Genomic DNA, 43,499 nt, shown 5'->3' on the forward strand with positions numbered 1-43,499 from the left:
TTACATCCGAATCATTCTGTTAATTCGTTAAATGTTTCTTTTAATGCTTGGTATCCTGGGTTTAATAATTTTCTTGGATCAAAACCTTTTGTTTTGTCATCTAAGTCTTTTCCAGCTTCAATATATTTTCTTGTTGCATCTCTAAATGCTAATTGTAATTCAGTATTAACGTTGATTTTTGAAATCCCCATTGAAATAGCTTTTTCAACTTGGTCTTGAGGAATTCCACTTCCACCATGTAATACCATTGGCATTTTACATGCTGCTTGTAATTCTTCTAAAGTATCAAATGATAATCCTGTTCATCATTCAGGGTATTTTCCGTGAATGTTTCCGATTCCTGCTGCTAACATTGCAATTCCTGTTTTTGAAATTTCTGCTGCTTGAGTTGGGTCACCTAATTCACCGTTTCCAACAACTCCATCTTCTTCTCCACCAATTGAACCAATTTCAGCTTCAACTGAAATTTCGTGTTCATTAGCAAAAATTAATAATTCTTTAGTTTTTGCTAAGTTTTCTTCGTATGGTAAGTGTGATCCATCAAACATAACTGATGAGTAACCAGCTAAAATACATTTTTTAGCCATTTCAATTGATTGTCCGTGGTCTAAGTGTAATGCAACTGGCACAGTAATGTTTAATTCTTCTAATAAACCATTAACCATCCCAACAACAGTAACTGGTCCACCCATATATTTAATAGCACCTTCACTTGTTCCTAAGATAACAGGTGTGTTTGAAGCTTGAGCTGCTTCTAAGATTGCTTTAGTTCATTCTAAGTTATTAATGTTAAAGTGACCGATTGCGTATTTGTTTTCGTGTGCTGCTTTAACCATAGCTGTAGCATTAACTAATTTTTCATGATATAGTCTTGTCATTTATTTATCCTCTTTCTTTTACTTCTTTAAAATTATACAACTTTATAACTTTTAAACAAATAATTTTATATTATCTTTTTGCTGTTCATTTAAATGTAAAAGTTGTTAATGTAAATAATCCACCCAGAATCGCTAATGAACCTACTATTGGTTGTCAGCTTGATGTAAAACTATTCACAGCTCCTTGGAATGTTACTTGAGTTCCTTGGTATGTTTCAGTTCATCCAGTTTTGCTAAATGAATACATATATAAGAATACCGGATATTTATGCGGGATAAAGTAAGTAAATATAACCATACCTTGACTTTTAAATAGTGACTCAGTTGGTAACATTATTCCAGATAAAAATATACTGAAAAAATACACCATCATTACAATTCCTTGTATTGACCCTGATGAATTTGCAATACCCCCAAAAAGAGTTGCTAGTGCAATTGATGTTGCACAAATTAAAATAATTGATAATAATAAATATCCGATTTTAATTGAAGAAAAAGCTTTTAAGAATGAGTTTGAATCACCTGCGCCTAAAACAATTATACTTAGTATTGCATTAAATGATAAAACAACAATATAAAAGAATATTCCTGCTAATAAATACACCAGCCATATAGACCCTATAAACATGCTTTTTTTAACACCTGTTATATCAATTCTTTTTAAAAACACTGAGTTCTTTCACTCTACGATTGCAGGAGTAAGAGATGTTAAAACAGTAAGGCATGGAAGAAGTGCATAATTAAATAATGTTTTTCCTTCTTTTCCAAAAATAAAGAAAAACATAACTGAAAAAAATATTGGAACAACTAACATAAAAATAATACTTCTCGGTTCTTTAATAAATGATTTATAAACTAATAAAGTTAAATTTTTAAATATGCTTGATTGCTTTTTAAAATTAAATGTGTCAATTTTCTTAAACATTATTTCAACTCTCCTTTAAAGAATAAATTCATTAAGTCTCTAACAGAACCATATTTTTTTATTACAGCAGATATTTTTTTGTCAAAAAATATCCCACCATCTTTAATTATTATTATTCGATCACATAATATTTCAACTTCTTCAGGATGATGCGAAACAAGCAATAATGTTTGTTTTGATTTTTTAACGTTTTCTCTAAAAAAGTCTGTAATTTTATATTGAAGTTCCATGTCCAATCCTGTTGTTAACTCATCTAATATAACAATCTTTGGATTATTCATAACAGAAATCATAGCATTGAATCTTTGTTTTTGACCACCTGAAAGTTTTTTTAATGGTGTTTTAATAAATTCTTTAATATCAAAAACATCAGCAATTGTATTTTCTCATTCTTTTGTAAATTTAGGATATATACTTCTATAAAAAGCTAACATATCTAATGGTGTAATTCCAGCAGGTCAATCTCCTGTTTGTAATTGAATTCCAATTTCATTTTTAATGTTGCCTTCCAAGTTAATTTTTATTGTTCCTTTATCCGGATTGTTAAATTGAGCTATCATTTCAACTAAAGTTGTTTTCCCACAACCATTTGCACCCATGATCGCAACTCTTTCGCCTTCTTTAATATCAAGGTTTAAATTATTTAATACAACTTTATTTTTAAATGCTTTTTTTAAATTACTTATTTCAATTATATTTTTCATAATGTCTCCTTTTCATATAAATATAATATTAGCACTATTAAGATAAATAGGAATACACAAAATAAAATATTAGTATAGAATCAATATAAATAAAAGGAGCAATTATGAAACTTAAAGTTGTTAAACCTCAATGAGAACATATAGAAGAAATTTTAAATGCTTTAGAAGATTTTAAAAAATATCCAAATGAAATTAAAGAAAACATTCAAGGTTCTTCAGATATACTTTCATTTGAAAGAATTGAAGATTGATTAGAGTTTGTTCATGAGGGTGTTGGAAATGCTGGATGAATGCCATTTAATCAATATCTTGCATTAGATGAAGAAAATAAAGTTATAGGTTTTATTAATTTAAGATTAAAACTTAACGAATACCTTTTAAATTTTGGTGGACATATAGGTTATGGCGTAGTTCCTTCTCGTAGAAAACAAGGGTATGCTACAGAAATGTTAAAACAAACTTTAAAGATTGCCAAAAAAGAAGGAATCAATGAAATTTTAATAACTTGTTTAGATTCTAACATTGCTTCTGAAAAAGTCATTTTAAACAACGGTGGAATTTATGAGGACTCTAGAATTAATGGAGACAAAACCATTAAAAGATTTTGAATAAAATAAAAAATCTCGCGAGAGATTTTTTTTATTATTTATTATTAACTATAGCTTCAACAAAACCTTTGAACAATGGATTTGGTTTATTAGGTCTTGAAGTAAACTCTGGATGATATTGACTTCCAACAAAAAAAGGATGATTTGGTAATTCAATAATTTCTACTAATTTTTTTTCTTCATAAATACCTGAAAACACTAAACCTTTTTCTTCTAATGCTTTTTTGTATTCGTTATTGAATTCATATCTATGTCTATGTCTTTCAAAAACTTCTCTACTTCCATAAAGTTTTTCTGCTTTTGTTCCTTCTTTAATTGTTGTTTTATAGAATGCTCCTAATCTTAATGTACCACCTAAATTTTGAACATCTATTCCTCTAATGAAGTCAAAGATAGGAACAGCTCCTGAGTGATCAAATTCAGTTGAATTAGCTTCTGGTAAATTCAATCAATCTCTAGCGATTGAAATAGTTGCAATTTGCATCCCTAAACAAATACCTAAATACGGAATGCTATTTTCTCTAGCAAATTTAGAAGCTAAAATCATTCCTTCGATACCTCTGTCTCCAAAACCTCCAGGAACCAAAATACCTTTTGCATTTTGTAAAACTTCTTTATAGTTTGATTCATTTAATTTATCGGCTTGAATTCAATTGATTTTTAGTTTTCTTTTAAATTCATATCCTGCAATTTTTAAAGATTCGATAACTGATAAATATGCATCTTGTAATTCAATATATTTTCCTACAAAAGTAACTTCGAATTCTTCTTTTGATGCTTTTATTTTTTCACAGAATTTTATTCAAGATTCCATATCTGTTTTTTTAGTTCTAATTTGTAATTGATCTAAAACTAAACCATGTAAATTTTGCTCATACATTTCTAAAGGAACTTCATATATTGATTCTTTATCAATTGCATCAATAACATTAGATGTTGGGATGTTACAAAATAATGAAATTTTTTCTTTAATTTCTTTTGAAGAATGTTTATCAGTTCTTTGAACAATAATATCAGGTTGGATTCCTAAACTTAATAATTCTTTAACTGACATTTGAATAGGTTTTGTTTTGTATTCTTTTGATGCATTTAGATATAAAAGTAACGCAACATGAATAAACACAACATTTTCTTTTCCTTGTTCCATTCTAATTTGTCTAATAGCTTCAATGAATGGTTGAGATTCAATATCACCAACAGTACCACCAATTTCTGAAATGATAACGTCAGCTCCTGATGTTTTAGCAGCTTGGTAAACTTTGTTTTTAATTGAATCAGTTATGTGCGGAACTACTTGAATAGTTTGTCCGCCTCAATCCCCACGTCTTTCAGCATTAATTGTTTCTAAGTAAATTTTACCTGCTGAAGTTGAAGACATTTTTGTTAACTTTTCATCTATAAATCTTTCATAGTGACCTAAATCTAAATCAGTTTCTCCACCATCATCAGTTACGAAAACTTCTCCATGTTGATATGGGCTCATTGTTCCTGGGTCAACATTTAAATAAGGGTCAAATTTTTGCATAAACACTTTTAACCCGCTCGCTTTTAATAAATTACCTAATGAACTTGCAGTAATTCCTTTACCTAAGCCAGAAACCACTCCACCTGTTACAAACACAAATTTTGCCATAATACTATCTCCTTCTTTTTAAAAAATAAAAAAAGTTGCTAAAACATAAAAGTCGCAACTTTTCTTTAATTATTACATACTATCTTCTTCATCGTCATTGTAATAAATTGATGTTGAATCTTCTTCTTCCTCTTCGACAAAAAGGTCATCATAAACCTCTGGGTTTTCATCATCTTCATCTTCTGAAACCACTTCATCATTTTCATCATCAGATTCATTTTTTTTCTTTTTAACTGGTTTTGGGTCAAATTTTTTCTTGATGTCCTCAATTTTTGAGTCGTCGCTTAACGCTCATTCACCTTTAGTAGAAAGAGCGAATCTAACATCAAGAACTAAATCACTATATAAATCTGCAATAGCTTCATTTTCATCATTTTTGTGATTTATTGCTTTATCTTTGATTGATTCTCAAATAGCCATTAATTTCATTGGACTTTTACGTTTTCTTAAAAGTTCATAAGCCAAGTCAATATTTGATAAACTTTCCATTCTATTCACCCTTACTCTCTATATTTACATTACTTCTTTTGGAAAAAAGTATTTTTTAATTGTTTTTTCATCTTCGATTAATTTAACTGTATTAGCCAATAAACTAAATTTAGTTAATGATTTTACCACATTGTTTTTATCAACTATATAAATAGTTTGATCTTTGCCATCTGTTACACCATCTTTATAAATGCTAGGTTTTTTAACCTTAGGTTCAATAAAATAGTATTTAGGATCTTTGCCCTCTTCTTTTAATAAGGTTTTAATTTCTCTTATTTTAAATTCATCTGCCTCTTTTAATTTTAAGAAATTTCTATTAATTAATCGATCAGATAAATCATTAAGAATATGGTCATTTTCTTTTTGACAACTTTTCATGATATCAAACATCGTGAAATCATCTAAAATTAAGTATAAATGTATTGGGATATTTTGTCCATTAAAAATATAACTAAAATAATTATTTATTCTATCATCCAAAAATTTATACCCTTTTTCATTTAAATCAATAATTCTTTCAAATCAACTTATAAGTGTTACATCAAAAGCTGTTGATATTTTATGTTCATAAACTTGCTTATACATGTGGTATCTTCCAAGTAAATATGACTCAATTGCATGAATTGTTTTTTTAGGGAATACAATTTTGTCATCCATAATTCTAACATTTCTAATTAAAAATTCTGTATCTAGTGAAGAATAATTAACACCACAGTAATATGAATCTCTCATCAAGTAGTCTATTCTATCTGCATCTAATTGACTGCTAACTAATGAATTTAAAACTTTATTTGGATATTTACCTTCTAGTATAGCAATTATATCTTCAGGATCCACCTTGTGTTTTTTTAAAATTTTTGAAATGTTTCCTTCAGGATTTCTAATTATGTCAGCACTATATTCTTCATGACTTCTATTGCTTATTTTTTCAAATGTATGAGAAAACGGACCATGACCAATATCGTGCATTAAACCTGCAAGTAAAACTATTTTCTTTTCTTTAGCTGATATTTTTTCAAAATCTGGTGCTTTAAGAAATTGTGAAATGATATGGTAAACACCTAAACAATGAGTAAATCTTGTATGTGTTGCTCCAGCATAAGCAAATTGAGCTCCACCTAATTGAAGAATTCTTCTTAATCTTTGCATTTCTGGTGAATTAATTATTTCCATAAAAATCTCATCATGAATAAATATGTCACCGTGAATACTATCTCTAAAAACTTTTTCCATAATAATTACCTATTTAACCTTAGCTATGTTTGCTAAAACCTTATCTTTACCTAATAAATAAATAACATCAGCTAGTGAAGGACCATGTTCAGAGCTTGAAGAAGCAATTCTGATAGGCATAAATAAATCTTTACCTTTTTTACCAGTATTTTCGCTAACTAATTTAATTAAAGATTTAATATTTTCGATTTCTCATTCGTTTAAAGTAGATATTTGAGTTTCAAATTCTTTAATGACACTTTCATGCTCTTCAATTGTTTTCAATATTTCAATTGTTTCACTTGTAACATCAACTTCATTAAAGAATATATTTAAATGATTATTGATTTGATCAGCAAACTCTAATTCTTTTTTAAATAAAAGTAAAACTTGATTTAATCAATCTTCAGATTTCTCTTTAGTATTAAACATTTCAGTATTAATGTATTTTTTAGTAAATTCTAAATATTCTTCTTCAGATAAGGCTTTCATATATTGAGAATTTATTCACTTCATTTTTGTCATATCAAATGTTGAAGGAGATTTACTAAATCTTTTATCATCAAACATTGAAATTAATTCTTGCTTAGTCAACAATTCTTTTTCTCCAATTGGTGATCAACCTAATAAAGAAATGTAATTAAACATTGCCTCTGGTAAATAACCTTGATTTTTATACTGCTCAATGAAAAATAATGCATTACCACTTCTTTTTGACAATTTTTTACCTGTAGAATCAACAATTAATGACATATGTCCAAATTGAGGTGTTTCTCATCCAAAAGCTTGATAAATTAAAATTTGTCTTGGAGTATTTGAAATATGTTCTTCACCTCTTAAAACATGAGAAATTTCCATGTCAAAATCATCAACAACAACAGCAAAGTTATATGTCGCTATTTTATTAGTTTTTAAAATAACAAAATCTCCTAACTCCTTAGAATCAAATGTAATTTCACCTTTTATAAAGTCTTTAATATTCAAAGTAGTTTCAGGAACTAAAAATCTAATTGAAAAATCTTTATTCGATTTTAAATTTGACTCAATTTCACTTTCACTTAATCTTGAGCACTTCCCAGAGTACTTAGTAGCAACTATGCCTTTTGCAACTTGATCTTCATAATCTTTTTCCAATTCTTCAGTTGTACAAAAACAACGATATGCTTTTTTTATTGAAATAAGTTTTTCAGCAAGTTCTTGATATCTACCAAATTTTTGAGATTGCATGTACTTACCATACTTCTCTTCACCAGGTTTTAAAAATGATTCATCTGCATTTATTCCAAGCCAATTTAAGTTTTCAAATTGTGATTCAATTGCTCCTTCAACATTTCTTTCTAAATCAGTATCTTCTATTCTTACAATAAAATCACCATTATAATGTTTAGCAAATAAATAATTCATTAAAGCTGTTCTTGTGTTTCCAATGTGTAAGAAACCAGTTGGCGATGGTGCATATCTTAATCTGAACTTAGTCATGTATTCTCCTTTGTAATTTTCAAACTTTATATATTTTATCAATTTTTTTATTTGTTTGTTTTCTTTTTATCTTTTGACGCTTTTTTTAAGTTTTCTTTTTTTTCTTTATTTTCAATTAATGCTGTTAATTTTTTTTCTGATATTAACTCTGTACCTTCTTCAAATAATAATTCATCTTTTGCAACAAGCGTAGCGGCAAAAATTCCACCAGTAACATTTGTTGCTGTTCTACCCATGTCAAATAAACCATCAATAGCACCAAAAATTGCATAAACAGGAGCAAAGAAAGCTCCAAAACCAATTCCATTTAAAACTGCAGATGTTACAACAGTTGCAGTACCGGGAACACCAGCAATACCAATACTTGCAACAATTGTAGTAAATAGTCCTAATATAAAGAATGCAAATATGTTCATTGATGCAACAGTTTCAGAACCTGTGTATAAAACAGAAGTAATTAATCCTGCTTGAACCCCAGCACAAGCAACAAGCCCAAGTGAAGTAGACAGTGGAGCTACTATGCTTGTTACCTTATCTTTAATTTTCATGCCATTAGACAATGTGTCCATAGTTACTGGCAGTGTTGCATTTGAAGACTGTGTTGAGAAAGCTTGAACAAAAGGTCTTCAAGCATGTTTTCATCAAGCTTTAACATTAATTCCTGATAAGAATAAAATTAAAGTCATAACACCTAACATAATTATTAAACCTAAATATCCAACTCCTAATATTAAACCTATAGAAGCAAGTGCACCTATAGCTCTTGTTGTAATTGAAGTTGTCAACATGGCCATTACTGCTAATGGCATTATTTTCATAAATGTCATTAATATAGACATAACTATATCTCAAGCTCTGTCCATGAAATTCATTAAATTATCCATTGACTCAGGATGTTTTTTTCTTACGAATGTTGTTGCATATCCAACCAATGCAGCAAGCACAATAACGGGTATGATTGCTGTTGCTGATAATGTTGCAACGAAATTAGAAGGTATGTATCCCCAAATTATTTCTGGTAAAGCTTTAGAATCTGTTCTTCCAGAACCACCAGGTATTTGTTGATCAAAATTTAATCCTTTACCAATTTTTAAAACGTATCCTATTCAGAAAGTAATTGTAAATGCAATAGCTACATTTATTAGTAAAATAGCTACAGCTTTTCCAGATATTCTTCCTAAACCTTTACTTCCAGGTTTAGCAACAACTCTAAAGATTGCAATAAATACAACTGGTATTGTAATTAATAAAATACCATTAATAAATATTTGTCTTAACATTGATGCTCACGTATTAAATTCAATTATTCAATTTATTCCAGACTTTACTTCTGGTGAAAAAGAAATTGCTGAATTAAAAGCTACATTTGCTCCTTTAGCATCTTTAAATAAAGAAAGTTTTGTTAATCCGTTTATTATCGCTTCGTATCCGTCTAATCCAATTATTAATTTTATTTGAACATAGTTACCTTTTATTTCAGCCATTCCTTCAAGATTTGGCTTTTCAATATAATATTCTGAAATATTTAATCAATTGCCATCAACAAGCGCCCAAGCTGATTGTCCATCATGTGAAAATCATGAACCTCCAGGGAAACCTATAATTGCTTGAATTGCTATACCAAATATTAAACCTATAGATATACCTATAAATATTCTGTATACAAATTTAATTTTTATTTGTCTTAATCCATATCAAAACCCACCCATTAAACCAAAAAACAATACAATCGCTAAAAGTGATTGTCATGTGCTTATGCTTAAAAAGTTTTGAAGGAATGTTTCTTTAAAACTGCTTAATAACATTTTTATATCCTCTTTTTTCTTTTCTTAAATTTATATTAACTTACTTAAAGCAATATGAATAATATCTGTTGTTCTTGAAAACGGTGGAGAGTATGGCAAATCAATTTGCTCTAAAGTTTCGTCAACTTTACTTCTTGACCAAATTAAACCAACTAATCCATAAATTCTTAAAACAGATTTATTTTTTCCTATCATTTGCACGTTAATAATTTCTTTAGTTTTAACATCTATGATTACTTTCAATCATATATCTTCTTGCCCAGTTACATAATTAGTGTGATCCTTATCTTTAATTAAAACTTCTTTAGTTTCAATACTGTTCATATCAATAAACATTCTATTTTCACCAGTTCTCGCTAACTCTAAATCAAAGAATCTTATTATTGTTGTTCCTAATGCCCCAACAAATTTACTTGATTTATTTTTATTAACATTATTTGCTATTATTTTTGCCTGTTTATTTGCCACTGTTGCTAAATAAAATGTTCTTGTGTTTTTATATAAATAACTTAAACTGCTACAACAATCTCCACCTGCGTAAACATTAGGAATATTCGTTTCACAATATTCGTTAATTTTTATTGCACCATTATTTTCTAACTCTAAATCGGTATCTCTTAGAAATGAAGTATTTGGTATAACACCAATACTTAAAATAACCACATCACATTTTATTATTTCACCATTAATTGTTTTAGCTCCAGTTACTTTGCCATTATTATCTTTAACAAATTCTATAACTTCATTATTTTTAAACAGCTCTATTTCTTGATTTAAAATTTCTTTTTCTACTAATTCAGAAAATTCTTCATCAAATAAATTTTTTAACACTCTATCTGCTTTTTCAATAATTGATATTTTTGCTGCTGTACTATGTTTAATATTTTCAACCATTTCTAAACCAATTAAACCTGATCCTATTATTAAAACGTTACTATCATCATTGATTGTTTTTCTAATTTCAATCGCGTCTTCTTTTGAATTAACAGTAAATATATTTTTGGCATCTATATTTTTAATTTCAGGAGTTATTGGTTTTGCACCAACAGCAATAACTAAATTGTCATAAGATATCTGTGATTCTTCAAAAATAACCTTTTTATTTTCAAAATCGATTTTGTTTACTTTTGAATTACTAATAACAGAAATCTGTGATTCTTCAAATTTTTCAATTTTTCTTGCGATCAAGGTTTCTGGATTTTCAAAATTATGACCTATATAATATGGTATTCCGCAAGCTCCAAGCGAAACATAATCCTTATCCTGAATAACAACTATTTCATTTTGTTCATTTAGTCTTTTAAGTTTAGCTGCAACACCCATACCCGTTGCTGAACCACCAATAATAACAGTTTTCATTTTGCCTCCATTTTTGAAATTATTAATATTATAGTCCTATTTTTTAAAAAGTAAAAAGTTATTATAAAACTATAGTTTTAATTTAATAATATATATAAGCCTAAAATGAAAAAAATAAATTTTAGTTGAAATTATGTTTAGAAAAGGTTTAAATTAATCAATGAAAGAAGTGTGGACATGGCAAAATATTTAGTATTACTTGAATCACCATCAAAGGTTGAAAAGATTAAACATTATTTAGAGAAAAATTTTCAAGAAGATTCTTTTGAGGTTTTAGCTAGTGGTGGTCATATTAACAGAATAGCAGACTCTGGACCTTGAGGGCTTGGAATAGACCTTCAAACAATGACACCAACATTTAAAATAGAAACAACAAAGAAAAAGAATGTTTCTGAAATTGTAAAAGCTGGTAAAAGTGCGGATAAAATTATTCTTGCTTCCGATCCCGACCGTGAAGGAGAAGCTATTGCTTGACATTTAGCAAATCTTTTTGCTAAAGATAATAAAGAAATAAAAAGAATAACATTTAATGAAATTACTGAAAGTGCTGTTGTTAAGGCTTTTGGTGAAATGAGAGAAATAGATATAGATTTAGTTAACGCACAGTTGTCTAGACAAATGTTAGATAAAATAATCGGATATATGGTTTCTAATTCTCTTCAAAAAAGCACAGGATTATTAAGCGCAGGTAGGGTTCAAACACCAGCATTAAAAATACTTGTTGATAGAGATAAAATAATTAAAGCTTTCGTTGAAACTATTTATAAAAAGATTTTTGTTATGGATTCAAAGCAAAATGTTAAATTATTTTTATACAAAGACGATAATAACTTAGTTGTAAATGATCCAAAAAATTATTATATTTCTGAAGAACAATCTAAAGTTATTATAAATAACTTAGGTGAAGATTATAAATGTACTAAATATAAAGCCAAAGAATTTGAAGTAAGAAGCTTTAAACCTTATTCAACAGCTAGTTTGCTACAGGATGGTTTTAGTAAATTGAGAATGAGTGCTGCTCAAATTACAGTTGCTGCTCAAAAACTTTATGAAGCAGGACTTGTGACATATATAAGAACAGATTCTAATAGATATTCTAGTGATTTTGTTCTTGAAGCTAAGAATTTTATTAATAAAAATTTTAAAGGTGATCTTTTTAAAGAAGCTGTTCCTGTAAGAACTCAAGCTAATGCGCAAGAAGCCCATGAGTCAATTAGACCAACAGATTTAAACCAACGACCAGAAAACATATCTTCACAAATAGAAGACAAAAATATGATTAGACTTTATAACTTAATTTGATGAAATACAGTTAAATCATTAATGAAAGGTCCTAGTGGTTTCTATCACAACTGAACTTTCTGAAATAATGGTTATGAATTTAAACAAAGTTGAAAAGAAGTATTGGATTTAGGATACAACAAATTGGATAAATTTGAAACCGATGAGGATGTTGAGCTTGATGAAAATGATGATGAGATTTCTAATGATGATGAAATCAAGCCACCTTTTGAATTTAAGGAAAATTATGTTTTCTCAATTAATAAAAACGCAATAGTCACAGAAGAGGCTAAAACATCTCCACCAAGAATGTTTAACCAAGCAAGTTTGGTTAGAGAGCTAAAAGATTTGGGTATTGGAAGACCTTCAACTTATACTCCAACTCTTTCAAAATTAAAAGAACGAGAATATGCAATACCACATAGAGGTAAACCATTTGAAGTTACTGAAAAAGGGTATCAAGCAGAAGAGTTTTTATATAATAAATATGAAGATTTCTTCAATGTTAATTACACAGCTAAAATGGAAGAAAATTTAGATGAGATAGCAGAAGGTAAGTTTGATTACAAAGATTGAATTAAGACAATTTATGAAGACTTAAATGCTTCTGTGAAAGCTCAAATTCAAGAAGCTAAGACTAGCGATATAAAATGCCCTAGATGTCATGAAGGTAATCTTGTATTTATTAAATCTAAATTTGGTAGAGGTAGAGGTTGTTCTAACTTCACAACAACTAAATGCGGATATCGTGAATATGAACAAAGAGATGGTTCATGATTAGAATACGTTGCTAAGCCAAAAGAAACAAAATAAAAAAACAAGGTTTTAAAAATCCTTGTTTTTTTATTATATTTTTAAAGATTTTAAAATGGCTAAAATTTCTTCTTTTTCAGTATTTGCTTTTAATAAAGTTTCTTCATCAATCAAATATATTTGTTTGTTAATTAGATTACAATTTATAACAAAAAAACTTTGTAACTCAAAACCTGAAAATTTTACTTGTTTAAATCTTTCTTTTAGTAAATCATTATATAAAACAACTTGTAATGCTTCTTTGTTTTTAGCAAGTAATTTAGTTGTTTTTATATCTCCTATTACATACTTTTTAAGCTTTGTATTTATTAATAACAAATCAAGTGTTCCAACGTATTCTTTTCCTATCATTGAAAGTTCGCTTATTATTTCTCATCCTTCAGATTCAGGATAGTCATTAGAAATTTTGTTTAAAACTCATAACAATCACTCTTTCATTTCAAAATGCGATTTGATCTCACAACAATTCTTAGTTACTTTTTCATTTATAAAGTTTTCAGCAATTTTATGTAAATGTTTTCCTCTTGCAATTGCTAAATCTAATATTTGCTGACCTTCAGGTGTTTCGGCAAAAGATGTATCAAATACATGATGAGGAAGTAAATCAATAAGTTTTGACACACTAGGTTTGTTAACTTCAATTCCATCTAAATAATATTTGTGAGTTAACTCTTCAATTAAAATATTTCTTTCTAGAATTTTTTTTACTTTTTTCATTACACACCACCTTTAAACATTATTATACAAAAAAGATTAAAATATATAAAAACAAGGAAGTAAACTAAATGCAAAAATACATAAAAAATTTTAAAGTTTCATTTTTAAATGATGCTAACAGTTATTTAATTGTTAATGAAATATCTAAAAAAGCAATATTAATTGATGGCGGTTACAATGCAAATTTAATATTAAATTATTTAATAAATAACAATTTAGATTTAACAGATATTTTTATTACACACTTTCACCATGATCATATTGTTGGTCTGGACTACATCTCTATACAAACAAACGCTAATATTCATATACATGAATATGATTTCGAATATTTATTTGACGTCAATGTAAATGGAACTCAAAATGGTCAAAAAGTTGATTTTACTAATCAGAAGATTTCATTTAAAGTATTTGATAAAAATTTAAAGTTAACAATTAATGATTTCTTAATAAATGTTATACATAAAGGCGGTCATTCTAAAGGAACTACATTTTACGAGGTAGATAACCAATATTTATTTGTGGGAGATACGCTTTTTATTGATGGATTTGGATATCATAAAAAACTTTTTAGTGACGCAGTCAACCACCCTTTAAAGAATATGTTTGATAAGACTTGTAATGATGAAATATTTTTTGAGTCCATAAAATCTATTGGTAACGAATTTAGTGAACATTTAATTTATCCTGGTCACTGAAAAGAAGGTTTTAAAATAAAAGAGATTATTGCGAACAATAATCATCCTTTTAATAAATTAAAATAAGTGTTATCATACTATAAAAAAAGATGTGTACTCACATCTTTTTTATTATCTTAATTTCTTAGGTATAAATATAACTAAAAGTCCAGCTACACAAATTAAAATTAATATTCCTGAAAATGCTCCCATATCAAAAATTTGAGATGCTGATGTATAAATATCTTGCCCATTTGAATTTGTTATACTATTTGTTATATTAGTAAATTTAAGAACAAAAAATACTATAGAAACTAAAACTAAAATAACTCCCACAAAAGCAAATAATCTTGACACTAAAAATATTTTATTATTTCCTTTTTCTTCCTTAACTTCAATAAAGCTTGTTAATAAAGGAATGAGTGCTGAAAGAAAACTTATTGTTAATCCAGCAACTAAAAGTCCATAAGTGTCATGATATAAAACATTATAAGGAGACACTAAATTAAGTGAATTATTAATTTGCTCATTGATCAAAGCTATTTTTGATAGATTTATTACGTTTAAGTAATATAAATCATTTTCTCCATAATAAACTTTTTGTCTTAAACCTATTCCTTCAACAGCAGCTATTAATAAGCAACTAACTGTAATTATTACAAACATATTTAAAAAAACATTTTTATGTTTATTAAATCATTCATTTTTTATTATCATATGATCCTCTTTTCTATTTGAATTATACAATATATATTATTTTATTTTTTAAATTTAGATTTTATTCATTCTATGCACATAAAACCTTCATTTAATTTTGTCGGTAATATTAAATTTAAAATTATACCTATAAATGCAGCTAGCCCTAATCCAGGTAAATTGAATGAACCTATGTCTATTCCTTCACCTAATACGCTAAGAACAACTCCAATTACTAATACTGTAGCTGATATGAATACATTTCTCATATTCATAAAATCTGTTTTACTTGTTATCATTATTCTTACACCATTAATACTTATAAATCCAAACATAATCATTCCAACACCACCCATTACAGGCTCTGGTAGCATTGATATTGTTTGGTTAACTGGTGCAACAAATGATAAAATTATAGCTATTACTGCGGCTCCACCAGTTACTCACACAGATGCAACCTTTGTCATACCAATAACCGCTGTATTTTCACCATAAGTAGTGTTTGGTGGGCCACCAACTAAACCATCAAATACTATAGAAACACCATCTGCAATAAGTGTTCTATGTATACCAGGGTCTTTTACAAAATCTTTTTTAGTTATGTATCCCATTGCTATATGATCGCCAATATGTTCTGCCATTGCAATTATTGCTAATGGTGATATTGCTAATATCGCTGGCAATATATTTTTGGCTTCTTGTTTTCATAATGGTTTGAATGAAGGATATCATTCTCACTGAGATACATCTGTTATTTTTGTTGTATCTATTAATGTTGAATTTTTCATTGAAAAATGAATAATCAAACTTAAAACGAATCCTGATAATATTCCAATCATAACCGGAATAACTTTTGCTATCCCTTTAGCTTTCAATGTTACTATAATAGTCACCATAAAAGTAAATACTGCTATTAGTGCTGCAATTCATTGTGCATATCCCTTTGCTGAATCACTCCAACTTTTTGCACTTGTTATACCCGCATTAGCTAATGCAGAAGGTGCTGCGCTTAATCCAATTATCATTATTAAAGGTCCTATAACAATTACAGGAAATATTTTTTCAATAAAACCAGTACCTAAATAATATACTAATATCCCAAATAATATATAAATCAGTCCAGCAACCATTATAGCCACAAATACTGAATTTCCATATGCTTGATAATTCATTCCGATCGCTGTCATATACGCAAACGAACTACCTAAATACATTGGCACTTTTGCTTTTGTTAAAGCAATATATATTAATGTTCCAACACCAGAACAAAATAATGCCATTGAAGAAGTCATTACAACCTCTTTAGCAAGTCCATTTATAATAATGGGAACAAGCACTGTTGATCCAAACATAGCAAACACATGTTGAATAGAAAATATAAATCATTGTCCATAACTTTTTGGCTTTTCTCTCGGCTCTAAAGCAAGACCTATTTCTTCTTGTTTTAACTCTTTCATTTTCCCCTCTTTCCGTTTTTACAAAAAAAATAATCGTCTATAAAAGACGATTATTTGGTTGTTAAAAACTTGTTTTCGATTATTGGTGGATTTTTTAAAAAATGTTTAATTAATTTTTTCATAAAAAACACCTCCAACAAATCTTAAAATTTATTATAGTTTATTTAAAATAAAAAATCTATATTCCTGTTGAATTTAATTGAGTTTGCAATTCTTTATAATTTGGGCAATACCTTTCAACAAAATGTCAAAATTCTTTTGAATGATTTGGGTGTAAAATATGTGTTAACTCATGAATGATAACATAACTAATGATTTCATCATTAAAATGCAATAATTTTGTGTTGTACGCTATTTTAGAATCTTTAGGCAAACAATATCCTCATTTAGCCTTCATAAGTTTAACATTGACATTTCTAAATTGAACATTCATTTTCAAGCTTCAATCAATTGTTCTTGAAATGAATCAATTTTTATAATGTTTAGCTAAAATACTATAAAGCTTTTTAACTTGTTCTTCTTGGTTAAAATAATTTTTCATATAAATCTTATTGTTTTCAATTTTAGATCTTGTTAAATTTTCATCTATTATTATTTCCATCTCTTGGTCAAAAACTTTAACTCAAGGTTTTAAAGTATTGAAATCATATACTGATGCAATTATATGCTTATTTTGAACTGAAACTATTTTTGAAATATTTTTATAAATAATTTTTTCAATTTCTCAATCAGGTGTATTAAAAGGTGCACTAATTCTAACTTCGCCTTGTATAACTCTTAAAATGATGTGTTTCTGTTCTTTATATGTAATTGTATAGCTTAAATTATTGCCTTGATAAGACAACGTTTTTTTAATTTTTAAACTAGACATTAAATTTAAAGAAACAAACATCACCGTCTTGCATTATGTAACCTTTACCTTCAAGACGCATTTTTCCAGATTCTTTAACTTTCTTTTCATCCCCTAATTCAATAAGGTCTTGAACATTATAAATATCTGCTTTAATGAATCCTCTTTCAAAGTCAGTGTGTATTACACCAGCACATTGAGGTGCTGTTCATCCTTTTTTATATTGTCAGCTTCTAGCTTCTTGTGGTCCTGCTGTAAAATATGTTTCTAAGTCTAGTGCTTCATATGCCGCTTTTATAACTTGTTCTAAACCAGAATATTTAACACCTAAGTCATTTAAAAACTCAGCCTTTTCTTCAGGTGTTGCTTCACTTAAATCTTCTTCAATTTTGGCACAAATTTTTACAACTGAAGCGTTATTATTTAAAGCAAATTCTTTAACTTGTTTAACATATTCATTGTCTTCAATTAATTCATCATCATTAACATTAGCAACATAAATGAAAGTTTTTGCAGTTAAGAATTGGAAACCTTTAAGAATTTTATCTTCTTCATCATTTAATTCTAATGTATTTAAAAGTTTATTTGAATCTAAACATTCAGCAGCCTTTTTTAGAACTTCCATTTCAGCTACTAAAGTTTTATCTCCACCACGAACCTTTGGAGTTATTCTTTCAATACGTTTTTTAATTGTAGCTTCATCAGATAACATTAATTCTAAGTTTATGATTTCAATATCTCTTATAGGGTCAACGCTTCCTTCAACGTGTGTTATATCTTTATTTTCAAAACATCTAACAACTTCACAAATTGCATCAGTCTCTCTAATGTTAGCTAAAAATGCATTACCCAAACCTTCACCTTTTGATGCTCCTGCAATTAAACCTGCAATGTCAACAAATTCAATTGTCGTAGCTATTTTTTTCTTTGAATTAAATATTTCATTAATTTTATCTAATCTTTCATCTGGAACTTCAACAACACCTACGTTTGGTTCTATTGTTGCAAATGGATAATTTGCTGCTTCTACATTTGAATTTGTTATTGCATTAAATAAAGTTGACTTACCTACATTTGGTAAACCTACTATTCCTACTTTTAAACTCATCTTATTCTCCTTCTTTTTTTATTATTTGTTTTATTTGTTTATCTAAAACACTTCTTCTTAATTCTATAAATAAATCAAACTTGTCAGTACTTTTAAATTTGTATAGCGCACCAATGCGAATTAGTTCTCATTTTACAGTTCCACTTGGGTGCGATTTTTTAAAGACAACTAAATCACCGATTTGTAATTCTGTATGCATTATTTTTTACCGCTCTCTTTAACTATTTTTGCATATTCTCTTGGATAAAGTTCTGGAGTTGATTTTTCTTTTTCATAAAATAAATTTATTCTTTCTCCGAAACCTGTATCAGCAAGAGACTGTTTATTAGTTAATTTTATTTTAAGTTTTTGATCAATATTTTTTGAGTTTTTTATTTCCTCATCAGCTCTTGGTCCTTTTAACAAAATTAATTTTCCTTGAATCTTTAAGAATCTAACGGCTAATTCTAAAATCACATCCAAATATGCAACAGCTCTAGAAATTGCTATATCATATTTTTCGTTTTCAATTCTAGCCAATTCTTCTGCTCTTGCATGTTTTGCTTCAATTTGTTTTAGATTCAGTTTTTTAATTACAATGTTAAGAAAATTTATTTTTTTATTATTTGAATCAATTAGAGTAATATCTGTTTCAGGAAAAAATATTTTTAAAACTATTCCTGGGAAGCCAGGCCCTGTTCCAATATCTATAATTTTTTGATTATCAATTTTTGTTTCCTTTGTAAATAATAAAGAATCTAAAAAATGTTTTTCATAAACATCTTCTTCATTTGTTATTCTTGTTAAATTATATTTTAAGTTTTCTTCAACAAGTATTTTATAATACTCATTTAATTTATCTTTTATTTCTTCTGATGGAACAAAGCCTAAATTGTCTTCAAAAATTTTTCAATTATTAAACATTGTTCACATCTCCTTTTCTTCTTTTAACTTAAATTATTATAGCACATACCTTCTTTTTAAGATTGCTAAATAAAAAGGAACATAAGTTCCTTTGTTTACTAAAATAAATTTTTTCTTGCTTTTAAGAAATAATCCAAACCACTATATAAACTGAAAGCTACAGCTATATACATTGGAATTAAAATCAATTGTTCTTGTCAAACTTCTATATTAAGAGTAAATGAGCTAAAAAAGAATAAGATTGATAATCCAATCATTTGGAAAACTGTTTTTAATTTTCCAAAAATTCCTGCAGATAAAGTTATATTTTTTGAACTCAATATCATTCTAATAAAATCTACAAATATATCTCTTAGGATTAAGACTAAAGTTACTCAAACAGGTATTATAGAAATACTTGAAGCGAATAAAATTAAAGTTGCATTAACAAGAAGTTTGTCTGCTATTGGGTCAAAGAATTTCCCAAATTCTGTAACTTGATTATTCTTTCTAGCTAAGTATCCATCTAAAAAATCTGTGAAACTTGCTACGATGAATACAATACCAGCTAATAGCATTGTTAATGTTATATGGAATGTTGAAGTGTCAGTTCCAATTATAAAACTTTTATCTCAATCACAAATGTTTGATATAACAAGCATAACAACAACAGGAACTAAAAGTAATCTTATTAGAGTTAATCAATTAGGTAGATTTAATTTTTGTTTTTGTTTCATTGTTTATTTCTCTAAGTTCTTGGGCTTCTTTGGCTGCCATTCAGTTATTAACTTTCATGTCTTTATCAATTTCGCCTTCAAATCCATTTTCAAATGGATTTATTTTGAACATTCTTTCTTGTAATAATCATATAACAATTGTCGCTAATAAAGTAACGATGAAAATAATTGTAAACATCATTCCGCCATTTGTTTTTCAATTCATGTCAGATGAATCAATTAATTGAGGTGCTAAGAAAACAATTAATCCACATATTGTAAAGAATAAGAATAATGTTGTTGAAATGATTGCTGAAGGTCAAAAGAATTTAACTTTACTTACTTTTACTTTTTGAGTTTTTCTATTTCACATTGCTGCAATCATTAACATTGATATAACAATAAATATTAGAACTACACAAACTGATGACATTATTCCTACATAGAACATAGGAGATGTTAAATAAGCAATGTAAATTACTTTTTGAGTTTCAGGATCAAAGAAATTTATGTTTACATTTGTTGACATACCCGCTCATTTTCCATGAGATGAAAGACCACCTACTAAAATTAACGCAACATAAAAAGTTACTGATATAGCCATTTGTGTAAAAGCTGATTTTTTAAATCCATTACCACCTTTTCTTAAATATGTTAATTTCATATTATGATCTGATAGTAAATTAGACGTTCCAAAATGTGTAAACATATTTATATTTAGTAAGCATATTAAAAACATTATTAAGTAAACAACTGTACTTGCAGCTTTTATTGATGTGTCTGATGGGTGTTCACTGAAACCTGAAAATACTTGTATCAAAACAGTTTCAACACTTCCATCACCACCTAAAAATAAGGATATAGCCATTAAAACATAAAACATTGTTATGAATATTAATCCTGAAATAATCGCGATTGGTACAACTTCTTTGTTTTTAGCACTCTTTTGAGTGTTAGCTGTAAAAATATAGCCATCAAATGAAAAAAGTATAGCTCCCATTCCCCCTAAAAAGTTCATGAAAAGTAAATCTGTTCCACTATCCATTCCCATTCCATTACCTTTGGGATTTGAACCTAATATTGCAATTAAAAATCCTGCAAAAAAAGCTATTATTAAAGGTATGAATTTAATAAACATTGCAAAAAATTGCATCTTTCTTGAAATATTTGCTGAATACACATTCACAAAAGCAAATAGTACAAATAGTGAAACTCCCACAAGTATGTAAACACTCAATAAAGCTTTCGGATCTGGAGTTATTCCTGTGAAAGCAAAAAAGTAGGCAATAGTTAAGCTTACAAATATTGATTGATAAGCTGGCATATAAATAGTTGTATATAATACAGAAACAAATGACGCAAATTTTCTATTTATGAATAATTTACATCAGTTGCTTACTGTTCCGTTTCCTTCTTTTTCAGTTGATTTTGCTATTTCCATAAAAACTACAATTGAAATAACACATACTAGTCCAATTGTTAGTCATAACACAGTAGCTATTCAAGGACTCTTTGTTTGGCTTATTAGTTCTTGGTTTTTAACATAAATTCCTGAACCAATACAAATTCCTACAATAAGTAAAAATAAGTATCAAAATTCATAAACCTTAGAACTTTTATCTCTTTTTTTAAACATCGATTTTTTCTCTTTCTTTTTTAAGTTAGTTATAAAAAAATATATCAAAAAAATAGAGGCAAAACAAGTCCAAGTAAAAAGACACATATAAATGTGCCTTTAAAAAGTATTATTTTTTAGTTAGATTCAACAGCAGCATCTAAAGCAATTTCAACCATTTGCATAAAATTGTTTTGTCTTTCTTCGGCTGTCGTAACCTCTTTTGTTACCAAGTTATCTGATATTGTTAATAAACATGCAGCTTGTTTTTTAGCTTTTATTGCATTTGCAAATAAAGCAACAGATTCCATTTCAACAACATCTAAATTGTTTTCTTTTACAAATTCAGTAATATCATCATGACGGTAAAATACATCTGCTGAATGTGCTCTTCCAGTTAATGTTTTAATTTTTTTATCTTTAGCAATTTTTTCAATCAATGAATAAAGTTTATCTCCTGCTTTAATAACTTTATCATCAATATTTGCTGCTAATTTAGCATAGTTACTATCTCCATATGCTTCTTTTACATTGTAAACATCATAAACTTTGATTTCTTCTTTGTAACTTCCAGCTGAACCAATTCTAATAATGTTTTCTACATTATAAAAATTGAATAGCTCATATGAATATATTCCAATACTTGGGCAGCCCATTCCGCTTCCTGCTATTGTTACTTGTATACCTTTATATGTTCCTGTGTACATGAACATATTTCTAACTTCGTTAACTAACTTAACATTTTCTAAATATGTTTCAGCAATTTTCTTAGCTCTTAATGGGTCTCCTGGCATTAAAACAGTTTTTGCAATATCTTCTTTTTTTGCACTAATGTGTGGTGTCATAATAATTCCTCTTTTTTCTAATATTATTTTATCTTAAAGTTTTATCAAATGGTACACCACTTGCTTGTGGCGGTGATGATCATTTTGATGCAATAACCATTACAACAATTGACATGATGAATGGAAGTGCTCTTGGCAATGAGTTTCATCCCGTAATTCTTTGACCTATACTAAACATTATTGAAAATATTATACAGAACATAACAATTAGGCTCACTCTTCATTGACCAATTATCATAATAGCTAATGCAATAAACCCTAATCCTTGAACACTTCCATTAAAATTTTGAAGTGATTGGGTAACAACAAACATTGTTCCTGCTAAACCAGCTATAGCACCTGAAATAATTATACAAACAAATCTATATCTATTAACTTTAACACCTGCTGCATCTAAAGCTTGTGGGTTTTCCCCAGCAGCTATATGCCTTGTACCTACTTTTGTAAAAGTAAAATATAAACCTATTGTAACAGTTACTAGCATTGTAAATATGGCATAAGCAATAAAGTAATTTAATGATATTAGCTTAGGGCTTAGCGAACCTAAAATAGTTCCACCAGTTCCGAATCCTTGAATATGAACAATAAATAATGCAATACCTTGAGCTAATAAATTAATTACTGTACCAGAAATAATTTGATCTGTTTTTAATTTTAAAACCATTAATGTTTGTAACAATGAAAATAAACCTGCAACAACCATTGAGAATAGCGCACCAATTAATAAGTATAAGACATGTAAGTCTTCAACGTTATTTGATGTTTTTTTAACCATAAAGCAAAATGACACGTATGCCAAAGCCCCGATTGTCATAAAACCTTCAATCCCAAGGTTTACAACCCCTGATCTTTCAGAAAACATTCCTGATATAGCGGCTAATGTGAAAACAACAAAAAATCCTAACGCTAAACTAAATATTGCTTCCATAAATTTTTACAACCTCCATTTGTTTTTCTAGTAGATCGATTTTTAATTTTCTAATTTTTAATTTTTTAAATGTTCTAGAACCTTTTTTTGCTTCTAACTCTTTTATTTCTTTTTTATAAATTAGTTTTAAATCATTTAAATATGTTTTTGCTTCTTGTTTTGTTGATGCAAAATTATTTTTAAAATATTTTATTTGCGACTCTTGCTTATTAATTAAAGAAGCAGCTTTTAATTCTAACTTATTTTTCTTAGCTATTAATTTTTCTTGTTCTTTAATATTTGAATTTGATAAAGATTCTTTTATATTTTGTATTTCAGATTCTATTGAAACAACCTGATCCAAAATAGGAAATGTTGTAGAATTATATTTACCTTCATAAACTTTTTTCAAACCTTTAATTGAATGTTCATTATATTTATCTAGCTCTTTATTTATAAATAAGTGTTTTTCCAATTTTAAATCTTTTATTTTATTTTTAATTTTTGAAATTTGGAATGCTTTATTTTCTTTATACTCATTTGTTAGACTGTTTAATTCATCTCTTAAAATTTCAAGATTTTCTGACTTATTTTGTATTTGTTTTTTCAACTCTTTTATTTTTAATTTTTCATTTGTTGAATCTAAATTCAAAATAAGGATATTTTTTTCTTTTTTCAATTCTTTAATATCAGAATTTATAATTTCAATTTCAGTTTTAAATTTTGGATCTCTAATTTTATGAATAATAATATTTACATAATTAGAAATATTTATTTTCATTAATAATAGATACATAGTTGAGAACAATATTATTATTCCAAATAATAAATCTGATGTTTCTGAAGGAAGTCCCATATATTGAGGTGAATTCATAGTTAATTGAATTCCATCTTTTAAAACAGCTCACAATATTGCAACTGGTATTATTCCCAAGAAGTTATTAAATGCAACTAATGCAATTGGTATACCATCAAATCCTAATAAAGGCATAATGTCATTTGTTACAGATATATTACTTTTTAAACCAAAGTAATAAAAGAATCCTGCGGCCGATATAAAAACCCCTTGTAAGGCTGTTACACCAATAATAAATGAGTTTGTTTTTATACCTGCATATTTAGCTGCTGTAGATTGAGTTCCAACAACTTTATATTTATAACCAACTGTTGTAGTTTCACAAACAACAAATACCAATACTATTGAAACTAGAGCAAAGATAATTGCAAATACTCACAACTGTGATCCAAATACTTCAGGTAAATTTGGTGAGTTTAATTGAGTATCAAATTTAATAAATAAAACGTATTTAAGTAAATATCACAATATTCAGTTTATAACTATTGAAGTTGCAACTTCATGAATATTGAATAAAACTTTTAATATCCCAGTAAGTGATGAAACTATTGCACCTGATACTATAAAAATTAGAAATAATAAAATTCCATATCCACCAGGTAAATTAGAGAAATCAGAACCACCTGTTACAGCATTCAAGAATAGATATGTTATTAATAAACCACCTATCGCTTGACCACTACCTCCCATATTAAACAGTTTTATTCTAAAACCTAATGCTAATCCAAGACCTAAAAGTATAAATACAGCTAATAATATAACTGTCCCTTCTGGTTCAACTGGTGAAGTAAAAGGTTTAATTAAACTACTAAAAATAAAACCAAACCCATTCATACCAAAGCAATATAAAAATATAATTCCACAAAGCAATCCTAATATAATTGAAATGAATGATACTTTGACATAAGAAGTTTTTGTTTTAAAAGTGGTTGATTTAATATATGCTATTGATTTTGTTTTAAATTTTCATTGATTAATTTTTCTCATAAATTACTCCACCACCGATGAAACCATCATCTCTCCTAATTTTTCCCTTGTCGCATTTTTACCTGAAATTTCTCCAACTATTTGACCTGAATTTAAAACTAAAATGCGATCTGATAGTTGCAATATTTCTGATAACTCATATGAAATTAATAAAATAGCTTTTCCTTCTTCTTTTGCTTTTAATATTTCTGAATGAATAAATTCAATTGAACCCACATCTAAACCTCTTGTTGGCTGAAATATTATTATGAAATTGTTGTCTCTTGAAAGTTCACGGCCAATTATCATTTTTTGTTGGTTACCACCTGATAGTTGTCTAGCTATCGCAAACCCTGCATCAGCATTTCTAACATCAAATTTACTAATTATTTTTTGTGTATGAGTTTGCATTGCAGTTTTGTTTATAAAACCATGCTTACTATATTTCTTAGTTGAAATATCTTGAAGTGCAACATTAGTAATTAAGTTTGCGTCTAAAACTAAACCAAATTTATGTCTATCTTCTGGGATAAACCCCATTTTATGAACATTATATCTTTTGCTTATTGATTCATGAGTAATGTTTTTATCATTGACATATATTTTTCCACTATCAACTTTAGTCATTCCACTTAATGCTTCAGCCAATTCTATTTGTCCATTCCCTTCAACACCAGCTATTCCCAAAATTTCTCCGGCTTTGATTGTCGTTGAAAAATTCTTTAAACCTAAAACTTTGTTATTACTATGTTTTTTTACATTTAAATTCTTAATAACAATTAAGTCTTCATTGTTATTTTGTTTATGAGTGTTTTTTATTTCAATTATTTTTCTTCCAACCATGGCTTCTGCTAATTTGCTTGCAGAAGTTTTCTTAACATCAAAAGTTCCAACATAATGTCCTTTACGGATTATGGTTGCTCTGTCTGCAACTTCTTTAATTTCTGCCATTTTATGTGTTATTAAAATTATTGTTTTTCCCATGCCTTTTAATTCTTTTATCACTTTTAAAAGACCATCTATTTCTGATGGTGTTAGAACAGCTGTTGGTTCATCAAAAACCATTATCTCAGCTTTTCTGTAAAGAATTTTTAATATTTCTACTCTTTGTTTCATTCCTACAGAAATATCTTTAACCTTGGCATTTAAATCAACTTCAAGATTATATTCCTTCATTATTGAAGTTAAATCTTCAATGATTTTTTTCTTATTAATTATTTGTTTATACTGAGTTTCTTCAGAACCTAAAATTATGTTCTTTCAAACAGGAAATATATCGACCAATTTAAAATGTTGGTGAACCATTCCTATTCCTAATTTAGTTGCTTTTACCGGCGAAGATATTATTTCTTCTTTACCGTTTATAAATATATTTCCCTCTGTTGGTTCATAAATCCCAAACAAGATTGACATTAATGTAGATTTACCTGCACCATTCTCGCCCATTAAAGCATGTACTTCACCTTTTTTGACATCTAAATTAATGTTTTTATTGGCAATGATTTTTTTATTGAAAATCATTGAAATATTTTTCATTTCTACAGCATTAATATTTTTCATGATTCTCCTTTACTCATTAATTTTTTTTGTACTTTTGTTAAGTTCGTTTAGTATAGTATCAGCGTAATCTTTAATTGGTTCTTGCGCGATTATAGTTCCTGTTGAAGGTATTGTTCCATTGATATATTTAGAAAATAATGATTTTGAAGCCTCTGTCAGAGCTTCTGCACTAAAGTATTTTTTAATTTTAATAGCTAAATCTTCATCTAAAAGATTTGATCCTCCATAAGACATTGTTCCGTTAACTCAAACATCAGTGCCTGTTCAAAGTTCTTTGTCACCTATGTTTACATCCACAAACTCTGATTTATTATCAGTTATAACTTCTTTTGTTATTTGAATTTTATCTTTATAACCTTCATCCACTTTTTTTAAAATATCTGGGTATTGTTCATTATTCATTCATTCCGGAGTGTGAGCCAAAGAAACTATTGCTGCATTTTTTAAATCTTTCTCTGCTGAAGTAATAAACCTATTTTGAGCATCTTTCCCATATGATTCTGCTTGATTTGTATCCACTCCTATCACTTTTCAAGATGTATCATAACTAAGCGCATCAGAAGTTTGAGGACCCGCAACAGGCATTAAAACATTTGGCTTAATTGATTTTGAGGTGTCTCTTAAATTATCTAATACTAGTTTTGATTGACCTATAAGGAAACTATTTGAAAATCATGTTGTATCATCTTTAGACTTCGGTCAACCTGTTTGAGCTTTTGTAACAGTTACATTTCTAGTTGCTTCAGGGATATCAAAATGATTTAAAAATTCTGTATCTTTTGCTAAATAATTATAAACTTCTATCGAAGCCAAGTATCCAACAATAAAGTTATCAACTGATGCTGGATTAGAAACTCCACCATAAGCACCTAGTGATAGTGTATTATTTGTATAATTTTCGTTTTTTAATGAATATATTATTGATGACATTCCAGCGTAGAATCCAGAAACATCTCCCCTAAACACAACTCCTATTTCATTATTTGCTGCGCTATTTGAATCTAATATTATTGTAGATCCAGAATTTTTCATAACTTCTGCGGCTTGGTGTTCACCTTCACCAGGCATTGCATGGTGAAAACCTGGAAGTAAAAGTGTTTTTGCATTGTTGCTTTCAGCAGTTTTATACGCTCTCTTCATTGTTTTTGGTGCTGTTGACTCAGGTTGTATGTATGCGATTTTTTGGTTTATTCCCAAAATTTCTTGAACAAACTCTGTTCCAGCTTCGTATGTTGATTGATTGAAAGATTTATCATCTACTTTACCTGAATCGGTAATTAAATAGATTTCACCAAAGTGTTTTTCTGTACCGCAAGAAATTACTGTAGTGGCACTAGTGCTTATTATTGTAGTACTCAATAAAGCTAATAATAGTTTTTTCATTAATACTCCTTCTAAAACAAAATAAAAAAGGTTTCTTATTAACTAAAAAACCTCTGCGCTTATAGTCTTTGGATGGGTCCTAAGGCAGGTCGACAACCCGTTATGTTGTCATGTATAAGTTTTTTTTATTCAATTGTTTGAAATATTATATCTTTTTTTATTTATAAATAAAAGCACAAATAAAAAAACACCTGTCGGCGTTTTTATTAATTATTTTTTAATTTCTTTTTTGACTTTTGTTAAACCTGTTCATTTACCTTTTGACATATTTTCTTTTAAATGTTTATTGGCTTTGAATTTAACTGTATTTGACGCAGGAATATCAATTGTTTCACCTGTTGATGGGTTAATACCTTTTTTAGCTTCCTTGTGTATTTTTGTTAGTTTTCCAAAATTTGAAATTAAAACTTCTTCATTATTTATAATTGCATTGCTCATGATTTCAAAAGCACTATCAACTACTTCTTTAACAGATTTTTTGCTAAATTCTGAATGAGTTTCTTCTAACTTAATTAAAAGATCTTTTTTAGAAACTTGATTGTAGTGTTTTTTAATAACATATTTTGATTCAGTTTTAGCTGTTGCTGCTACTTTAGTTTCTTCAACTTTAACTTCTTCAACTTTTTTAGCTACTGGTTTTTTAGCTACTGGTTTTTTAGCAACTACTTTAGCTTCTTCAACTTTTTTAGCCGCTGGTTTTTTAGCCGCTGGTTTTTTAGCAACTACTTTAGCTTCTTCAACTTTAGCTTCTTCAACTTTTTTAGCCGCTGGTTTTTTAGCTACTGGTTTTTTAGCAACTACTTTAGCTTCTTCAACTTTTTTAGCTGCCGGTTTTTTAGCTACTGGTTTTTTAGCAACTACTTTAGCTTCTTCAACTTTTTTAGCTGCCGGTTTTTTAGCTACTGGTTTTTTAGCAACTACTTTAGCTTCTTCAACTTTAACTTCTTCAACTTTAACTTCTTCAACTTTTTTAGCTACTGGTTTTTTTACTTTTTTCTTAACTGGTTGTTTTGCTACAATTTCTTCTTCTAATTTTTCTTCTAATTCAATTGCTTCTTGTTTAATTTCTTCTTTAGTAATTTCTTTAGTTTCTTCAATAGCAGTTGTTGTTCCTTTTTCTGAAAGAATCTTGTTAATTTTATTTTCTTTTACAAAACTCAATACTATTGAAACTACTAAAAAGATGATTCCAACAAGAGCTATTCAGTTAATTAATAAATCTCAAAAAATTGGCAACAAGAATGTACTATATGTTTCTGTTGTTCCAACAGTTGCAACTAATTTGAATTGAGCAAATGATTTGAATCCCATTGGACCTGCTAAAAAATGACTTAGACCTTTATCTGTAAATCACACTGCATTTATGTGTTTACTTTCTATTAATCCAGAGCCTGCAATTGTTTGTGCTCATTGTGATGTTCCATTTGTAGCTTGGTTTATAAGTTTAAATGCAAATATTAAAGCTATAAATAAAACTAAAAGAAATATTAAAGCAATGGTTCTTGTGTGCTTTTTATTTTTCATTTCGATTGACATGATTATGCCTCCTTCTTTTTTATATAATTATAAACAAATTATTTTGCTGAGTGAACTTTTAGTGTTACTTTTGCTCCGTTGCATAGTTATTTTTAAGATAAAACAGCAACATTTGTATGTCTGCAGGGTTAACTCCAGTAATTCTAGAAGCTTGTCCTATGTTTAATGGTTTAACTTTTTTTAACTTTTGTCTAGCTTCTGTTGCTAAATTTTCAACCTTATCATAATCAATATCTGAAGGTATTTTTTTCTTTTCAAGCTTAACAAGTCTTTCAACAGTTTTTCTTTCTGTTTTTACATAACCGGCAAATCTAGTTTCTATTACAATAGACTGAAGTTGATTATTTTTTAGGTTTTGTAAAGAACTAATGTACGGAATCATAACCTCTATATCAACAGTTGGTATTTTTAAAATTTCAATACCACTATATCCATGACTTAAGTCTGCTTGACCTAATTCTTTTAATTTTATTGCTAGTTCAGACTTAGGAGTAAATCTGATTTCTTCAAGCTCTTTTATTGCGTTATTAATTTCTTCTGTGTATTTCAAGTATTCATTATATTCTGCTTGTTTAATTAGGCCTATCTCATATCCTTTTTCTTTTAGCCTATGTTCAGCGTTATCATTTCTTAACAATAATCTGTGTTCTGCCCTACTTGTTAAAAGTCTATAAGGTTCCCATACGCCTTTGTTAATTAAATCATCTATCATGACACCTATATATGCTTCATCTCTTCTTAAAATCAAAGGATCTAATCCATCAATTTTTCTAGATGCGTTAATACCAGCAATTAATCCTTGGCCAGCTGCCTCTTCATAACCACTAGTTCCATTTATTTGACCTGCTGTAAATAAATTATTAATATTCTTAATTTCTAATGAGGGATTCAATTGCATAGGATTTACACAATCGTACTCAATGGCATATGCCCAAGTTTTTACTTCAGCTTTTTCAAAACCTGGCAATGATCTTATCATTAACAATTGAACATCTGTTGGCATTGAAGTTGAAAATCCCTGAATATATCAAGCATCACCAGAAATTGATTCTGGCTCAATAAAAATTTGATGAGTTTCTTTTGATGAAAATCTTACAATTTTATCTTCAAAACTTGGACAGTATCTAGGACCTATAGATTCTACTTTACCTGAATACATTGCTGATTTTGTCAAATTATCTTCGATTATTTTTTTTGTTTCAGAACTTGAATGAATTAAGTAGCAAAGTTCTTGCTTTTCAATTGGTGTGTATTCATTTGTAGAAAAACTGAAAGCTAATTTTGCGTCAGTCCCTGGTTCTTTAATAGCTTTAGAAAGATCAACAGAGTTTTTGTATATTCTTGGAGGAGTTCCTGTTTTAAATCTAAAAAGTTCAACTCCAGATTTTTTTAAAGATTCACTTATTCCATTAGATGTCGGTTCTTCGTTTGGGCCTGAAGAAAATTTTTCATGTCCAGTTAAGATCTCTGATTTTAAATATGTTCCCGTTGTTAAAACAACACATTTTGATTTTAAAATTTCTCCATCTTTTAATAAAACACCCGTTACTGTATTATTTTCAATAATAAGATCTGTTGCAATAGACTCTATTAATTGTAAATTTATTTGTTCTTCAACAATTTTTTGCATATATTTTGAATATTCTTCTTTATCTGATTGGACTCTTAGTGCTCAAACACCAGGCCCTCTAGAAGAATTGAGTAGTTTTGTTTGTAAAGCTGTTTTATCAGCAGCTTTTGCCATTTCGCCACCTAATGCGTCAATTTCTCTTACAACTATACCTTTTGCAGGTCCACCAACACTTGGGTTGCAAGGCATTGCGGCAATTCTATCTTTATAAAGATTAATTAATGCTGTTTTTTTGTTTAATCTTGCAGATGCCAAGGCAGCTTCAACACCTGCATGACCACCACCAATAACAATAACATCAAAATGTTTATTCATAGCAATTCTCCTTTTCTAATTTTATGTCTATTTAATTTTAGTCTTTTTTAATTTATAAGCAATTATAAATAAATTACTTAAAGTAAAAAATACCTTAACAGGTATTTTAATTTTTATAAAAACCAACTTTAATCTAATCAATATCTAAATCTTCTACTTTAATGTCGATGATTTCACCTTTTTTTATTTTTTCATCTTCTTTTGCCATTCTGTTTTTTTGTTCTAAAACTTCTTCTGGCAATTTTTTATTAACATTAATGTATTCAATTTGTTCAGCAGTAATAGTTTCTAAAACCCTTAGTGATTCTGCCAATAATTCTAAAGTTTCCATATTTTCTTTAATTATTTTTAAAGCAATTTTGTATGACTCTTCAAGAATTTTTGAAATTTCAGCATCAATTCTAGCTGCTGTTTCATCAGAATAAGTACCTTCCATTTTACCGTATGACTCTTCAGCCATAGTTAAGAATTTTGTCATACCTAAACTTGACATACCAAATTGAACAACCATTCTTCTAGCTATATTTGTAGCTTTATCTAAGTCATCATGAGCCCCTGTTGTAACGTTTTCTTTACCAAACATTATTTCTTCAGCGGCTCTTCCACCTAAATAACCTGCAATAGTTGCGAATAAATCTTTTTTAGATGAGAATACTGTTTCATCTTTTGGAGTCATGATTGTGTAACCACCAGCATTTCCACGAGGTATAATTGTTACTTTTTGAACTTTTGATGCACTATCAAGTTTTAAACCAATTAAAGCATGTCCAGATTCATGATATGAAACAATATCTTTATCTTGTTTAGTCATTGCTCTTGATTTTTTAGCTGGCCCACCAACTACACGATCAATAGCTTCATCAATTTCAGTAATTGTAATAATGTCACGTTTTTCTCTAACCATTAATATAGCAGCTTCGTTTAAAACGTTTTCTAATTGAGCACCTGAGAAACCTGGTGTTCTTTCAGCAACTCTATATCAATCAACAGAACCATCAATTTTTTTACCTTTAGCATGTAATTCTAAAATAGCTTTACGTTCTTTAATATCAGGTAAAGATACTTGGATAACTCTATCAAAACGACCTGGTCTTAACAAAGCAGGGTCTAAAACGTCAGCACGGTTTGTAGCTGCCATAACAATAATTCCTGAGTTAGTTCCGAATCCATCCATTTCAACCAATAATTGGTTTAATGTTTGTTCGTTTCCACCTGAACCCATTCCATTATTTCTTTTTCTACCTACTGCATCAATTTCATCAATAAATATAATTGCTGGTGCTGATTTTTTAGCATCGTTGAACATTTCACGCACACGACTTGCACCAACCCCAACAAACATTTCTTCAAATTCTGATCCAGCGATAGAGAAGAATGAAACTCCAGCTTCTCCAGCTACTGCTTTAGCAAGTAATGTTTTACCAGTCCCTGGTGGACCTTCCATTAGAACACCTTTTGGCGCTCTTGCTCCAGCTTCTGCATATTTTGCAGGGAATTTTAAATAATCTACTAATTCTACTAATTCTGATTTTTCTTCTTCGATTCCAGCTACGTTGGCAAATTTAACATCTGATTTTTCAGCACGAGCTCTATTTTTACCCATACCAAATATATTACCTGCTCCAGCACCAGCACCAGAAGAACTTTTCATCATGAATCAAATAATTCCACCAAATAATAATACATAAATTAATAATGGTGCTAATGAAACTAATAATGCCATTCCTACAGATCCTTGGTAAACAAGCGCTGGTCATGGGTAAGGTTTATCAGCCATTATAGTCTCAAACCTTTTTTGTGTCAAATATGCCACAAAATTTACATATTTTCCTGTACTTTCTAAAAAATAACTACCCTTTACAACAACCGTATTGTTTGAACCATAATAAATAATTACATTTTTTCAATATTTATCAGCGTTCGGATCTATTTGTGGTGATTTTGACATTCAATCTGCGAAAGTCGCGTCACTTATAACCTGAGTTGTTCCTTTAACAGTAACGGCAATAATAATAATTGTAACTATAATAGCTAATAAGATTATTAACCAAAACCATAAAGTTGACTTACTTTTTTTAGTCTTCATTTTATTCCTCCATCTCAAGATTTTTATTCTATTTTAATAATACCATTATTTGTATTATTACTCTACTTAATGGTATTTAAGATTTTCTTTGTTTTAGTACTGTAAACTACAGCTTTTAACATTCTATTTTTATATCTTATTTTTTTATCAATTAAATATCTATTTGTTTTTTTACCAAACGTATAAGTATTTAATTTATAAGTTAAAAAATCATTTGTTATTACGTAGGGATAATTTTCCTTATTTCTTTTGATTGCGTTTAATAAATCTAATCAATTTATAAATTCTTCTGACAAGTATAAATCTTCTTTTGACTTGATTAAAATTGTTTTAGGTTGTATAGCTTTTGTTTCAATAATAAATAAGTTTTCATAATCTTTTATTATTGAGTATTCACCTATATTTATTTCTCAAAAAACTTTTTCTGAAACTTTAATATTTTTAGCAATTTCAAAAATAGTTTTGTTTCTTCTATTCTGGATAACAAAATCTTTTTTAATTACTTCTAATCATTTATAAATTGTTCTTTGAATAAACTCTAGATCTTGGTCTTGTAAATTTTTATTTATTTTTAATTCATCAGCTGACATATTATTATTTACATATCAATTAACTTCTAAATTTATTATTTCTAATTTTTTATTTAATTTTTTTATTGTCTCTTCAAAATCATTAAAAGTGGATTCAGATAGATTTGCTCTTATTTTATTTCTTTTATATTTTTTATCTTCATTAGTTGAATCAATGACAAATGCTATATTTTCTTCTTTTAATGATTTAAGAATTTCAGATTTTAAAATATTTAGCATCGGTCTAACAATTGTTATTTCTTTATAAGTAGAAGTCTTATTTAAACCATAATGTTTAACATATCCTTTTCTATCTTGTTGTAATAAAAATGTTTCAACTAAATCATTTCTATTGTGTGCTATAAGTACATTTTGAATATTATATTTCTTTGATATTTCAACAAAAAAATCATATCTGATATTTCTTGCTCAACTTTCAAAATTTTCTTTTAGTTTTGAGTAATCTTGATTAATTATAAGTTTTTCAAGTTTTAAATTATTTTTTAAACAGAAATCTTCAACTAGTTTTTGATCTTTTCATGAGTCTTCTCTGAAATTATAATTAACATGACAAACAACAATTTCTTTAATATTCATTTTAATTAATTCGTTTAACATAAACATACTATCAGGCCCACCTGACACAGCAACTAGATATGAAAGTGTTGTATTTAATTTAAATCTTTCCATGCCTTAATCCTTAAAATACCTTAGTAATTCATTTGTATAAGATTCATCATCTTTATGAGAAATAAGCGGTTTAAGTATTTGCATACCTTCATTGCCTTCTAATATAGCATCAATTAAAACAGTTTTGGCTTCATCGTTTGCTTTTGAGTGAACAAATTGCATTCTTTTTGGTGCAAATTTATATTTGTACATTAAATTGATTATTTCACCAATTCTTTCAGGTCTATGAACTAAAGTGAATGATCCACCATTTTTTAAAATTAAACCTGCGTTTTTAATTATTTCTTCCAAAGTAATTAAAGTTTCATGTCTGGCATTTACAACTTCTTCACTAATTTTTTTAACTTTTGATTCTTCATGTTTTTTAAAAAAAGGAGGATTGCATATTACTGCATCAAATTTATTTGCCATTTCTTTTGCATAAGTCTTAATGTCAGAATTAACAATTTCAACTTGCTCTGTTAACTTGTTTAACTCAATGTTTTCAATAGCCAACTCAGCAGCTTTTGTTTGAATCTCTACTCCTACAATTTTTGCATTTGTATATTTAGAAACTATTAACGGAATTACTGCATTATTTGTGCCAAAGTCTACTATTTTTTTAATACTACTTTTTAAATTTATAAATCTTGCAATCAATACACTATCTAATGTGAAGTTAAACATTTCCGAGTCTTGATAAATTTTTCTATCTTCATAACCTAAAAGGTCATTTAAAATTTTCATTACACTACCTCACTTATATGTATTAAGAAAACATCTATTGCTAAATTTGTTTGAAATGTAAATTTTAAATCATTAATTAATTGCAAAGTTGCTTCTGCTAAATTTAAATATTTTTTTATTATTGTTCTATTGTATGCAACTTCTAGCATAGCAATTAATTCAGACTTATCAATCTTTTTCAATTCAGCGTTTGCAAGCAAAATTGAGTTTTTATCTTTTTCTAAAAGTTCTTCAATAATATTTTTAGGTGATTCATCTTGATTTTCATTTTCTAAAACAATTAATTTACATCTTGATTTTATGGTTGGTAAAACTTGACTTTTATTTTTAGTTAATAAAATAGCAATTGTATTTTCAGGGGGTTCTTCAATAAATTTTAATAAAGAGTTTGCAGATTCATTTTTTAAATTTTCTGCATTAGATAAAACATATACTTTAAACTTATTAACTTCATTAGTCGTCAAAGAAAACTTTTGCATAAGTTCAACGACGTCATTTTTGTTTATTGCAAGACTTCCATCTCCTAATACTACAAAATTTGACAAACTTTTATTTTCAAATCTTTTGCAGTTATCACAAGAATCTTTTTCAATACCTAAGTTTTCACAAAAAATTGTTCTAGATAAATTGTTTGCAAAATCATTTAAAGTTTCTTGATTATCGTTTGAAATTAATATAGAGCTAAACATCTTTTTATTTTTTAATTGCTCAACAAATTTTTCTAACGCTTCTCTTTTTTTCATAATTCAATCTTTTCTAAGATAACTTTTTTAGTTTCTTCAAAAACTTCTTCAGGTGATTTTGAAGCATCAATGACAGTTATTCTATTTGGTTCTTTAACCACTAATTCTTCGAAAGCTAATTTTACTGCTTCTTTAAACTTTCTTCCTTCTTCATCTAATCTATTCTTTTCTTCAGGTCTTGCAGAAAGTCTTTTTTCAGCATCCTCAAAACTTAATTCAAAATATAAAGTTAGATCAGGAAGAAAACCTTCAAGAATATTTTTTTGTAACTCATTTAAGTAATCAACCCCAAGCCCTCTAGCTCCACCTTGATATGCGGTTGTTGAATCCATAAATCTGTCAGATATAACTATATATCCTTTTTTAAGATAAGGTTTGATAACTTTTTCAAGATGTTCTTTTCTTGCAGCAATAAAAAGCAACGCCTCTGTTCAAGGTTCCATTCCTACACCATCTTTATTTAAAATTAGTTCTCTAATTTTTTCAGATAGCGGTAGTCCACCAGGTTCTCTAGTCATAACTACTTTATAATTCAAATCTTCTAAATATTGTTTTACTCTTTGTAGTGCAGTTGTTTTTCCACTACCATCCATTCCTTCAATTGTTATGAACATATTAAACCTCGTATTTCTTTCTATTTTTAAATGCGCTTTCAAGTGTTGTTTCATCCATATAATCAAGGCTACCACCCATTGGTATACCTTTTGCTATTCTCGTAATGTTTATATTCATGTTTTTAGTTAATTGATAAATATAATTTGTTGTTAGCTCTCCTTCAAAAGTTGCGTTTAATGCTAATATCAATTCAGTGTTTTTTTCAATTCTAGATAATAAGCTTTCAAAATTTATTTCTGAAGGTGATCTTTTTTTGTTTAGATTTATTTCTGATCCAAGTACATGATAAAGACCTTTATATTTATTAATTTTTTCAATATTATTAACATCAAGTTGACTTGCAACAACACAAATAACATTTTGGTTTCTAGTTTCATCTGAGCAAATCAAACATTCGTTTTTAATTTGATAGTAATTGCAAATAGGGCAAATAGAAAAATTGTCTTTTATAAAATTTAATTGTTTAGAAAAATTGTCTAAAGCAAATTTATCTATAATCAAATTATTTACCAATCTCTCACTTGTCTTTTTAGTAAGTCCATTGTTTTTATTTATATTATTTATAATTTCTTCAAACAATTCATTATTCATATCTAATCCTCTATTTCTAATTCATCTATATTAAATAATCTTGATGCTGCCTCAATTGTTTTATCATCAAAATGACTTAGCACCATAGATTGCTTTTTCTTGTCAAAATATGAATCATAATTTATTTCTTCATAACTTGGCAATTGATTATTTTCTTTAAGTCTCTTAAATGATATTTTAACTTCATTTCAAAGAGTTTCATCAATTGGTAAAAATAAAGCTTTTCCAAATTCTTTTTGAATAGACTCTCTATATTCTTCATTTTGTAAAAATACTAATAGGTTATTTACATTTTCAAAATCATCAGCTCTTAAAAGGATTTCATTTTGAGATGCAGCTATAACTTTAAAGTTGAAAAAATTAATATATTTTTTTGCTAAATCAGGATTTAATAAATTATCTTGTTCATCCACTTTAAAGAAGCTATTTATTTTATTTTCAATATCCTCTCTTTTATTTTTATTGGCTCCAACTAATAAGTTTATAACTTCATTAATTTCGACTTTATAAGTTTTCTTTTCTTCGTTATCAACTAAATTTTTATTTAACTGTATTTTTAAATTTGTTAATGTTTTTAATTCATAATCATCATCTATTGAAACGCTTTCTTCTTTTATTTCAATATCTTTTACTTGTGTAATTTTTTCTTCAAATGTTTTTATTGGTTGTTCTATAACTTCTTCTTTTATTTCTTCAACTTTTTCAATTAAAATTTGTTTTTCTGGTTCTTGTATATGAACTGGTTCAGCAATGACTTCTTTTACAATTATGTTTTCTTGAATTGTTAAAACACTTTCTTCAATTTTTATTTTATGTTCAGTTGGTTCTTTTAAAGTTTTTAATAAGCTAATTAATAAATAATTAAAATTAATATTTGTACCTTTTGTTTTTGCATATGCTTCACTTAAATTATCAGCCACTTCAAATAATGACTTTACATTTACTTGAGCAAATTCATTTAAATCAGATTTGTCTAATATATTTAAAACATTTTCGTCATTTGTAAATTTGAACTCAATTATTTCTTTTACTATTTCTATTAAGCTTAAAGTGAAAACATCAAAATCCATTCCTTGATTATTAGCTTTTTCAAAATAATTTATTATTGTTGCTGGATCATTATTTAAGATATTAGTTAATATTTTCATTTTTTCATTTTTTGTTGCAACATAGAAAACTGATTTTAAATCTTCAACTGTTATGTGATCTGAAGTTACAGTCATTAATTGTTCAATTACGTTTGATGCATCTCTTAGTGATCCTTCTGAAATAATTGCTATTTCTTCAAGTACAGCTTTATCAATTTTATATCCTTCATTTTCACAAATGAAACTTAATCTATTCATCAATGATATTCTGTCTATTTTTTTAAAATTAAATATCTGACATCTTGAAAGTATTGTTGCTGGTATTTTTGCATATTCAGTTGTTGCTAAAATAAATATTGCATGAACAGGAGGTTCTTCAAGTGTTTTAAGTAATGCATTAAAAGCCGCTTTTGTTAACATATGAACTTCATCTATTATGTAAATTTTGTATTTACCTATAAATGGTAATGAATTAATATTATTTTTTATTTCTCTAATTTCATCAACACCATTATTAGATGCAGCGTCCATTTCTATAATGTCAGGATTTCTTTGTTCATTTGAAGCTATACAACTTTCACAAACTTCACAAGCAAGTCCATCTTTAATATTTAAACAGTTAACACTTTTGGCTAAAATTCTTGCTATTGATGTTTTTCCAGTTCCTCTTTGACCAGCAAAAAGAAATGAGTGACTTATTTTATTATTTTTTAATTCGTTCTTTAATATTTCAACAACATTTTGGTGCCCTGCTATATCACCAAAATTACTTGGTCTATATTTTCTATATAAAGCTTTATTTTGTTCCATGAATCCTCCAACTAATAAATTATATTTATTATTAATTTTAACATTTTTGAGTGTTGTTATAAACCTCTTGTGTGTAATTAATATATAAATCAATACTAATTTTAATAACGATTAAAAACCAAAATAATATTGCTATTTTAAAATAAAAAAAGCCCTATGGGCATTACTTTATCCTATCTTTTCTTTTGAAAAAAATCTGAAATTATTTTTTGGTATTTTGATTGAAGTTCTTCATGATCAAGTTTACGTATATTTATTTTAATTTGATCTATGTTCACATCGTTTCTAAAGCTCAACTTTACATTTTCTGTTAAATATATTATTTCTTTTATCTTTGCCTGTTTTATTGCACCATAACACATCAAACAAGGTTCTAAAGTTGTAAACAGTGTATATTCAGAAAGGTTACCTTTTTTTATTTTTTTAAAGGCCTTGTTCATAACATTTATTTCAGCATGACCTGTTATTTTTTTTATTTTATAACTATTATTTTTTGACTTAAAAACTATTTTATTGTCTTTTATTAAACAAGAAAAAACAGGTATGTCTTTTGATTTATTTTTAACTTTTATTTTATTTATGTACGTATTTAAATTCTTCATATTTTAATTATAAACAAAAAAACCGTGATACAAGACACATTCCCTTATAGCTGCTACCTTCCGGTCCTGACTCATTCGGGCGTAATCTTTATCACGGCAATATTATTATACATTTAAAATTGCTTTTTTAAAACTAATCCAATTTAATATCACTCAAACTATCAATAATAAATTTGGCTTTATCTCTTATATTTTTATTATGTTCTTGCATCACTATGTAAGAATTATCATAAAACTCTTTAAACATTGATAAATCATTATTATCATCACCAGCAACAATTATATCATCATTACATATATTGAAAACTTTCGCCATTTCTTTTATCGCATTACCTTTTGAAACGTTTGCATGATGTATCTCATTAAAAGTTATTTCTTTTAAATTATTAGAAACATAACTAAACTTTAAATTTTTATTTTCAAGTGTTTGCATAAGTTTTGTTCATACAGATGGTGTACAACTCATTTTAAAACATATTATTTGCTTACCATCTATGTAATCAAAAGATCTATTCTGTGGTTTCATACCCATAAAAGTTATTTCCATCTCCTCTTTTCAAAAGTCATGATAAAAGAAATCTTCTTCACCTTTAAATGAATAAACAAGACTAAATATTTCGCTTCGATTATTTTTAACAAATTCGATTATTTCTTTTGATAAATTTTCATCTAAATATTGAGAAAAGATTTCTTTTCCTTGATTGTCATATATAGCTGCCCCTGCATTAGTTAAATAATAATCAGGTAAAAAATCAGAATAGGTTTCTTTAATATGTTTATCTATGTGCTCAAAAGGTCTACCTGTTGATATTATTATTTTATTTCCTTTTTGTTGTAAATTCTTAACAAAATTCATATCTTTTTCAGATATTATATTTTTTTCATTTCTACTATTTCTTAAAGTTCCATCAAAGTCTGTAAATAACCATTTCATTATAAAAATCTCCATATTTATTTCTACAAAAATTATACATTTAATGTCTCATTTAAAATAAATTTTTAATAAAAAAATAACAGTTTCCTGTTATTTAAATTATTTACTTAGTTTTTTTAATCTTCTTTCTTCTTGTCGTTTTCTACGTTGAACTTCTTGCACAGAACGATTTGCTTTGTGTTGATTTCAGAAGAAGAAACCTAAAGTTTGAATTATTTGGAAAGTTGATGAGAATATTCAGTAAATTGCAACCCCTGAGGCAACTGACGCAACAACAAAGATAAATACAAAGGCAAATACACCTTGCATAATAAATTGTTTTTTACGTGATTTTCTTTGTGCTTCAGTTAATGTTATAGATTTTTGTTTAATTGATTGTAAAACAAGTGGTAATAACATTGAGATGATTTGCAATGGTAAATAAACAGCAAGTAGTGATAGATAGATTACTTCACCATTTAACATTTGAGATCATGGTTTTTCAATTAATGCAATCATACCTACGTTAGCAATTTTTAATGATTTTGTTGATCTAACAATTGCATAAATAGCGAATAGGAATGGCATTGATGCGAAAGCCCCTGCCATTGATGAAAATGGTGAGAAGCCTTCTTTCTTTTGAAGAGCTTGCATCTCTGCTGACATTTTTTGTCTTGCTTGAGGTGATTTATCACCTTTATATTTAGCTTGAATGTCAGCTTGTTTTAATTGGAAAGCTTGTTGTTTGTGTTGATTTACTTGAGATTTTCAAGTAAATGCCAACGAAATAGATTTAATAATAATAACTGTAAACAAGATAGCAAATATAACTGATACACCATAACTTGTATTACCTAGTTCTGGATTCAATGTTCCGGACATACCTTTTATTAATGAGTTAAGTAATAAGGCTGTTGGATAAACGAAAAATCCATAGAAAGGTGAACCTGTTTTTGAGAATGCTTCTGATCATGAACTAATAACATTATAAGCATATTGTTGTCCATTTAAACCAGTTACAATCACTGCTCAGTTTTGAGAAGGTCTTTCACCCAATGCGGAAATAACTATTTCAAATGAAACCCCTGGCATATATACTCTTCTACCAGTCATATCTGTTACTTCTTGAATTAAATATGGATCTTGATACATTTGTACACAACCTCAAATCATTGAGATTATGATGAATAAAAATCCTAAAATTTTAAATCATTTTCAAATTAACTTTAATATTCTTTTTCTATCATTACTGTCTGACATTTTTTGTCAAAAAGTTTTTTTTGATTTTGTGGTGCTATTTGAGTTCATGTATGACATAACCCCATTTTTCTTTGGGTTAGACATAAATAATTGATTTTCATTATACAAAATTAGCACCTCCTTGCTATTTTAAAAATCTAACAACTAATTTGTTTAATTCTTTTTGATTTTGATCAAATGAATTTTGCATCATTCTGTTTCTTGCAATAATTACAATATCGTATGAGAATTCAGGCAATATCTTTATTTGATCTTGAATCATCATTCTAATTTGTCTTTTAATTTTATTTCTAGTAACTGCGTTGCCTAATTTTTTACCAACACTTATACCGTATCTAAAATATCCTTTATCGTTTTTAGAATAATAAATTACAAATGCAGAATTTCTATGAAATTCTTGCTTACTTATTATTTCTTGAAATTCAAAATTCTTTTTTATAATTTTTTTATTTTTCATTTCACAAAAAAATTAAGCAGTTAATTTAGCTCTACCTTTTGCTCTACGAGCTTTGATAACTTTTCTTCCATTTTTAGTAGCCATTCTAGCTCTAAAACCGTGAACACGAGCGTGTTTAATTTTTGATGGTTGTCAAGTTCTTTTCATTGTATTCAAACCCCCTTTTAAAGTTGATAATTCTTGTTAATTATAATATAAGTGCTGGAAAAAGTATAGTTTTTTATTGTTATTTTTAAGAAAATTTATCCATTGTGTTTTTATATGAACTTTTTCAACATTTTTTATAACCTTTTGTGGAAAAGTGGAAAAAAGATATATAAATACTAAACTATTGCTTTTTAGTGTTATTCATTATGTTTATTTCTTTTTAAAATATTTTTTTATCCACACATTGTGGAAAACTTTTATTATTATGTGTTTTAATTTATTTTATGAAGGGGAATTAAT

Annotated in this window: 40 protein-coding genes and 1 other RNA gene (1 of these 41 cut by a window edge); 3 read left to right on the forward strand and 38 right to left on the reverse strand. The window is 27.6% G+C overall.

All coding sequences use genetic code 4. The features are described from left to right. From fba to MFL_RS03430, 3 genes are all read right to left on the reverse strand, one after another. On the reverse strand, nucleotides 1-878 hold the 5' portion of the coding sequence (fba, locus tag MFL_RS03420) for a class II fructose-1,6-bisphosphate aldolase (protein WP_011183540.1). It extends 13 nt beyond the left edge of the window; 878 of the gene's 891 nt are visible here — the first part of the coding sequence; its start codon is at nucleotides 876-878; the stop codon falls past the left edge of the window. 70 nt (nucleotides 879-948) lie between these two features. Beyond that, nucleotides 949-1,803 (reverse strand): ABC transporter permease, encoded by an 855-nt coding sequence (locus MFL_RS03425; RefSeq protein WP_011183541.1) that lies wholly within the window; start codon nucleotides 1,801-1,803, stop codon nucleotides 949-951. Continuing rightward, a complete protein-coding gene (locus tag MFL_RS03430) occupies nucleotides 1,803-2,507 on the reverse strand; it encodes an ABC transporter ATP-binding protein (protein WP_011183542.1) in 705 nt (234 codons plus the stop codon). Before MFL_RS03430 ends, MFL_RS03425 begins: the two co-directional genes overlap by 1 nt. A 104-nt stretch (nucleotides 2,508-2,611) precedes the next feature. Between MFL_RS03430 and MFL_RS03435 the strand changes: the two genes are divergently transcribed. Beyond that, entirely contained in the window at nucleotides 2,612-3,124 is a 513-nt protein-coding gene (locus tag MFL_RS03435) for a GNAT family N-acetyltransferase (protein ID WP_011183543.1), read from the forward strand. A gap of 25 nt (nucleotides 3,125-3,149) precedes the next feature. Here MFL_RS03435 and MFL_RS03440 read toward each other — a convergent pair whose 3' ends face one another. From MFL_RS03440 to MFL_RS03465, 6 genes are all read right to left on the reverse strand, one after another. Continuing rightward, entirely contained in the window at nucleotides 3,150-4,748 is a 1,599-nt protein-coding gene (locus MFL_RS03440; RefSeq protein ID WP_011183544.1) for a CTP synthase, read from the reverse strand. Between the two features lie 72 nt (nucleotides 4,749-4,820). After that, nucleotides 4,821-5,237 (reverse strand): DNA-directed RNA polymerase subunit delta, encoded by a 417-nt coding sequence (rpoE, locus tag MFL_RS03445; RefSeq protein ID WP_164919800.1) that lies wholly within the window; start codon nucleotides 5,235-5,237, stop codon nucleotides 4,821-4,823. A 24-nt stretch (nucleotides 5,238-5,261) separates the two neighbouring features. Further along, nucleotides 5,262-6,470 (reverse strand): HD domain-containing protein, encoded by a 1,209-nt coding sequence (locus MFL_RS03450; RefSeq protein ID WP_011183546.1) that lies wholly within the window; start codon nucleotides 6,468-6,470, stop codon nucleotides 5,262-5,264. Between the two features lie 9 nt (nucleotides 6,471-6,479). Continuing rightward, nucleotides 6,480-7,928 (reverse strand): glutamate--tRNA ligase, encoded by a 1,449-nt coding sequence (gene gltX, locus MFL_RS03455; RefSeq protein WP_011183547.1) that lies wholly within the window; start codon nucleotides 7,926-7,928, stop codon nucleotides 6,480-6,482. A gap of 47 nt (nucleotides 7,929-7,975) precedes the next feature. After that, nucleotides 7,976-9,733 carry a dicarboxylate/amino acid:cation symporter gene (locus MFL_RS03460; protein ID WP_011183548.1) on the reverse strand — a complete coding sequence of 586 codons (1,758 nt, stop codon included), beginning with the start codon at nucleotides 9,731-9,733 and terminating at the stop codon, nucleotides 7,976-7,978. 30 nt (nucleotides 9,734-9,763) lie between these two features. Beyond that, complete coding sequence (locus MFL_RS03465) at nucleotides 9,764-11,092, reverse strand: FAD-dependent oxidoreductase (protein ID WP_011183549.1); 1,329 nt, start codon at nucleotides 11,090-11,092, stop codon at nucleotides 9,764-9,766. 177 nt (nucleotides 11,093-11,269) lie between these two features. Between MFL_RS03465 and topA the strand changes: the two genes are divergently transcribed. After that, nucleotides 11,270-13,186, forward strand: a complete 1,917-nt coding sequence (topA, locus tag MFL_RS03470) for a type I DNA topoisomerase (protein ID WP_011183550.1) — start codon at nucleotides 11,270-11,272, stop codon at nucleotides 13,184-13,186. A gap of 33 nt (nucleotides 13,187-13,219) precedes the next feature. Here topA and MFL_RS03475 read toward each other — a convergent pair whose 3' ends face one another. Continuing rightward, nucleotides 13,220-13,903 carry a hypothetical protein gene (locus MFL_RS03475; RefSeq protein WP_011183551.1) on the reverse strand — a complete coding sequence of 228 codons (684 nt, stop codon included), beginning with the start codon at nucleotides 13,901-13,903 and terminating at the stop codon, nucleotides 13,220-13,222. A gap of 68 nt (nucleotides 13,904-13,971) precedes the next feature. On the opposite strand from MFL_RS03475, the gene MFL_RS03480 reads away from it, so the two are divergent. Beyond that, entirely contained in the window at nucleotides 13,972-14,667 is a 696-nt protein-coding gene (locus MFL_RS03480) for an MBL fold metallo-hydrolase (protein WP_011183552.1), read from the forward strand. A gap of 45 nt (nucleotides 14,668-14,712) precedes the next feature. Here the strand turns inward: MFL_RS03480 and MFL_RS03485 are convergent, their stop codons facing one another. The 28 genes from MFL_RS03485 to rpmH form a co-directional block, all read right to left on the reverse strand. Further along, a complete protein-coding gene (locus tag MFL_RS03485; RefSeq protein ID WP_011183553.1) occupies nucleotides 14,713-15,297 on the reverse strand; it encodes a hypothetical protein in 585 nt (194 codons plus the stop codon). Between the two features lie 41 nt (nucleotides 15,298-15,338). Next, the gene (locus tag MFL_RS03490) at nucleotides 15,339-16,733 is read right to left on the reverse strand and encodes a uracil-xanthine permease family protein (RefSeq protein ID WP_011183554.1); all 1,395 of its coding nucleotides are present in this window, start codon (nucleotides 16,731-16,733) and stop codon (nucleotides 15,339-15,341) included. 178 nt (nucleotides 16,734-16,911) lie between these two features. Further along, the gene (locus tag MFL_RS03495) at nucleotides 16,912-17,625 is read right to left on the reverse strand and encodes a SprT family zinc-dependent metalloprotease (protein WP_041356927.1); all 714 of its coding nucleotides are present in this window, start codon (nucleotides 17,623-17,625) and stop codon (nucleotides 16,912-16,914) included. After that, nucleotides 17,597-18,691: a redox-regulated ATPase YchF gene (gene ychF / locus MFL_RS03500; RefSeq protein WP_011183556.1), complete on the reverse strand. Its 1,095-nt coding sequence runs from the start codon at nucleotides 18,689-18,691 to the stop codon at nucleotides 17,597-17,599. The genes MFL_RS03495 and ychF overlap by 29 nt, the downstream gene beginning before the upstream one ends. A gap of 1 nt (nucleotide 18,692) precedes the next feature. After that, a complete protein-coding gene (locus MFL_RS03505; RefSeq protein WP_011183557.1) occupies nucleotides 18,693-18,890 on the reverse strand; it encodes a DUF951 domain-containing protein in 198 nt (65 codons plus the stop codon). Further along, the gene (gene rsmG / locus MFL_RS03510; RefSeq protein ID WP_023026249.1) at nucleotides 18,890-19,594 is read right to left on the reverse strand and encodes a 16S rRNA (guanine(527)-N(7))-methyltransferase RsmG; all 705 of its coding nucleotides are present in this window, start codon (nucleotides 19,592-19,594) and stop codon (nucleotides 18,890-18,892) included. The genes MFL_RS03505 and rsmG overlap by 1 nt, the downstream gene beginning before the upstream one ends. A 98-nt stretch (nucleotides 19,595-19,692) precedes the next feature. After that, nucleotides 19,693-20,310, reverse strand: a complete 618-nt coding sequence (pgsA, locus tag MFL_RS03515) for a CDP-diacylglycerol--glycerol-3-phosphate 3-phosphatidyltransferase (RefSeq protein ID WP_011183559.1) — start codon at nucleotides 20,308-20,310, stop codon at nucleotides 19,693-19,695. Continuing rightward, the gene (locus MFL_RS03520; RefSeq protein ID WP_164919801.1) at nucleotides 20,279-21,925 is read right to left on the reverse strand and encodes an APC family permease; all 1,647 of its coding nucleotides are present in this window, start codon (nucleotides 21,923-21,925) and stop codon (nucleotides 20,279-20,281) included. Before MFL_RS03520 ends, pgsA begins: the two co-directional genes overlap by 32 nt. A 116-nt stretch (nucleotides 21,926-22,041) precedes the next feature. Continuing rightward, nucleotides 22,042-22,749, reverse strand: coding sequence for a purine-nucleoside phosphorylase (gene deoD / locus MFL_RS03525; protein ID WP_011183561.1), 708 nt, complete (start codon nucleotides 22,747-22,749; stop codon nucleotides 22,042-22,044). Nucleotides 22,750-22,777: 28 nt separating this feature from the next. Next, nucleotides 22,778-23,677 (reverse strand): ABC transporter permease, encoded by a 900-nt coding sequence (locus MFL_RS03530; RefSeq protein ID WP_011183562.1) that lies wholly within the window; start codon nucleotides 23,675-23,677, stop codon nucleotides 22,778-22,780. Beyond that, entirely contained in the window at nucleotides 23,661-25,499 is a 1,839-nt protein-coding gene (locus MFL_RS03535) for an ABC transporter permease (protein WP_011183563.1), read from the reverse strand. Before MFL_RS03535 ends, MFL_RS03530 begins: the two co-directional genes overlap by 17 nt. A 3-nt stretch (nucleotides 25,500-25,502) precedes the next feature. After that, a complete protein-coding gene (locus MFL_RS03540; RefSeq protein ID WP_011183564.1) occupies nucleotides 25,503-27,038 on the reverse strand; it encodes an ABC transporter ATP-binding protein in 1,536 nt (511 codons plus the stop codon). Between the two features lie 9 nt (nucleotides 27,039-27,047). Further along, entirely contained in the window at nucleotides 27,048-28,421 is a 1,374-nt protein-coding gene (locus MFL_RS03545; protein WP_011183565.1) for a xylose ABC transporter substrate-binding protein, read from the reverse strand. Nucleotides 28,422-28,631: 210 nt separating this feature from the next. Further along, complete coding sequence (locus MFL_RS03550) at nucleotides 28,632-29,957, reverse strand: HU family DNA-binding protein (RefSeq protein ID WP_011183566.1); 1,326 nt, start codon at nucleotides 29,955-29,957, stop codon at nucleotides 28,632-28,634. 64 nt (nucleotides 29,958-30,021) lie between these two features. After that, nucleotides 30,022-31,902, reverse strand: coding sequence for a tRNA uridine-5-carboxymethylaminomethyl(34) synthesis enzyme MnmG (gene mnmG, locus MFL_RS03555; RefSeq protein WP_011183567.1), 1,881 nt, complete (start codon nucleotides 31,900-31,902; stop codon nucleotides 30,022-30,024). A 133-nt stretch (nucleotides 31,903-32,035) separates the two neighbouring features. Further along, complete coding sequence (gene ftsH / locus MFL_RS03560; RefSeq protein WP_011183568.1) at nucleotides 32,036-33,988, reverse strand: ATP-dependent zinc metalloprotease FtsH; 1,953 nt, start codon at nucleotides 33,986-33,988, stop codon at nucleotides 32,036-32,038. 62 nt (nucleotides 33,989-34,050) lie between these two features. Beyond that, a complete protein-coding gene (gene tilS / locus MFL_RS03565) occupies nucleotides 34,051-35,247 on the reverse strand; it encodes a tRNA lysidine(34) synthetase TilS (RefSeq protein WP_011183569.1) in 1,197 nt (398 codons plus the stop codon). Nucleotides 35,248-35,250: 3 nt separating this feature from the next. Then, nucleotides 35,251-35,973, reverse strand: coding sequence for a tRNA1(Val) (adenine(37)-N6)-methyltransferase (locus tag MFL_RS03570; RefSeq protein WP_011183570.1), 723 nt, complete (start codon nucleotides 35,971-35,973; stop codon nucleotides 35,251-35,253). Continuing rightward, a complete protein-coding gene (locus MFL_RS03575) occupies nucleotides 35,973-36,716 on the reverse strand; it encodes a DNA polymerase III subunit delta' (protein WP_011183571.1) in 744 nt (247 codons plus the stop codon). The genes MFL_RS03570 and MFL_RS03575 overlap by 1 nt, the downstream gene beginning before the upstream one ends. Next, nucleotides 36,695-37,330 carry a dTMP kinase gene (gene tmk / locus MFL_RS03580; RefSeq protein WP_011183572.1) on the reverse strand — a complete coding sequence of 212 codons (636 nt, stop codon included), beginning with the start codon at nucleotides 37,328-37,330 and terminating at the stop codon, nucleotides 36,695-36,697. The genes MFL_RS03575 and tmk overlap by 22 nt, the downstream gene beginning before the upstream one ends. Before the next feature lies 1 nt (nucleotide 37,331). After that, nucleotides 37,332-37,922: a recombination mediator RecR gene (recR, locus tag MFL_RS03585; RefSeq protein WP_011183573.1), complete on the reverse strand. Its 591-nt coding sequence runs from the start codon at nucleotides 37,920-37,922 to the stop codon at nucleotides 37,332-37,334. A 2-nt stretch (nucleotides 37,923-37,924) separates the two neighbouring features. Next, on the reverse strand, nucleotides 37,925-39,820 hold the full coding sequence (gene dnaX / locus MFL_RS03590; protein WP_011183574.1) for a DNA polymerase III subunit gamma/tau: 1,896 nt from the start codon (nucleotides 39,818-39,820) through the stop codon (nucleotides 37,925-37,927). A 173-nt stretch (nucleotides 39,821-39,993) separates the two neighbouring features. Next, nucleotides 39,994-40,422 (reverse strand): nucleoside deaminase, encoded by a 429-nt coding sequence (locus tag MFL_RS03595; RefSeq protein ID WP_011183575.1) that lies wholly within the window; start codon nucleotides 40,420-40,422, stop codon nucleotides 39,994-39,996. A gap of 9 nt (nucleotides 40,423-40,431) precedes the next feature. Then, nucleotides 40,432-40,527: signal recognition particle sRNA small type (gene ffs, locus MFL_RS03600), an RNA gene on the reverse strand. Nucleotides 40,528-40,555: 28 nt separating this feature from the next. Further along, a complete protein-coding gene (locus tag MFL_RS03605; RefSeq protein WP_011183576.1) occupies nucleotides 40,556-41,356 on the reverse strand; it encodes a Cof-type HAD-IIB family hydrolase in 801 nt (266 codons plus the stop codon). Between the two features lie 99 nt (nucleotides 41,357-41,455). Next, nucleotides 41,456-42,679: a membrane protein insertase YidC gene (yidC, locus tag MFL_RS03610; protein WP_407635195.1), complete on the reverse strand. Its 1,224-nt coding sequence runs from the start codon at nucleotides 42,677-42,679 to the stop codon at nucleotides 41,456-41,458. Between the two features lie 40 nt (nucleotides 42,680-42,719). Beyond that, complete coding sequence (gene rnpA, locus MFL_RS03615; protein ID WP_011183578.1) at nucleotides 42,720-43,052, reverse strand: ribonuclease P protein component; 333 nt, start codon at nucleotides 43,050-43,052, stop codon at nucleotides 42,720-42,722. 12 nt (nucleotides 43,053-43,064) lie between these two features. Then, complete coding sequence (gene rpmH, locus MFL_RS03620; RefSeq protein WP_011183579.1) at nucleotides 43,065-43,199, reverse strand: 50S ribosomal protein L34; 135 nt, start codon at nucleotides 43,197-43,199, stop codon at nucleotides 43,065-43,067. Nucleotides 43,200-43,499: the final 300 nt, after the last annotated feature.

This window comes from Mesoplasma florum L1 (assembly GCF_000008305.1).
Taxonomy (GTDB): Bacteria; Bacillota_I; Bacilli_A; order Mycoplasmatales; family Mycoplasmataceae; genus Mesoplasma; species Mesoplasma florum.